Origin of the sequence: Ruegeria sediminis, assembly GCF_005938215.1 — a bacterium.
Taxonomy (GTDB): Bacteria; Pseudomonadota; Alphaproteobacteria; order Rhodobacterales; family Rhodobacteraceae; genus Ruegeria; species Ruegeria sediminis.
The window spans coordinates 227,609-275,305 of sequence record NZ_VCPD01000006.1; the positions used below are offsets into that span (position 1 = coordinate 227,609).

General features: G+C 60.6%; 48 protein-coding genes. 28 read left to right on the top strand and 20 right to left on the bottom strand.

Going from position 1 to position 47,697, the window contains the following annotated elements; translation table 11 throughout:
* The first annotated feature begins 219 nt into the window (after positions 1–219).
* Positions 220–450 (top strand): hypothetical protein, encoded by a 231-nt coding sequence (locus tag FGK63_RS20825; protein ID WP_171052688.1) that lies wholly within the window; start codon positions 220–222, stop codon positions 448–450.
* A 235-nt stretch (positions 451–685) separates the two neighbouring features.
* Here FGK63_RS20825 and FGK63_RS16685 read toward each other — a convergent pair whose 3' ends face one another.
* Together FGK63_RS16685 and FGK63_RS16690 are read right to left on the bottom strand one after the other, a co-directional pair.
* Complete coding sequence (locus FGK63_RS16685; protein WP_138844346.1) at positions 686–1,441, bottom strand: DNA-binding protein; 756 nt, start codon at positions 1,439–1,441, stop codon at positions 686–688.
* Positions 1,442–1,457: 16 nt separating this feature from the next.
* Entirely contained in the window at positions 1,458–2,306 is an 849-nt protein-coding gene (locus FGK63_RS16690; RefSeq protein ID WP_218961157.1) for a 3'-5' exonuclease, read from the bottom strand.
* Between FGK63_RS16690 and FGK63_RS16695 the strand changes: the two genes are divergently transcribed.
* The 4 genes from FGK63_RS16695 to FGK63_RS16710 all read left to right on the top strand — a co-directional run bounded on the left by FGK63_RS16695 (position 2,263) and on the right by FGK63_RS16710 (position 6,113).
* Entirely contained in the window at positions 2,263–2,487 is a 225-nt protein-coding gene (locus FGK63_RS16695) for an AbrB/MazE/SpoVT family DNA-binding domain-containing protein (protein WP_138844350.1), read from the top strand. The two genes, FGK63_RS16690 and FGK63_RS16695, sit on opposite strands and share 44 nt — an antisense overlap.
* Positions 2,484–2,870: a type II toxin-antitoxin system death-on-curing family toxin gene (locus FGK63_RS16700; RefSeq protein WP_138844352.1), complete on the top strand. Its 387-nt coding sequence runs from the start codon at positions 2,484–2,486 to the stop codon at positions 2,868–2,870. The genes FGK63_RS16695 and FGK63_RS16700 overlap by 4 nt, the downstream gene beginning before the upstream one ends.
* Positions 2,871–3,477: 607 nt before the next feature.
* Complete coding sequence (gene trpS / locus FGK63_RS16705; RefSeq protein ID WP_138844354.1) at positions 3,478–4,479, top strand: tryptophan--tRNA ligase; 1,002 nt, start codon at positions 3,478–3,480, stop codon at positions 4,477–4,479.
* Positions 4,480–4,727: 248 nt separating this feature from the next.
* Positions 4,728–6,113, top strand: a complete 1,386-nt coding sequence (locus tag FGK63_RS16710) for an IS1182 family transposase (protein WP_138844356.1) — start codon at positions 4,728–4,730, stop codon at positions 6,111–6,113.
* Positions 6,114–6,315: 202 nt separating this feature from the next.
* On the opposite strand, the gene FGK63_RS16715 is transcribed toward FGK63_RS16710, so the two are convergent.
* Positions 6,316–7,254, bottom strand: a complete 939-nt coding sequence (locus FGK63_RS16715; protein ID WP_138844358.1) for an alpha/beta hydrolase — start codon at positions 7,252–7,254, stop codon at positions 6,316–6,318.
* A 145-nt stretch (positions 7,255–7,399) separates the two neighbouring features.
* Between FGK63_RS16715 and FGK63_RS16720 the strand changes: the two genes are divergently transcribed.
* The 14 genes from FGK63_RS16720 (at position 7,400) to FGK63_RS16785 (ending at position 21,936) form a co-directional block, all read left to right on the top strand.
* Positions 7,400–8,029, top strand: a complete 630-nt coding sequence (locus tag FGK63_RS16720; RefSeq protein WP_138844360.1) for a TetR/AcrR family transcriptional regulator — start codon at positions 7,400–7,402, stop codon at positions 8,027–8,029.
* Positions 8,030–8,247: 218 nt separating this feature from the next.
* Positions 8,248–9,882, top strand: a complete 1,635-nt coding sequence (locus FGK63_RS16725; protein ID WP_138844362.1) for a flavin-containing monooxygenase — start codon at positions 8,248–8,250, stop codon at positions 9,880–9,882.
* A complete protein-coding gene (locus tag FGK63_RS16730) occupies positions 9,860–10,765 on the top strand; it encodes a 3-hydroxyacyl-CoA dehydrogenase family protein (protein ID WP_218961152.1) in 906 nt (301 codons plus the stop codon). Before FGK63_RS16725 ends, FGK63_RS16730 begins: the two co-directional genes overlap by 23 nt.
* Before the next feature lie 9 nt (positions 10,766–10,774).
* Entirely contained in the window at positions 10,775–11,950 is a 1,176-nt protein-coding gene (locus FGK63_RS16735) for an acyl-CoA dehydrogenase family protein (protein WP_138844366.1), read from the top strand.
* Between the two features lie 26 nt (positions 11,951–11,976).
* Entirely contained in the window at positions 11,977–13,491 is a 1,515-nt protein-coding gene (locus FGK63_RS16740) for a long-chain-fatty-acid--CoA ligase (protein WP_138844368.1), read from the top strand.
* Positions 13,488–14,264, top strand: a complete 777-nt coding sequence (locus tag FGK63_RS16745; protein WP_138844370.1) for a nuclear transport factor 2 family protein — start codon at positions 13,488–13,490, stop codon at positions 14,262–14,264. Before FGK63_RS16740 ends, FGK63_RS16745 begins: the two co-directional genes overlap by 4 nt.
* Positions 14,261–15,037, top strand: a complete 777-nt coding sequence (locus FGK63_RS16750; RefSeq protein ID WP_138844372.1) for a crotonase/enoyl-CoA hydratase family protein — start codon at positions 14,261–14,263, stop codon at positions 15,035–15,037. Before FGK63_RS16745 ends, FGK63_RS16750 begins: the two co-directional genes overlap by 4 nt.
* Positions 15,038–15,102: 65 nt before the next feature.
* Entirely contained in the window at positions 15,103–16,230 is a 1,128-nt protein-coding gene (locus FGK63_RS16755; protein ID WP_138844374.1) for a C4-dicarboxylate TRAP transporter substrate-binding protein, read from the top strand.
* 18 nt (positions 16,231–16,248) lie between these two features.
* Positions 16,249–16,806, top strand: a complete 558-nt coding sequence (locus FGK63_RS16760; RefSeq protein ID WP_138844376.1) for a TRAP transporter small permease — start codon at positions 16,249–16,251, stop codon at positions 16,804–16,806.
* Entirely contained in the window at positions 16,799–18,103 is a 1,305-nt protein-coding gene (locus FGK63_RS16765) for a TRAP transporter large permease (protein WP_138844378.1), read from the top strand. The genes FGK63_RS16760 and FGK63_RS16765 overlap by 8 nt, the downstream gene beginning before the upstream one ends.
* 28 nt (positions 18,104–18,131) lie before the next feature.
* Complete coding sequence (locus tag FGK63_RS16770; RefSeq protein WP_138844380.1) at positions 18,132–19,316, top strand: acetyl-CoA C-acyltransferase; 1,185 nt, start codon at positions 18,132–18,134, stop codon at positions 19,314–19,316.
* Between the two features lie 130 nt (positions 19,317–19,446).
* The gene (locus FGK63_RS16775; protein WP_138844382.1) at positions 19,447–20,223 is read left to right on the top strand and encodes a cyclase family protein; all 777 of its coding nucleotides are present in this window, start codon (positions 19,447–19,449) and stop codon (positions 20,221–20,223) included.
* A 4-nt stretch (positions 20,224–20,227) separates the two neighbouring features.
* A complete protein-coding gene (locus FGK63_RS16780; protein ID WP_138844384.1) occupies positions 20,228–21,154 on the top strand; it encodes a fumarylacetoacetate hydrolase family protein in 927 nt (308 codons plus the stop codon).
* A 581-nt stretch (positions 21,155–21,735) separates the two neighbouring features.
* Positions 21,736–21,936, top strand: coding sequence for a hypothetical protein (locus FGK63_RS16785; protein ID WP_138844386.1), 201 nt, complete (start codon positions 21,736–21,738; stop codon positions 21,934–21,936).
* A 343-nt stretch (positions 21,937–22,279) separates the two neighbouring features.
* Here the strand turns inward: FGK63_RS16785 and FGK63_RS16790 are convergent, their stop codons facing one another.
* From FGK63_RS16790 to FGK63_RS16830, 9 genes are all read right to left on the bottom strand, one after another.
* Positions 22,280–22,609 (bottom strand): EF-hand domain-containing protein, encoded by a 330-nt coding sequence (locus FGK63_RS16790; RefSeq protein ID WP_246044068.1) that lies wholly within the window; start codon positions 22,607–22,609, stop codon positions 22,280–22,282.
* 202 nt (positions 22,610–22,811) lie between these two features.
* A complete protein-coding gene (gene arsB, locus FGK63_RS16795) occupies positions 22,812–23,846 on the bottom strand; it encodes an ACR3 family arsenite efflux transporter (RefSeq protein WP_138844388.1) in 1,035 nt (344 codons plus the stop codon).
* On the bottom strand, positions 23,843–25,120 hold the full coding sequence (gene arsJ, locus FGK63_RS16800; RefSeq protein WP_138844390.1) for an organoarsenical effux MFS transporter ArsJ: 1,278 nt from the start codon (positions 25,118–25,120) through the stop codon (positions 23,843–23,845). Before arsJ ends, arsB begins: the two co-directional genes overlap by 4 nt.
* A complete protein-coding gene (locus FGK63_RS16805) occupies positions 25,117–26,115 on the bottom strand; it encodes an ArsJ-associated glyceraldehyde-3-phosphate dehydrogenase (protein ID WP_138844392.1) in 999 nt (332 codons plus the stop codon). The genes arsJ and FGK63_RS16805 overlap by 4 nt, the downstream gene beginning before the upstream one ends.
* A 41-nt stretch (positions 26,116–26,156) precedes the next feature.
* The gene (locus tag FGK63_RS16810; RefSeq protein ID WP_138844394.1) at positions 26,157–26,987 is read right to left on the bottom strand and encodes an arsenate reductase/protein-tyrosine-phosphatase family protein; all 831 of its coding nucleotides are present in this window, start codon (positions 26,985–26,987) and stop codon (positions 26,157–26,159) included.
* A gap of 105 nt (positions 26,988–27,092) precedes the next feature.
* Positions 27,093–27,704, bottom strand: coding sequence for a SulP family inorganic anion transporter (locus FGK63_RS16815; protein WP_246044069.1), 612 nt, complete (start codon positions 27,702–27,704; stop codon positions 27,093–27,095).
* Positions 27,634–29,277 carry a sulfatase-like hydrolase/transferase gene (locus FGK63_RS16820; RefSeq protein ID WP_138844396.1) on the bottom strand — a complete coding sequence of 548 codons (1,644 nt, stop codon included), beginning with the start codon at positions 29,275–29,277 and terminating at the stop codon, positions 27,634–27,636. The genes FGK63_RS16815 and FGK63_RS16820 overlap by 71 nt, the downstream gene beginning before the upstream one ends.
* Before the next feature lie 54 nt (positions 29,278–29,331).
* On the bottom strand, positions 29,332–30,363 hold the full coding sequence (locus FGK63_RS16825; protein ID WP_138844398.1) for a TAXI family TRAP transporter solute-binding subunit: 1,032 nt from the start codon (positions 30,361–30,363) through the stop codon (positions 29,332–29,334).
* Between the two features lie 19 nt (positions 30,364–30,382).
* On the bottom strand, positions 30,383–32,197 hold the full coding sequence (locus tag FGK63_RS16830) for a TRAP transporter permease (protein WP_246044070.1): 1,815 nt from the start codon (positions 32,195–32,197) through the stop codon (positions 30,383–30,385).
* 174 nt (positions 32,198–32,371) lie between these two features.
* On the opposite strand from FGK63_RS16830, the gene FGK63_RS16835 reads away from it, so the two are divergent.
* Positions 32,372–33,154, top strand: coding sequence for a helix-turn-helix domain-containing protein (locus FGK63_RS16835; protein WP_138844402.1), 783 nt, complete (start codon positions 32,372–32,374; stop codon positions 33,152–33,154).
* Positions 33,155–33,677: 523 nt separating this feature from the next.
* On the opposite strand, the gene FGK63_RS16840 is transcribed toward FGK63_RS16835, so the two are convergent.
* Positions 33,678–34,676, bottom strand: a complete 999-nt coding sequence (locus tag FGK63_RS16840) for an AraC family transcriptional regulator (RefSeq protein ID WP_171052689.1) — start codon at positions 34,674–34,676, stop codon at positions 33,678–33,680.
* Positions 34,677–34,731: 55 nt separating this feature from the next.
* Here FGK63_RS16840 and FGK63_RS16845 point away from each other — a divergent pair, with 55 nt between their 5' ends.
* The gene (locus tag FGK63_RS16845) at positions 34,732–35,100 is read left to right on the top strand and encodes a DsrE family protein (RefSeq protein WP_138844406.1); all 369 of its coding nucleotides are present in this window, start codon (positions 34,732–34,734) and stop codon (positions 35,098–35,100) included.
* A gap of 373 nt (positions 35,101–35,473) precedes the next feature.
* Here the strand turns inward: FGK63_RS16845 and FGK63_RS16850 are convergent, their stop codons facing one another.
* On the bottom strand, positions 35,474–36,010 hold the full coding sequence (locus FGK63_RS16850; protein WP_138844408.1) for a peroxiredoxin-like family protein: 537 nt from the start codon (positions 36,008–36,010) through the stop codon (positions 35,474–35,476).
* Between the two features lie 87 nt (positions 36,011–36,097).
* Here FGK63_RS16850 and FGK63_RS16855 point away from each other — a divergent pair, with 87 nt between their 5' ends.
* Both FGK63_RS16855 and FGK63_RS16860 read left to right on the top strand, forming a co-directional pair.
* On the top strand, positions 36,098–36,892 hold the full coding sequence (locus FGK63_RS16855; RefSeq protein WP_138844410.1) for an AraC family transcriptional regulator: 795 nt from the start codon (positions 36,098–36,100) through the stop codon (positions 36,890–36,892).
* Positions 36,893–37,441: 549 nt separating this feature from the next.
* Entirely contained in the window at positions 37,442–37,741 is a 300-nt protein-coding gene (locus tag FGK63_RS16860) for a hypothetical protein (RefSeq protein WP_138844412.1), read from the top strand.
* A 266-nt stretch (positions 37,742–38,007) separates the two neighbouring features.
* Here FGK63_RS16860 and FGK63_RS16865 read toward each other — a convergent pair whose 3' ends face one another.
* From FGK63_RS16865 to FGK63_RS16885, 5 genes are all read right to left on the bottom strand, one after another.
* Positions 38,008–39,027: a murein L,D-transpeptidase catalytic domain family protein gene (locus tag FGK63_RS16865; protein WP_246044071.1), complete on the bottom strand. Its 1,020-nt coding sequence runs from the start codon at positions 39,025–39,027 to the stop codon at positions 38,008–38,010.
* Positions 39,028–39,197: 170 nt separating this feature from the next.
* Positions 39,198–39,851, bottom strand: coding sequence for a TetR/AcrR family transcriptional regulator (locus tag FGK63_RS16870; RefSeq protein ID WP_138844413.1), 654 nt, complete (start codon positions 39,849–39,851; stop codon positions 39,198–39,200).
* An 82-nt stretch (positions 39,852–39,933) separates the two neighbouring features.
* Positions 39,934–41,193: a TRAP transporter large permease gene (locus tag FGK63_RS16875; protein ID WP_218961153.1), complete on the bottom strand. Its 1,260-nt coding sequence runs from the start codon at positions 41,191–41,193 to the stop codon at positions 39,934–39,936.
* A gap of 4 nt (positions 41,194–41,197) precedes the next feature.
* A complete protein-coding gene (locus FGK63_RS16880; protein WP_171052690.1) occupies positions 41,198–41,689 on the bottom strand; it encodes a TRAP transporter small permease in 492 nt (163 codons plus the stop codon).
* Between the two features lie 7 nt (positions 41,690–41,696).
* A complete protein-coding gene (locus FGK63_RS16885; protein WP_138844417.1) occupies positions 41,697–42,680 on the bottom strand; it encodes a TRAP transporter substrate-binding protein in 984 nt (327 codons plus the stop codon).
* A 441-nt stretch (positions 42,681–43,121) separates the two neighbouring features.
* On the opposite strand from FGK63_RS16885, the gene FGK63_RS16890 reads away from it, so the two are divergent.
* Genes FGK63_RS16890 through FGK63_RS16910 form a run of 5 tightly spaced genes read left to right on the top strand, consistent with a single transcriptional unit; the run spans position 43,122 to position 47,435 of the window.
* A complete protein-coding gene (locus FGK63_RS16890) occupies positions 43,122–43,652 on the top strand; it encodes a nuclear transport factor 2 family protein (RefSeq protein WP_171052691.1) in 531 nt (176 codons plus the stop codon).
* Between the two features lie 19 nt (positions 43,653–43,671).
* Positions 43,672–43,920, top strand: coding sequence for a hypothetical protein (locus tag FGK63_RS16895; RefSeq protein WP_138844421.1), 249 nt, complete (start codon positions 43,672–43,674; stop codon positions 43,918–43,920).
* A complete protein-coding gene (locus FGK63_RS16900) occupies positions 43,917–45,257 on the top strand; it encodes a hypothetical protein (RefSeq protein ID WP_138844423.1) in 1,341 nt (446 codons plus the stop codon). The genes FGK63_RS16895 and FGK63_RS16900 overlap by 4 nt, the downstream gene beginning before the upstream one ends.
* Before the next feature lies 1 nt (position 45,258).
* A complete protein-coding gene (locus tag FGK63_RS16905; RefSeq protein WP_138844425.1) occupies positions 45,259–46,674 on the top strand; it encodes an aldehyde dehydrogenase family protein in 1,416 nt (471 codons plus the stop codon).
* 14 nt (positions 46,675–46,688) lie between these two features.
* A complete protein-coding gene (locus tag FGK63_RS16910) occupies positions 46,689–47,435 on the top strand; it encodes a sulfite exporter TauE/SafE family protein (protein ID WP_138844427.1) in 747 nt (248 codons plus the stop codon).
* 50 nt (positions 47,436–47,485) lie between these two features.
* Here the strand turns inward: FGK63_RS16910 and FGK63_RS20980 are convergent.
* On the bottom strand, positions 47,486–47,697 hold a 212-nt coding region (locus tag FGK63_RS20980), incomplete at its 5' end, for a hypothetical protein (RefSeq protein ID WP_218961154.1).

The window sequence follows — 47,697 nt, forward strand, 5'->3', positions numbered from 1 at the left end:
GAAGCTATCTTTGCGGACCGGCGGAAACGTGGCCTCGGTGTCGGTCTTGACGAAAACGGTCAGACTGTCAGGCAAGCGCCCGAAGATGACTCGATGGATTGACCATCAGAATCCCGTGCCTTCGTCATCCCCGCCATTGTCGGAAGATGTCGTCGTCGCCTTTCTTCGTGGACGAGAAATCCTCTGTGGCAAGCGCGTGTGATCCAGGCTGAGGCCAAGATGATCCCCCGCGGGGTCGAGGATATCTTTCAGACGATCAAGCATACCAAGAACAAGGAGGGCCATCGCAAACGTCTCAAGTCGGACGCTCCCATCTCCTCTTTCGAGCTTGGCAAGCGTCTTGTCCGTGACGCCGATCCTGCTGCAGAAATCGGCGACAGCGAAACGGCGTTTTTTTCGAGCGGTCTTGATATCGGCCCCGAGCTGGCGCAGGGCCGACTGAACTTGTAAAGATGCCATGGAGGCAGTTTAACCGGAAATAATTCCGATTAAAAGCCGTTTAATCAGATCTACGTCCGGCTTTGAGATCTCCTTTGACCTTTCTCGTTTGGTGAGTACGTATGTCGGATCGGTGGCAGCTCCTTCATCCGATCGCGAGATTGACGCCCAACTGGGAGTGTGCTCGCCACAGTTGTCCTGCAGTTGAACATCGAGATCGATATCTATGACCTGAAAGACGCCATGCTCATGGCGCACCGTCGCCGGCCGTTTGGGCGACAAAACGGGCGACGGCTTTTTCATCTCCTTCCCGGATTGCATCGAGAAGCGTGCGCCCACCCAATACGTCGTCCGGAGCCAGGAGGATGTCGATGACCACCCAGGGGTCACTTCCCTGGCAGGCACCGAGCACGGTTTTGATGCCAGGCAGAACGTCAGTTTTCCCGAACTGAAACGCAGGGTAGAACCAACTGGGTCCCATCCGGACCGCAAGAAGACTTCCGGCGTTCCTGCGCTTGTCCACGGCGTGCCGTTTGATCCTGAGGGTTTCCGCGACTTGCGAGGAAGACAGCATCTCGCCCGCCATTTTCAGAAGGCGGCGGCGATGCTCGATCGAGCGCCCGACCGCGCCAGAGAGTGGGTCGGCTTCTCGAGAAGGATCAAATACCCTTGGATCGCTCATTATCCGTGCCAGAGCGCCAATATCGGATGACGCAGCCACTGCATGCACCGAAAGATCGTTCGGCAATTGCCGAACGATGTGTGTTATCGCCCGAATTGCGCGCAGAATGAGAGCCGGGTGGGTTTGATCCGAGCCTTCGATAGCGGGTAGTTCGTGCATCAGGGCCTCAGCGCCCGGTTCATCCGACATGGCCGCCGACAGGACTTCGTCGGGAAGTTCCGCCGCCACCTGTTTTATCCACTCTACGGATTGAGCGATGAACTGGTCCCGTACCGATCTCCCGACCATTCCATTCGTGCCCATTTCATTCGGATCGGCCATTGATCGTTTGACGTCCTTACTTTTGGTCCGACATTGTCTGTTTCTCTATCATTGCTGCAGCATATGCACGCGCGAGCCTTTCCGCATCCGGCCCCGCTCGATGTGGCTGAGGGAGGGCGGCAAGCGTTTCACAAGCCGCATCGTATGCGGGTCCCGTGAAGCGTGACAACAGCGCATCCATTCCGGCAAGCAGGATGTTCGGTTCGAACCCGCGGGCCTTCAGCAACATGTCAAGCCAGCGCTGATCATGCCCCGGCGCGTCGGAAACAACAACTTTTCCGGCGATCTGGGCCACGAGCCAGTTTGAAACAGCTTGGACATCCAAGCCTTCGCTCTCAAGAAGGTCACGCGAGATACCGTGCAACTTTTGACTTTCCAGCGACCACGACGACATGTTCCAATGCTTGGCAGGACGAACGAGAACCGAGGCTGTACGGATCTCTGATCCCTCGATACAAGCCAAGCCGACTTCGATGGGAAACGATCCGCGTCGAAGGCTCGATGCTTCGAAGTCGATGAATGCGAGCTTCATAGCGCCAACGTCAACGCAATCAAAAGCGAGGTCTGTGACGACCCGCATTATGCCGTTGTCAGCACCCACCAAGTATCCAAAGCCGTGATCCGGCTCTGAACTCTGCATCATTGTCCGAAAACAGCGACGCCATTCCGCCCAACTCCTCGAAGCTATGGCGCACAGTACCAGCTTGCGCGGGGTTTCGGAATACGGGCATGGCGCAACCAGCCCTTGACGGTAGATGTTGAAGGGCTTGCGATTTGCGACGCGAACGGTATATACTTTCATATATCCAGAGAGGCGTATGATGATTGAAACCAAGATCAGGAAGGTTGGCAACTCCGCGGTCATGACGCTGACGACAGAAATGTTGACGATCCTCGACGCCAAGGAGGGTGACACGCTGTTCGTCGTGCGCGGCGATGATGGCAGCCTGAAGATCACTCCACACGATCCTGCGGTCGCGTCCGCATTGGCAGCCGCGGAAATCGTCATGGACGAGAATCGCGATCTGCTTCAGGCTCTTGCATGACGGAGCCGACCTGGGTTCCGCTTGCCGCCGTCCTTGCCATCCATGATAGACAGATAGCCCGCCATGGCGGCGCCTCTGGGATGCGTGACCGGGCGCTTTTGGAGATGGGCTGCGCGCGTGCGATGAATCTCGCCGCATATTCCGACGCCGGCCTCGCGGAGATCGCGTCGGCCTATGCTTTCGGTATCTCCAAGGCACATGCCTTCATGGACGGAAACAAGCGCACGGCCTTTGTGACGGCCCTCACCTTTCTTCGGCTCAACGGCTACTCCTTCCGGCCTCAGCCGATCGAAGGTGCAAGGATGATGGAGGATCTGGCCTCAGGGCGGGTCAGCGAGGCGGATTTCGCCGAATGGCTTTCGAGTGGGATGAATCCGATCTGAAGCCTCGAAGATTTCTACGAGCGACGCGGCCACTCAGGAAAATGGCCCCGCTGTCTAACCAGCGAGGCTTTTAACAATTGCCGTCAGGGGCTGGATGGCACAACCAACTGAATTCAGAAGATTTGTCGGCGCATTGTCGATGTTTGCGAGCGGATAGATCGAAGATACTTGCCGAGTTCGTGATCGAATGGCCCCAACGGAATCCCGCGCCGGGGCGGTGCAAAATGGGTTTTCCGGGAGCCCATAATCGGCGGCTTGATGCCAAAAATCGGTAGGCCAATCGTTGTTTCTTGAGAACTCTGAAGGTGCATCGTTTTGGGCGACATGTGCGAACCAATGCACAACATACCGGGAGGTTTTTTGGGGCACTTCTTACCGATTTCGCAGATTGAAATCGGTGAACAGCGCCGACCTCGATTGACGGCCCATCAGAGGCTTACTACAAGCTTGCTCATGGAAAACACGACGCCCATCGCAAACCGTTGGTGGCTGGTCTCCTCATAGGGCGACCGGATCTTTCCACACATCCCGAGGTCGCCGTCTGGGCGGCCTTTTTTGTTTTCCTCGCTCCCCTTGCGGCACCTCTTTCTTCCAAGAGGACATGCACATGACCAAACCCGTCATTCTGACCGGAGACCGAACCACGGGGCCGCTCCATCTCGGCCACTACGCAGGCTCGCTCCGCACCCGTCTGCGCCATCAGGACGATCACGACCAGTACCTGCTGCTGGCCGATATGCAGGCCATGACCGACAACGCCCAGGAGCCGGCAAAGGTGCGCCGCAACGTGATCGAGGTGGCGCTGGACTATCTCGCGGTCGGCATCGACCCGACCCGCACGACGATCTGCCTGCAATCGCACCTCCCGGCGCTGGCCGAACTGTCGATGCTCTATCTGAACTTCGTCACCGTAGCCCGGCTGGAACGCAACCCAACGATCAAGGACGAGATCCGGGCGCGAGGTTTCGGCAGGGACATTCCGGCGGGCTTCCTGTGTTATCCGGCTGCGCAGGCGGCGGACATCACCGGCTTCAAGGCGACGGTCGTGCCGGTCGGCGAAGACCAGGCTCCGCTGATCGAACAGACCAATGAAATCGTGCGGCGCATCAATGCAACCGCAGGATCGGACGTCTTGCCAGAGGCGCAGGCCGTCATTCCGAAATCCGGCCGTCTGCCCGGCATCGACGGGCGGACGAAAATGTCGAAATCGGGGGGCAATGCAATCCCGCTCTCCGCCTCCCCGGACGCGATCCGGGCGGCCGTCAAGGCGATGTTCACCGATCCGGGGCATCTGCGTGTCGAGGATCCTGGGCGGATCGAAGGCAATGCCGTGTTCACCTACCTCGACGCCTTCGACGAGGAGGAGACGGCCCTGGAAGAACTCAAGGCGCATTACAGGCGGGGAGGCCTGGGCGACGGAACGATCAAGAAGAGGTTGGAGGAGATCCTGCAAGAACTGATCGGCCCGATCCGCACACGCCGCAAGCACTATGCGGAGGATCTGACGTATGTCATCGATGTGATCCGCCGCGGCACGGAGCGCGCCCGCGAGCGCACGGAGACCACCAGGCGGGACGTTGTCGCGGCGCTGGGACTGTTTCAGCTTTGACAGCATGACCACAGGCCGGGTCAGGCATCTGACTGACCTGGCCAATACTTGGAACTGATTGAACTCCTGAAGTCGGCTTGCACTGGAGCGCACTCAATTCATTGGATCGTCGTGTCCCGCAATCGGGCAAATTTCCAAACGAACAATTCGCGACATCATACTCAATGGGCGTATTCCGTTGAAAAACTCGTGCTTGATCGCGGTGCGTCTGGCTGATTCAATTCCCGAAATAGGTTGGAGGATCGGCGATGATGGGACCGCGGCAGGAGGCGCAACCAGCGCTGTTCTACGAGTTCTCACTTGAGGATCATGTCCCTCAGGACCACTTCCTGCGCTCCATCGACCGGTTCGTGGATCTCTCCGGCATCCGCGCCTACCTTGCCGATTTTTACAGCCATACTGGCCGCCCGTCCGTCGATCCTGAACTGCTGATCCGCATGCTGCTGGTCGGCTATTGCTTCGGTATCCGATCCGAACGGCGGCTCTGCGAGGAGGTGCATCTGAACCTGGCATATCGCTGGTTTTGCCGACTGGATCTGAGCGATCGGGTCCCTGACCACTCGACCTTTTCCAAGAACCGGCATGGCCGGTTCCGCGACAGCGAACTGCTGCGGCACCTGTTCGAGACGACTGTGGCGCGATGCATCGAAGAGGGCCTGGTCAGCGGGCAGCGCATGGCTATCGACGCAAGCCTGATTGAGGCCGATGCCAACAAGCAGAACTCCACGCCAAAGGAGGAATGGGACGCCCGGCAGATCGATCCCGCCGATGCGCCCCGGGCCGTTCGCGAATATCTGGATACCTTGGATGAAGCTGCCTTCGGCGCGGCCAGCGAGGTCCAGCCCAAGTTCACCTCCCATTCTGACCCTGCCAGCCAATGGACCGCGGCACGCAAAGGGCCAGCATTCTTCGCCTATTCCGACAATTACCTGATCGACACGGATCACGGTGTCATCGTCGATGTCGAGGCCACAAGATCGATCCGGCAGGCAGAGGTGGGGGCCACACGCACCATGCTGGACCGGGTGAGGAACAAGTTCCATCTTCATCCCGAACGGCTGATTGCGGACACCGCTTATGGCACCGGACCGATGCTGGGTTGGCTGGTCGACCGCGAGATCGCCCCGCACATCCCCGTCTTCGATAAATCCGGACGCAGCGACGGCACATGGACCCGCGCCGATTTCGAATGGGATGCCGGGAACGATCAATACATCTGCCCCGAAGGCCATGAGCTCAAGCAGTTCCGCCGGAATTATTCCGACCCGAAACGAGGGCCGACCAGCACGGGACGAGCCAAGTACCGCGCCTTGAAATTGACCTGTCGGGCTTGCCCGTCCAAAGCAAAATGCTGCCCGAACGCGGATGCCAGATCGATCACCCGCGAAGAGAATGAGAACGCCCGTCAGGTCGCCCGCGTCATCGCCAAGACCAAGCAATACGAAATCTCGATGAAGCTGCGAAAGAAGGTCGAGATGCTCTTCGCCCACCTCAAACGCATCCTTGGCCTCGGACGCCTCCGATTACGTGGCCCATGCGGCGCAAATGACGAATTCCTCCTCGCCGCCACCGCCCAAAACCTCCGCAAACTGGCGAAGATCTTTCCTGCACCGCAGAAACCGAGAACAGCCTAACAATAAAGGCACTCGCGCCTTGAACCAGCGCCCACTTATTGCAATCGCAACACGATGTTTTTCCACAGAATCGGCGGGAAGCGGTAATTCGCTGCGTCAGCTTCCAATTTCCGCATCCCGCACGATGGGGACGTTTCCCGCGTGTGAAGCACATCGGCCTGTTCGATGGAACTCCGAGCGTGCGGCTACTGGCACGAGATGTTCAGGTCGGGCCCGCCCCGGTATTGAATGTGGCGCGCAGGCGCTGACACATTCCATCCAAAGCCGCATCTATCCGGGGCGACGTCGCAGGCAACGACAGGAAGCCGTGGATCATGCCGGGATGACACGTCAATTCGGCGTCAACTCCTGCTTCGGTCAGTCTTTTCGCGAATTGCGCACCCTCATCACGCAGGACATCGAATTCGGCGGTAGCGATGGTCGTCGGCGGGAAGCCGGACAGGTCGCGCAGATCGCCTGGCAAGGGCACATCTCCGGGAGGCTTGCCGGGACCAAGATAGCATGACCAGAACCATTCCATGGCGGCCTTCGTCAGAAGCGGACCGTCGGCAAAGGCGTGTTGGCTGGTGGAGTCGCAGGCCGGGTCCAGGGCCGGGTAGAACAGCCCGAGGTGTCGAAGGGGCAGGCCAGATCGTGCCGCCAAAGCCGCCACACTGACACATATCGCACCGCCCGCGCTGTCGCCGCACAGGGCAAGGGTATTTGGATCGATATCTTCGTCATCGGCGAGCCCATGCACCGCCTCCAACACGCGAAGAACATCGTCCACAGGTCCCGGGAAACGCGTTTCCGGGGCAAGGCGATAGCCGACGCTGAAGACCGTAGCACCGGTCTTGGCCGTAAGCCTTCGGCACAGTCCGTCGTGCGTTTCGATGCTTCCCCACACGAAACCTCCGCCGTGGCAGAACACGATTGCGGGGAGCCGCCCCATTTCTCTGGGACGATACTGACGGACGGGGATTGCACGCTCCTCGAAAGTGAATTCCAGATCGCGCACGGACAACATCACCGGCAACACGCCTTGCGCCATGGCGCTGTCGGCCGCCTGCCGGACCTTTTGCATGGGAACATGGGCCGGCGGTGGGCGCACGGTGTTGCGCGGATCCGACAGAAGTGCCGCGAAGCAGGGATCGACAGGCATCAGGCTCGATTCTTTTCTGGTAAGTAACTATTGATACCGATAAGTATGACATTGAACTCAATCTGGGCAAGCCCGGAAGTCGGCATTTTCCGGGAACGGCTCCAGCCGGCTTCGCGAACCACCAGACAGGCACAGGAACACCAGCATGGCCTACGGACAACGAACCAAATCGAACCTGCGCGCAGAAGTTGCCGCCCTGAAACGCAAGCGCACTCTCGATGCGGCCACGGATCTTTTCTACGATAAGGGCTATACCAATACCACGCTTGACGATGTGGCGACGCAGCTGGGCGTTACGAAGCCGTTCATTTACACCAATTTCGGGTCGAAACCGGATCTGCTGGTAGAGATTTGCCGCGTCGGTGTTGGCAGCGCGCTTGACGAGGTGGAACGTGTCTTGGCGCTCGGCGAGCCTGATGCGGATACGCTGAGGCGGTTCATTCCACGCTACGTTGATGCGGTGCTGAGGCGGCAGAAAAACATCGCCATCAACATTCGCGAGGAAAAGAACCTGCTTCCCGAACATGCCGTAGAGCTGGCTGAGCTGCGGCACAGTTTCATGGCGCGAATCGAGTTGCTGCTGACGAAGGCCTGCGCCGCAGCCGGACACAATCTGCCCGACCCCAGTGTTACCGCCTTTGCCATCGTTGGCGCGATCAGTTGGTCGACATTCTGGTACAGCCCGCAAGGTCGTCTGAGCGCCCAGGACCTGTCCGACAAGATGACCGAGATCGTGCTCAACCTCGTTACGCACAACAGGATGGCACCTCGGTAAAGTCACGATAAGTCGCTGTTTTGTGACAGACGGGCGGTCGTTCCGACAGGTGCGAAGTGCCGTCTGACTGAGGCGCTGTCGCTACCAGAAAAGATCCTTCCGCTCCTGAAAAACTTTTCGAGGTGCAAGATTTTTCTTGAAAACTACTGATCAGTAGATTTATGTAACTACCAGTATATCCACGCGACGCCGGGTGTGGATCAAGGGGAGGACGACCGATGGCGCAAACCGAAACGCTGATTGTGGGGGCAGGGCTGGCAGGCTTGCGGGCGCTCTATGCGCTGCGTGAAAAGGGGATCTCGGTGGTTGTACTCGAAGCCTCGGATGAAATCGGCGGGGTCTGGAACCACAACCGGTATCCCGGCGCACGGTGCGACGTGGAAAGCTTCGACTACTCCTACAGCTTCTCGAAGGAACTTGAGCAGGAGTGGCGCTGGTCCGAGCGATATCCGACCCAGCCGGAGATCCTGCGCTACATCAACCATGTCGCCGACCGGTTCGACCTGCGCCGCGATGTCGTGCTGAACGCCCGGGTCGACGAAGCGGTCTATGACGAGGATCGGGCCGTCTGGACGGTCACGACGTCGGACGGGCGCACCTGGACGGCAAACACGCTGATGCTGTGCCTCGGCCAGCTGTCCGCACCCAAGATCCCGTCCTACCCTGGACAGGAAGACTTCGGTGGAGAGGTCATCGTCTCCGCCATGTGGCCGCGCCGCAAGGTCGACTTTTCGGGCAAGCGCGTAGGCATCATCGGCACTGGTTCGTCCGGCATGCAGATGACGCCGGTAATTGCGCAAACCGCCGCGCACCTGACCGTCTTTCAGCGCACCGCAAATTACAGCCTGCCCGCCGCGAACGCGCCCCTGACCGACGAGGAAGACGCCCGCGTCAAGGCCAACTATGCCGCGCGGCGGGACCAGATCCGCAACTCGCCCACGGGCTTGGGCTTTCAACCCGGCAAGGTGAAGACCCTCGACGTGTCGGACGAAGAGCGCGAGGCTGCGCTCGAAAAATCCTACCACCGGCTGGGATTCGGATTCGCTCTCACTTTTCCCGACATACTGCTCGACGCAAAGGCCAATGCTGTCGCCAGCGATTTCCTGAAACGCAAGATGGGCGAACGGGTCGCGGATCCGGACCTGCGCAAGAAACTCGTGCCGAACGATCACGGTTTCGGCACGCGCCGCCCCTCGGTCGATGGCGGATATTTCGAGGCCTTTGCCCGCGACAACGTCGAACTGGCTGATATCCGGGAACACCCGATCGTCGAGTTCACGCCCGAAGGCATCCGTACGGACGAGAAACTGCATAAGCTCGACATCGTGATCTTTGCAACCGGGTTCGATGCGCTCACGGGCGCGCTTCTCAAGCCGCGCATCGTCGGGCGCGGCGATCGGACCCTGGCCGAGAAATGGGCGGACGGGCCGCTCACGCAGCTGGGCCTGGCCACCGCCGACTTTCCCAACATGGTGATCGTCGCGGGTCCCGGCAGCCCCTCGGTTCTCTCCAACGTGATCGTCTCGATCGAGGAACACGCCAACTGGTACGCCCGGATGTTCGCCGCGTTCAGGGCGCAGGGCATTGTGGAGTTCGAAGCGACCGAGGCCGCTGAAAAGACCTGGACGGACTACGTTCAGCAGCGCGCGCAGGAGACACTCTACGGCACCGCCAACAGCTTCTACAACGGCGGTGAAGTCGCGGGGAAACCGAGGGTCTTCATGCCCTTTTCCGGCGGGGTCCGGAATTATCGGCAACACCTGCAGAAATGCGCGGACGAAAACTATTCCGGCTTCGAGAAACGCAAGTCGCCCGCAGCGCAGAAATCGCATGGGGTCCACCGCCATGCCTGACCGCGCGGTCACAGAAGCAGGCCGTGTCGGCGTCGTGGGCGCCGGCACGATGGGCGTGGGCATCGCCTATGTCTTCGCGATGGCCGGGTTCGAGGTGTTTGTCGTCGAGCCTGGGGCAAAAGCTGCAGCGCGTGCATGGGCCATCCTGAAAGAAACCGCCGCAGGTGCCGTTTCGCGGGCCAAGATGACCGCCGAAAGGGCTGAAGCCTCCCTGTCGCACATTCGAATGATCGAGGGCGCGTCCGAATTGCCGGACGAGCTTGACGTCGTGATCGAAACCGTGCCGGAACGGCGTGACCTGAAAATGCAGGTTCTTGCCGAGATCGCGGACCGTGCGCCGCGGCTGATCGCCACCAACACAAGCGCGATGTCGATCAACGATCTGGCCGGCGCGGTGAGGGATCCCGCGCGCTTCCTGGGAATGCACTTCTTTAATCCCGTCTGGTCGTTGAAGTTGGTCGAAGTGGTCCGTGGCGCGAAAACCAGTGCCGACAGCGTTGAGCGCGCCCAGGCGCTTGCCTCGGCTATCGGCAAGGCGACCGCCGTTGTCGCCGACAGCCCCGGATTTGCGACGAGCCGCCTCGATCTCGTGCAAGCGCTCGAAGCGATCCGCATGGTTGAAGAGGGTGTCGCCAGCCCAGAGGATATCGACCGCGCGATCACCATCGCCTACCGGCACCCGGTTGGGCCGCTGCGCCTGAGCGACATGGTCGGGCTTGACGTGCGGCTGGATATCGCACGGCAACTGGCCGGAACGATCGGCCCCCATTTCGCCCCGCCGCGGCTTTTGCAGGACATGGTCGCGCGCGGCGAGCTTGGTCAGAAATCCGGCAAGGGCTTCTACGACTGGGCGACAGAAACAACCAATAGAAACGCAGGATAGGCCCTGGACATGGCGCGTGTTTTCAACTCCACCCTGGTCGACACCGCGGAACACCACGCGATGCTGCGCGAAAGCGTCGGCAAGCTGGCCGGCGGCTTCGGCCGCAAGTACTTCCAGGACGTGACCAAGCGCAAGGCGAAGCCGGTCGAGCTTTGGAACGCGCTGGGCGAGGCCGGTTTCATCGGTGTCCACGTCGCGGAAGAATACGGCGGCGGCGGCGGCGGCATGGCCGACTACAACGTCATCGTCGAAGAGGTGGCGGCGCAGGGTTGCCCGATCCTGTCGCTGGTCATCGGCTCGATCTGCGCCCCGATCATCCAGAATCATGCCGGCCAGGAGATGAAGGATGCCTGGCTGCCCGGTATCGCCACCGGCAAGAAGCGTCTCGCCTTTGCCATTACCGAGCCCGATGCCGGGTCGAACACCCACAAGGTTTCGACCATCGCCCGCAAGGACGGGAATGGCTGGGTCCTGAATGGCAACAAGTACTGGACTTCGGCCGTGGATGAGGTCGACGCGATTATGGTGGTGGCGCGGGGAGAAGATCTCGACGAGCGGGGGCGTGGAAAGCTTTCCCTCTTCCTGGTCCCCACGGACAGCCCAGGCATCAGCAAGACGCCGATCGAAACTGCGCTGCATGTCCCCGAAACCAGTTTCATGCTCTACTTCGACAACGTGAAGATGCCCGGATCCGCACTGGTCGGAAAAGAGGGCGACGGGCTCAAGCAGCTTTTTTCCGGGCTTAACCCAGAACGCATCTGCGCGTCCGCCATCAACAACGGTATTGCGCGCTATGCCATTGAAAAGGCGTCGCTTCAGGCGGGCGAGCGAAAGGTCTGGGGAACGCCCATCGGTGCCCATCAGGGCGTGTCTCATCCGCTGGCCGCAGCCTATGTGGGCGTGCAGCAGGCACGCCTGATGACCGCCCGCGCGGCACAGCTTTACGACGAAGGTTCGCCCGAGGCCGGCGAGGTCTCGAACATGGCGAAATTCGCGGCAGCGGACTCGTCGCTGGTGGCCCTCGATCAGGCGATCCAGGTGCATGGCGGCAACGGCATGGCACTGGAATACGGTCTGGCCGACCTGTGGTTCATCGCGCGCCTGCACAAAACCGCGCCGGTCAGCCGGGAAATGGTCCTCAATTTCTTCGCGCAGCACTCGCTTGGGCTGCCGAAGAGCTACTGAGGCGGGATGGTCTTGGGAGGGGCCAGATGACCGACACATTCGCCAACATCCTGCGAGGTCACGCAAAGCACCGGCCAAACGCTCCGGCCCTGACCTTCCAGGGCCGCACGCAGACCTTCCTGGACCTCGATACCGGGAGTTCGCGCAGCGCCAATCTCCTTGCTGCACGGGGCGTGAACGCGGGCGACCGCGTGGCCATCCTGTCGAAGAACCGCGCGGACTATTTCGAGATCATCTTTGCCGCCAATAAGATCGGCGCGACGGTGGTCTGCCTCAATTGGCGGCTGTCCGCACGGGAGATCAGGGATATTCTCGCCGATGCCGAGCCATCGCTTCTTCTCGTCGACGAGACCAGCGCTGGGCTGGTGCCCGATGATTTCACCTTGTGCGACGTGCTGCATTTCGGCCCCGATTTCGATACGGAGCGCGCAGCTCAACCCGACACTGACCCCGGCCACGAAGGCGCGCCGGACGAGGTCGCGCTGATCCTCTACACATCGGGCACCACCGGTTTGCCCAAGGGCGTGATGCTGATCAACGAGGGTATGTCCTACACGGCCGAACTGGCGAAGGCCTGGGGCATGAGCCATAACAGCGTCAACCTTGTGGCGATGCCGCTCTTTCACATTGGCGGCTGCGGATATGGCAGCTCCACCATGCTGGCAGGCGGGCATACGGTGCTGATGGCCGATGTCGACATTTCCGCCATTATCGACCTGATCCCGCGTTATTCGGTGACGCATACCTTCATGGTTCCCGCCGTGGTGCAGGCGCTGCTCAACGCGCCACAGGTGGCCGGTGCCGATATGTCGAGCCTCGAGCTGCTGATGTATGGCGCCTCGCCCATGGGCGACGTGCTGCTGCGGCGCGCGATCGACACGCTGGGCTGCAACTTCATGCACGCCTATGGCATGACCGAAAGTTCCGGCACCGTCGTCTGCCTTGGTCCCGAATGGCACGACCCGGACGGGCCCAACAGCCATCTGCTGAAATCCTGCGGCACCGCGCTGCCCTGGGTCGAGTTGCGCGTGGTCGACCCGGACACCGGCACCGACCGGCCTGCCGGGGAGGTGGGCGAGATCTGGCTGCGCAGCCCGATGCTGATGAAGGGGTATTGGCGCAACCTGAAAGCCACGGCCGAGGCCATTGTGGAGGACGGCTGGTTCCGTTCGGGCGACGCGGCCTATCTCGACGACGAAAGGCATGTGTTCCTGTTCGACCGCTACAAGGAAATGATCATTTCCGGCGGCGAGAACATCTATCCGGCCGAGATCGAGAACGTTCTGAACGGACACCCGGCCGTGGCGCAGGTGGGCGTGATCGGGGTGCCGCACGCGCGCTGGGGCGAAACCCCGCTGGCTGTGGTGGTACTGCGCGAAGGACAGACGGCGACCGAGGCCGAGTTGATCGCACATACCCGCGCCGATCTTGCACATTACAAGTGCCCGACCCGGATCGCCTTCGCCGATGCCCTGCCGCGCAACGCCTCGGGCAAGCTGCTGAAGTTCGAGATGCGGCGCCTGTACGGAGCGGGCGCATGACGACCGCACTTGCCCTTGTGCGCCGCTGGGTGGTCGAGTACTTCAACGGCCACAACCCCGAGGCCGCGCGCGACTTCATCGCGCCCGACTACGCGCTGTCGATCGGCGACGTGGTCTTTGCCGGGCGCGACGAGGCCTGGCTTCCGGCCGTCGATGTCCAGATGAAGGCCTATCCGGGGCTCGGCATGACCGTGCACCAGACGCTGACGGGTGAGGGTTGGGCGGCGGTCTGGTTCAGCGAACACGGGGCAACCGACGGGCGCGCCGCGGCGTGGTCGGGCGTGGGCATCTACCGCGCGAACGATCGTGTTCTGACCGGCTGCGTCGCGCAGGAAGATTACATGACGCGCCGTCGCCAGTTGAAATCCGGCATGGCCGACCCGGTCGACCCACCCGCCGTCGCTCCATGGGACACCCCGCCGGACCCGAAAAACCCGCAAGCCGAGGCCGTGGTGTTGGACTGGCTGGCGCTGGGATGGCCTTGTGCCGAACACCAAGTCCGCTGCGACGATGACCATATCACCGGCACGCCCCTGGAATTCGGCGTGGCTGAAACGAAGGTCGGCGAGTTGCTGTCCTCGGGTGACCATGTCGCCTTCAACGTGCGCCAGAGCGGAACCTATCGGGACGGACTGCCCGCCCCAGCGGCCGGACCCCAGGCGGAAACACTGGATTGCAACGGGCTGGTGCGCGTCGAAAACGGGCGCGTCGTGTCGGGCCGGGTAATCCGTGACCGCATGGGACTCTGGTCTCGGATGAGGGTGGCGGCATGACCGACGAAGCAACACAGAAGGTGCTCGTCACCCGCGAAGGCGCCGTTCTCGTCGTGACGATCAACCGTCCCGAAAGCCGGAACGCGATCGACCGCGAGACCTCATTGGCTCTGGCCGAGGCGATGGATCAGCTGGACAGCGATCCCGCCCTGTCGCTCGCCATCCTCACCGGCGCGGGCGACCATTTCTGCGCCGGAATGGACCTTAAGGCCTTCGTCGCGGGAGAGCGGGTGGAACTGCCCGGACGCGGCCTCGCCGGAATGACCCAGTCACCCCCGGCCAAGCCGCTGATTGCCGCCGTCGAGGGTTACGCGCTGGCCGGCGGCTTCGAGATCGCGCTGGCCTGTGACCTGATCGTTGCCTCCGAGACCGCCCAATTCGGCCTGCCCGAGGCGAAACGCGGGCTGATCGCCGGCTCGGGCGGCCTCGTGCGCCTGCCGGAACGCGTGCCGCGCCAGATCGCCATGGAATGCGCGCTGACCGGCCGGATGATCCCGGCCGCCGAGGCCGAGCGCTGGGGGCTGATAAACCGCCTTTCCGCGCCGGGCGCTGCGCTCGACACGGCCAAAAGCCTGGCTGCCGAAATCGCCAAGAATGCACCAATGTCGCTGGCCGCCAGCAAGGAGATCGTCGCCCAGGCTGGCCGCTGGTCAGAAGACTCGCTCTGGCCCCGGCAGAACGAAATTCTTGAGAGGGTCATCGCCTCGCGGGATGCGCGCGAGGGCGCCACCGCCTTTGCTGAGAAACGACCCCCGGTCTGGAAAGGCCGGTAATCGCCGCACCCGCGGCTCACACCAACGATATGCCACTTCGGCATCTCACCTGAGGAGGACCTGAAATGAAACTCAAAGCAATGTTCCGCACGACCTGCGCGGTGGCGGCGATGGCCGTCATGGCCGCAACGGCCCAGGCGCGCGACGTCAAGATCGTGGTCGGCGTCCCGCCTGGAAGCGGTGCGCATTACGGTGTCGACGCCTTCGCGGCAGATCTGTCGGAACGCACAGGCGGCGAACTCAAGGTACGCGTCCTGCCGGCTTCGCTGCTGAACCTCGTCCAGACGTTCGGCGGCATGAAGGACGGCGTCGTCGATGGCGGCTATCTCGTGCTGAACTACTTCCCGTCGGAACTGCCCGAGGCGACGCTACCCATCGAACTGGCGATGCTGGGCAAGAATCCCTTCGCCATGGCCGGCGCGATGAGCGAATACATCCTGACCTGCGAACCCTGCATCCAGGAACGCCTGAACAACAACCAGGTGCCGCTGGGCAACGCTTCGACCGGCGCCTACGCGATCATCGGAACCTCTTCGATGACGACCGCCGATGAACTGGCCGGCAAGAAGATCCGCGCCGCCGGTGGCTCATGGACCCGTTGGGCCGCTGCCGTGGGTGCGGTGGGCGTCAGCCTGCCGGGCAACGAAATCTTCGAGGCCATGTCGCAGGGCACGATCGACGGTGCGTTCAATGCGCCTTCGGAGCTCACTTCCATCCGGCTGATCGACGTGGCCACAGACGTGACCGTCAACATCCCCGGCGGCACCGTCCACGGCCTCGACGTGATGAGCGTCAACCGCGACTTCTGGAAATCGCTCAGTGACGAGGAGCGGCGCGCCTATCTCGATGCTGCCGCGCTTGGCAATGCCGCGACGACCTGGAAATTCGCCAGCGACGTAGCCGAGAACCTTAAAATGGCCAAGGAAAAGGGCATCAACATCCACGAAGCCTCGGCGGATATTGTCGCCATGTCCGACGCGGCCATCGAAGCGGACCTCGCCAATATCGCCAAGATCGCCAAGGAGACCCATGGCATCGAGGATGCGGACGCCAAGATCGCGCGTTTCGTGGAGCTGGTGAAGAAGTGGGAGGGCCTCGTTCCGCTCGACCGCGACTGGACGCCTGAAGAGGTCGCCGACATCTACCGCGCCGAGATCTTCTCGAAGATCGACGCCGCGTCCTACGGCCTCTGAACAGAAGGATCCGAGTCCATGACCATTCAGGGAACTGCGGTTCTTGTCCGTGTCCTGGACCGGATCCTGATCGTCATCGCCACCATCGGTCTGGTGGCGATGATGCTCCACATCAGCCTCGATATCCTGCTGAGCCTGATCGTGAACGCACCGCTTGCCACCACCTCGGCCGTCGTGACCCACTATTACATGATCGCGGTGGCCTTCCTGCCGATCCTGGCCGCCGAGTATCGCGGCAGTCATATCGGCGTGAGCCTGGCGACGGACAAGCTGCCGCCGCGTCCACGCCACTTGCTCGAAACCGTGGTGCTGGCGATCACGGCGGCGGTCTACGGGATGCTCACTGCGCAATCCTGGCAACAGGCGGTCGAGAAACTGGCGATCTCCGCCTATACGATCGAACAGACAAGCAAGATCTACGTCTGGCCGTCGTTCTACATGCTGCCGGCCGCCTTTGGCGCGATGACGCTTCTTCTGGCGCTGAAGGTCGTGCTGCGCATCACGACCGGATCCGATCACGCCCTGCATGCGCCCGAGAGTGCGGGCATCGTTGCCGCGGAGACCGGCCATGACTGACGCAATGATCGGGTCGCTCGGGATCCTGGCACTGCTGGTGCTCATCGCCGCCAACATGCACATCGGGATTGCGCTGATCCTCGTCTCTTATGTCGGGCTGATCGCACTGGTTGGATCGCATGCCGCCTGGGGCATGCTCGAGGTCGTGCCTTACACCTTCATCTCGAACTGGACGCTGTCCTCGGTGCCAATGTTCGTCTTCATGGGCTACATCTGTTTCAGCGCCGATCTGACACGCGGTCTGTTTGACGCGTCCCGGCTCTGGCTGGCGCGGCTTCCGGGTGGGCTGGCGATCGCCTCGGTCTTTGGCTGTTCGGGTTTCGCGGCCGTCACCGGATCAAGCGTGGCCTGCGCCGCCGCCATGGGCAAAGTCGCCGTGCCCGAGATGCTGCGCAACGGCTACGATGCCCGGCTTGCCTCGGGCACGGTCGCCGCCGCCGGAACCATCGGCGCGTTGATCCCGCCGAGCATCCTGCTGATCGTCTTCGGCGTGATCGCTCAGGTCTCGATCAACGACCTGTTCCTGGGCGGCATCGGCGCGGGCATAGCGACCGCCGTCACCTATGTCGCGGTGATCCTGATCCGGGTGAAGTTGAACCCGGCGCTTGCCCCCAGTGTGTCTGAGCACGTGACCTGGGCGCAGAAATTCATCGCTCTGAAGGGGGCATTGCCCGTCATCCTGTTGATCGTTGGCGTGCTGGGCGGCCTCTTCGGCGGGCTTTTCACGGCAACGCAGGCCGGTGCGGTAGGCGCGCTTCTGTCGATGGGTGTGGCCGCCGTGCATGGCCGGCTGACCCTTCCCGTTCTCAAGAGATCGGTGGTCGACACGCTCACGACCTGCGGCAGCCTTTTCATCGTGACCATCGGCGCCAGCATGCTGACGCGCTTCCTGACGCTATCCGGCGTGGGCTACATGATCTCGGATGCTGTCGACTGGCTGGGTGCATCGCCGGTCTTGCTTCTGATTGTCATCGCGATGGTCTACCTGGTGCTGGGCATGTTCCTGGAGCCCATCGGCGCCATGCTGATAACGCTGCCTATCTTTCTGCCGCTGGTCGCCAATGCCGGCATCGAGGCGATCTGGTTCGGCGTTTTCGTCGCCAAACTGCTCGAGGTCGGCATGATCACGCCGCCCATCGGCATGAACGTCTTCGTCCTCAGTTCAACCGTCGGCAAGTCAGTACCGACCGACACCGTCTTCCGCGGCGTCTTCTGGTTCTTCATGGCCGATATCATCCTGCTGGGTCTGCTGATCTGGTTCCCTGCCATCATCACCTTCATCCCGTCCCTGATGTGACGGGCTCACCGAAAAAGAAAGGCATCTCATGAAAGACGCTGTCATCGTTTCCACCGCCCGCACCGGCATCGGCCGGGCCTTCAAGGGCGCGCTGAACGCCACGAAATCCCCGACAATGATGGGCCACGCCATCGCGCACGCCGTTGAGCGCGCCGGGATCGCTCCGGCGGAGATCGACGATGCCGTGATCGGCACCGTACTGGCCTCGGGCACGGCGGGGATGAACCTGGCGCGCAACGCGGTCTTCGCGGCCGGTCTGCCGGTGTCGGTGTCGGCACAGACGATCGACCGGCAATGCGCCTCGGGGCTGATGGCGGTGGCCACGGCGGCCAAGCAGATCATGGTGGATGGCATGCAGATCGCCATCGCCGGCGGCCAGGACAACATCACCGCCGTCCAGGCCACGTATTTCGAGGGTGTCATGGCAGGCAAGGACCCGAACGTGACCACGCATGTGGAACACGCCTATATGCCGATGCTGAAAACCGCCGAATTCGTCGCCAGCAAATACGGCATCAGCCGCGAGGCGCAGGACGAATACGCGCTGAGTTCGCAGCAACGCACCGCCGCCGCCCAGGCGGCCGGCAGGTTCGACGCCGAGATCGTGCCCTTCAGAACAAGAACGGCGGTCAAGGACAAGGACAGCGGAGAGGTCGCGCTGCATGACATCACGCTGGACCGGGACGAGGGCAACAGGCCTTCGACCACGCTCGAGTCGCTTCAAGGGCTGCAACCCGTGATCGAGGGCGGTTGCGTCACCGCCGGCAATGCCAGCCAGCTCTCGGACGGCGCAAGCGCGTTGGTGCTAATGGAGGGAGCCGAGGCCGCCCGCCGCGGCATCGCGCCGCTTGGCATCTATCGCGGCATGGCGGTCGCCGGCTGCGCGCCCGAGGAAATGGGGATCGGCCCGATCTACGCCGTGCCGAAACTGCTGAAGCAGCACGGGCTGAAGGTTTCAGATATCGGGCTTTGGGAGCTCAACGAAGCCTTCGCCTGCCAGGCGCTCTATTGCCGCGATCACCTCGGGATCGACCCGGACATCTACAACGTGAACGGCGGCGCCATCTCGATCGGCCACCCCTATGGGATGACCGGCGCGCGTCTCACCGGCCATGCCCTGATCGAGGGCAAGCGGCGCGGCGTCAAATACGTCGTGGTGACGATGTGCGTCGGCGGCGGCATGGGGGCGGCTGGCCTGTTCGAAGTCGCGTAGAGCCGGCGATCCACATCGCGGTGGTGTGACGGCACCGGGGGTGTAGGATGCACCACGTCCCCGGTGACAACAAAGCCGGCGCCGTTTGAGCGGACGCCGGGGCCGTTCCGACCCAGACAGGAGCCTGACCATGGCCCGACGCTATATCGACCTCTCGGTTCCGCTGGAGACCGGCATCGCCTCTGACCCGCCGATTGTGCTGCCCGAGATCGAGTATCTGTCGCATCAGCAAACCGCCGGGCAGATAATGTCGTTCTTCCCCGGGCTGAAGCGGGAAGACCTGCCGGGCGGAGAGGGCTGGGCCATCGAGCGGCTGAAGATTTCAACGCACAACGGCACCCACGTGGACGCGCCCTATCACTATCATTCGACGATGAACAAAGGCGAACGCGCCATGACCATCGACGAGGTGCCGCTGGAATGGTGCTTCGGCTCTGGCGTGAAATTCGATTTCCGACACATGCCCGACGGGCATGTGGTGACCCCGAAGGAGATAGAGGTGGAGCTGGCGCGTATCGGCCACGACCTGCGCCCCCTCGATATCGTGGTCGTCAACACCTCAGCCGGTGCGCATTACGGTCTGGACGATTATCTGCTTAAGGGCTGCGGCTTTGGCCGCGACGCCACAAACTACCTGACGGGCCAGGGCGTGCGCATGGTGGGCACCGACGCCTGGAGCTGGGATGCCCCCTTTGCCCATACCGCGCAGGAATTCGCCAGAACCGGCGATCCATCGATCATCTGGGAAGGCCACCGCGCGGGCATGGATCAGGGCTATTGCCAGATCGAGAAAATGACCAATCTGGATCTATTGCCCGACACCGGTTTCATCGTGTCCGCCTTTCCCTTCAAGATCAAGGCCGCCTCGGCCGGCTTCACGCGCGCCGTCGCCATCATCGAGGGGTAGGTTCATGCGCCTGGGAACTGTTTGCTACGAAGGCTGCGAACGCGTCGTTGCCGACCTGGGCAATGACCGCATGCTGGATCTTCACCTCGCCGCCGAACACGCCCGTGAAAACGAAGCTTTCTATGTCGACATGCTCTCGGTCATTCATGGCGGCGAAGGCGCGTTGGCGCTCGCCCGAAGCCTGGTCGAGAATGCACAGGAGGCCGCGACCTTGCTGGCGGAGGAAATCACGTTCTGCCCGCCGATCCTGCCGGTTCAGTACCGCGACTGCCTGGTTTTCGAGACCCACCTCAAAAACAGCTTTGCCCAGGCCGAAAAGATGACGGGCCGTCCCTTCGCGATCCCGCCCGTCTGGTACGATCAGCCGATCTACTATAAGGGAAACCGGATGAGCTTTGTCGGACACGGGCAGGATGTGATCTGGCCCGGATATGCGCAGCACCTGGATGTCGAACTGGAACTTGCAATCATCATCGGGAAAAAAGGCAAGGATATCCCGGCGAGCGACGCGGCAGGCTATTTCTTTGGATATTCGATCCTGAATGACGTCTCTGCCCGTGACGCGCAGATGATCGAAATGCCCGGCCAGCTTGGCCCCGCCAAAGGCAAGGATTTCGACACCGGCAATGTGCTGGGTCCATGGATTGTGACGCGCGACGAGGTTCCGCATCCAGCGGCCCTCGACATGGAATTATTCGTGAATGGCGAGCGTTGGGGTGGTGGAAATTCCTCTCAGATGCACCACGACTTCGCGCGCATTATCGAACATATCTCAGCCTCGGAAACGCTCTATCCGGGCGAAGTGATCGGCTCCGGAACCGTGGGCACAGGCTGCGGACTCGAGATCGGCAAGCGGCTTCAACCGGGCGATCGTTTTGACCTGACGATCGAGAAGATCGGAACCCTGAGCAATCGGATCGTGAAGCCCTGAGTGAGGAACCGCACCAGATGCTTCGAACCTGCCAGGCTCAACTGTCTCGTTCCGGAACGGAGTCGAGCCAAAAGCGCGCCGACCTGACTGTCGAGATGGTGAAACCGTTTTCACACAGCATTGAACTTGCCCCGGATGAAGGCACAAATTTGATGGCGATGCTTCGGCACTATTTCCGCTTACTCGGCCTGAAACATCATTGAGCAGATGCGTTGCAGAGCAAATCCCTCCTGACAGATTTGCCTGCTTCTGACCCACGGCGGTCCTTCACTGCGTAGAACGTCAACGGCGGTTTCGAGCCGCAAGAACCCGCCCGTGTGCTACCGCCGAACGTCTGTTTCGTCCCGTCTTCGACGAGGCGTTTGGCGAGAACCCAAACCAATTCCGACCCGACTTAGCCCCGTCTGGGCGTACGATTTCAGGTCTTCACGGCAGTACTTGATCACCCCCACCTGATTGGTCCAGTTTGGCAACAAGTTCTTGCTTCAGCGCCGGTGCTATCTGATACTAAAAAAATGAAAAGTCGCGCCCAGCATTCCAATCGGAACTCCACTCCAGATAGTCCCGAAGACCTTAAGCGCATGCTCTGGCTATTGTCGCCCGAATTCATCATCGACCTGCTTCTCGATCAATACGCACAGATGACCGACGACGACGCAAAGGCTCTCACACGACGTGTGGCCGAGCGTGTGGCAACAAGAGAAGACCGCGCAAAAGCGTGGAGAGAAGAGAATGCCCAAGCGCTTGCTGAGCTGGAGCGGCGCCATGGTGAGATCTTGTGAGCCGGTCCTGAGTTAACGGCCCTGACCGGACCTTGAGCGTGCACTTCCTATGCTGCATTTGCAGGCCACATTCCGGACATTCGCCGCGAGTGCATAGTTCGTGTTCCATCGCCCCACTCAAACCGGCCTCTGTAGTCCTACGGATTTCAAAACTGCGCCAGGAGGTTATGCTTGTCTCGAAGTCACGATGTCTGAAGAGGCATCGCCCACACCGCAATCACGATGAGGACTGCGAGCGCCCCTCCACCCCAAACCCACCAGTTGGCTTGTTTGGGGAAGTGCTTGTACATTGCCATTTTCTGTCAGCCTCCGATTGCTGCCAACGGGATCCTGAGTGCCGACGTTACTGGTCAGCTGTCAGGACGCCGGCTTCGACAGCGGCTGCAAGCTCCGCCTCATCCAGGAAGCTGTCACCGCTCGTGTCGATCTCGGCGAAGGTCTCTTCGGTCAGGTCAGAGTAGATCACAACCATTTCGGCAAACGAGGCCAGGATTTCGCCGTCGGTGTCGATATCCGAAACCGAGGCGAATGCCGGTGCCGCAAACAGCGCGGCCACCATGGCACCAACTGCTACACGACGCATTTCCAGGTTCTCCTCAAGAACGTCATGAGAGGCAATTCCCTCACGCGCATGGTTGCCCGCCAGCAGGGGCTGCACCAGCAGCAGCGCCATCACGACAACCCCGGCGGCCAATGCGGGACTGCGCTGTCATTCGCTTCGGATACAGCCAAGACCAGCCCACGCATCGTCTACGTGCAGAATGCAGTCATTTCGGGGCCTGCCGTATGCCCAGGACCGGCACTCACCAAAGTGCCGTCTCCGCAGGCGGGGATCGGCACCAAGTTGGATGATCGGGCACTATGGCGGGTATGCCTCATGCCGCTTTGGGATTTTGAAGCTCCGGATCGAAACGCGCGCGCGTTCGGTTTGCGAAAGCGACGAGCGTCAGCATCACCGGCACTTCGACCAGAACACCGACCACGGTGGCAAGCGCCGCCCCAGAGTTCAGGCCAAATAGACTGATCGCTACTGCCACTGCCAGTTCGAAGAAATTCGACGTGCCAATCAGGGCACAGGGGGCGGCGATCCGGTGCGGGACGCGCAACGCATAGGCGGCACCGTAGGCGAGGAAGAAAATGCCGTAGCTCTGGATCAGAATCGGCACCGCGATCATCGCGATCACCGCAGGACGGTCGAGGATCACATTTCCCTGCAGGCCGAAGAGGATTGCCACCGTGGCAATCAGCGCGATGACGGAGAGCGGCTTGATCCGGGCCAGAAAGCCCGCGATGCGATCCTCGCTGCCCAACCGGCCGCGGGTCCAAAGACCGGCGGCCAGCGGCAGCGCCACGAAAAGCACGGCGGACAGGATCAGGGTGCTCCACGGCACGTCGATATCGGTGACGCCGAGAAGGAATGCAACGATCGGTGCGAATGCAAAGACCATGATCAGATCGTTGACCGAGACCTGAAGCAGGGTGTAGCTCTCGTCGCCCCTGGTCAGTTGCGACCAGACGAAGACCATGGCCGTGCAGGGCGCGGCCCCCAGCAGGATCAGTCCGGCGATATATTGCTGCGCATCGGCCGGCTGCAAGAAGGGGGCAAATACCACCTCGAAAAACAGAACGCCAAGGGCCGCCATGGTGAAGGGCTTGATCAGCCAGTTTACGACCAGCGTGATGGCAAGGCCCTTGGGCTGGCGGGCCACGTTCTTGAGGCTTGCGGGATTCACGCCAATCATCATCGGGTAGACCATGGCCCAGATCAGCGCCGCGACCACCAGGTTCACGCTGGCGACTTCGGCGGCCGCGATGGCATCGACCAAGGCAGGGGTGGTGTTGCCCATGACGATGCCCGCCACCATGGCAAGCGCCACCCAAATGCTGAGGTACTTCTCAAAAATACTCATGTCAGGGCCTCTTTTTCGGGGTTGTTGCGCAGGCGACCGGCGGCAAGAGCGCTGAGGGCAACCATCACCGCAGCGGTGCCGAGACAGGCGGATACACCACCAATCTGATAGGTCAGGCCGGAGAGTACCGTGCCGAGGAGACGCCCGCCCGCGTTGGCCATGTAGTAAAAGCCCACATCCATCGTGACCCGCTCGTCCTTCGAGAAGGCGAGGATCAGGTAGGAGTGAAGCGAGGAGTTGACAGCAAAAAGCGCGCCGAACACCAACAGTCCGATGACGAGCGTGATGGTGAGCCACAGACCGGGCGTTCCGGCGGCCAGCACCGCCACGGCGAGGATCGCAGGCACTACGGCCAGTATCCCGGCCCAGTTGCGGGCGGCGGCGATCAGCTCGTTTTCACTGCGTTCGGCCGCCCGCAGGAGGCGCGGGGCGGAAGCTTGAATGGCGCCGTAGAAGATGACCCAAATCGCCATGAAGCAACCGATCAGGAAAAAGGCAGTGCGGTTGCCTTCCTCGCTACCGTCGGAGAAGACGGCGTAGAAATAGACCGGGATACCGACCACGAACCAGACGTCCCGTGCGCCGAACAGGAACACCCGCGCCGCCGAAAGCCAGTTGATATTCGCGGATTTGGAAAAGACCTCCGAGAACTTAACGTCCTTGCGCCCTGCAGGCAGTCCGGCGGGCATCGCGATCAGCACCGCTATCAGGATCACCGCCAGCACAGCCGCCATAAAGAGCGTTGCCCAACTGAACCCCGCCAGCGCCAGAAGACCCGCACCGAGAAGGAATCCCAATCCCTTCACCGCGTTCTTCGATCCCGTCAACAATGCGACCCAGCGGAACAGACCATCGCCCTCCTTCGGTGCAAGCAGTTTGACGGCGGATTTCGAAGACATCTTGGCCAGATCCTTGGCAACTCCTGAAATTGCCTGCACCACCATGACATAGGTGACGGAAGTGGTGATCTGCCAGCCTGGATCCAGTTGCGACAGTGAAACCAGAGCCGCCACTTGCAGGCCGAGACCCGCATAGAGCGTCGCCGTCAGGCCAAACCGCGCGGCGATCCAGCCAGCCGAGAGATTGGTGGCCATGCCCGCAACCTCGTAGAGTACAAAAAGATAGGCCAGTTGCACTGGCGTGAAACCCAGCGTGTGAAAGTGCAGAAGCACCAGCATCCGTAGCGCCCCGTCGGTCAGCATGAAGGCCCAGTAAGCCGCAGTCACCGCCACATAGGCCGAGAGGCCGCTATTGTCCGACGGCGTCGGTGTCACAGGCTCTCACCCACCATGCGGGCCACGTCCACGAGCCGGTGCGCATAGCCCATTTCGTTGTCATACCAGGCATAGACCTTCACCTGGGTGCCGTTCACCACCAAGGTCGAGGGCGCATCCACGACCGAGGAGCGCGTGTCGTTGGTGTAGTCGGCAGAGACCAGCGGGCGCTCCTCATAGCCGAGGACGCCGGCAAGCGGGCCGTCAGCCGCGGCCTTGAAAAGGGCATTTACCTCCTCGGCTGAAGTCGAGCGTGCGACTTCGAATACGCAATCGGTGATCGAGGCGTTGAGCAGCGGCACGCGCACCGCATGGCCGTTCAGCTTGCCGGTCAGTTCCGGATAGATCAGCGTGATCGCGGTGGCGCTGCCGGTCGTGGTCGGGATCAGAGAATTCAGCGCCGAGCGCGCCCGGCGCAGATCCTTGGCAGGGCGGTCAACGATAGTCTGGGTATTGGTCACGTCATGGATGGTGGTGATAGATCCGTGTTTGATGCCGATCGCCTCGTGCAGGACCTTTACGACGGGCGCGAGACAGTTCGTCGTGCAACTGGCGGCGGTCACGATACGGTGGCGGGAGGAGTCATAGGTGTCTTGATTCACGCCATAGACGATATTGGCTGCATCGCCATTCTTGACCGGGGCGGAGACCACGACTTTCGTCACGCCGCCCGCAAAATATGGCGCAAGCTTGGCTTCGGTCTTGAAAGCGCCGGTGCAGTCGATCACCACATCAACCCCGTCAAGCGGCAGATCCTCGATCCGGCGCGCGTCGTGGACTGAGAGGCGGGTGCCATTGACTGTGACCGCGCTGGCATCCGAAGTTATCTCGGCGTGCCAGCGGCCATGCACAGTATCGAACTCCAGGAGATGCGCATGCATTTCCGGATCGCCGACCGCGTCATTGATCCAGGCAATCTCGGCGCCGCTTTCCAGCAGGGGTTTCAACGCCAGTTTGCCCATCCGGCCAAGTCCATTGAGGGCGTAGACAGTCATTGTATTTCCTTGTCAGTCGTTTTCGGAAAGGGATCGCAAACTCAATGCTCGCGGGCGAGATCGTCCACCGCCTTCTGCAGCGAAATCCGGTCGAGCTGTTCGAACGGCAAGGCCGCAAAGGCTCGGATGCGGTTCTTTAGCGTGCCGTAGGCGTGCTGGAAGGCGAGGCTCTTTTCGGCGTCGCTACCCTCCGCTTTGACAGGGTCAGGCATTCCCCAATGTCCAGAGATCGGCTGGCCTTGCCAAGCCGGGCATTCTTCATTCGCTGCCCGATCGCAAACAGTAAAGACAAAGTCGAACCTGGGAGCATCGCTACCAATGAACTCGTTAACGTTCTTGGCCCGCAGGATGTTTACGTCATGGCCCTTGGCGCGCAAGACTTCGATGGCGAAAGGGTTCAGTTCGGAATAAGGTTTGGTGCCCGCGGAATAGACATTGAAGCGATCGCCGCCTTCGGAACGCAGAATCGATTCGGCAAAGATGGAGCGGGCGGAGTTGCCGGTGCAGATGAAGAGTACATTGTACTTTGAATCGGTCATGCGAGGGATCTCCGGTCTATGTTCAGGGTTAATTGACAAGCAGATGTCGGGCCGACCTCGGCAGCAATCGAAAAGCAGTGCGTCCAGCGTCTCCCGGATGCCTCCGATATCGACCCGATAGTATAGCCAGGTCCCTTCGCGGGCTTGCGTCACAAGACCCGCCTGCATCAAAGCAGAGAGGTAGGAAGACAGTGTGCTTGGCTTCAAATCGAGTGCCGTGCCGATTTCGCCAGCAGGCACCCGGTCTGGATACCGGCGCATAAGCAACCGGAACACCGAAAGGCGCTGGGGATGTCCCAGAACAGACAGGCGCATGGGGATTTCTTTTTCCATATTTCGCGTTTTATAGAAATAATCGCGAAGTTCAAGACTAATCCTTGGATCCGCTGTAGGTCTGAAACCTTCTCTGGCGAAAAGAAAAGGCCAGTCTGGTGGTTATCAAAATGGGAGAATGTGCCTCGGCCGTCTTGCCACCGACCATTTTGTCCGTTCGACTGACGTGCGAATGGTCTCGGGGCCGTTGATCAGCACGGCGGCAGCAGCGGTGAAACCCACGATCACCGAATGCGAGACGAAAGCTATCAGACCGCCAAGTCCCACGAGTCCGGCGACAAGCTGCAAAGCACCGACAAGAAACGTCAGCGTCAGCACCAAAGCGATGTAATCGACGCTTCCTGGCATGGCGAGTTCGCTAAGCGCGGTGAAGAGCACGGCGGAGATGGCCGTGGTCGGCCCGGAGACCATGACGCGGGATGATCCCCAGATTGCCGCAACGATGGTGACGACGATCGCGGTGAACAACACGTATTCCGGCGGCATTCCGGCGATAATCGCGAAGGCCACCCCTGGAGGCAGGACGATCGCCGCGTTCGTCAGTCCCGCCAGTGCACCCGCCTGGATCCAGATAGCGATACGGTCAAGGAACCACGGTCGTAACGGCGACAACCTTTGCCGCAGAACGTTCGCACTGATCATGATATCAAGACGACTTGCGCAGCGGGCCGGCGTTTCCTCCGGCTTGGTCCAGAACGTCGCGCAATTCGCGTTCATTGCGATACCCGATCAGAATGCCCGCCCTGGCTTCGCCCAAGCTTGCATCACGCGCGGCGATCTGGGCATCGGAAATGGTCGTGCGCTGTGACGTTCGCCGAGTCCAGCCGAAGAACAGCCGCTCGAGACGGGCAAGTTCCTCCGCAAAGGCCGGATCCGCGCCCATATCGGTCAACTCGGCGGGATCGATTTCGAGATCGAAGAGCATGGGCCGGAAACCTTCGGCAAAGATGTACTTCCACCGACCGTCGAACAGCATTGTCAATTTGGCATTCTTGACCTCGACTCCGAGACGCTTGCGGACATCGCGCATTGAATAATCGTACTCCGACACTGCGAAATCCCGCACCTTGTCCGCCTCGCCATACAGGATCGGACGCAGTGACCGGCCTTCGATGATATGGGGCACAGGGGCACCGCCGAAATAGTCGAGGATCGTAGGCACGAGATCGATCGCTTCAACCAGCGCCGAGGACTTCAAGCCGCGGGTCGCGTCCGCCTCGGGGCTGGGATCGACGACGATCAGCGGGATGCGGGCCGAGGGGTCGTGGAACAGCTCCTTTTCCCCCAACCAGTGATCACCCAGATAGTCGCCATGATCCGAGGTGAAGACGATCATCGTCTCGTCCGCGATCCCCTTCTCTTCGATGAAAGCCATCAGCCGGCCGATCTGATCGTCGAGTTGTTTGATGAGCCCCATGTAGGCGGTCAGAACCCTGGTGCGTGCAGTGTCGTCACTGAAGGCACGCGACACGCGCTCTTCAATGAAGGCGCCGTAGACCGGGTGCGGGTCGCGTTTTTCGGCCTCGCTGCGCACCGGGTCCAGATGGGTCTCGGGGCCGAACATGTCATGATAAGGGGCCGGGACGATATAGGGCCAGTGCGGCTTGATGTAGCTTAGGTGCAGGCACCAAGGCGTGTCGCCCGCTTCGCGGATGAAATCCATCGCCCGCCCGGTGATGTAGGGCGTTTCGCTTTCCTCATCGGCGGCCCGCGCGGGCTTGTCGGCGTTGTCGAGGAACCAGCCGCTCAGGATATTGCCGTGCTCGTCCTCGGCACTGTTGGCGACACTCTGCCAAGGGTTGTCGTCCGGCCAGCCGCGTACTTTCATGTAGGCGTCATAAGCCGCGTTGCGCGGGTAGCGGGGGCCGTCCGGGTGCAGCCCGTCCTCCCGTTCATAGGGTTCAAATCCGCATTCAGACACCAGTACGCCGATCTCGCTGTCCGGCGACAGGCCGAGGCGGCGCATCCCCTCGGCATCGGCGGTCATGTGAGTCTTGCCGCAAAGCGCCGTGCGCACTCCAAGCGGGCGAAGGTGGTCGCCCAGCGTCATCTCGCCCACCTTCAGCGGGATATTGTTCCATGTCGAGCCGTGAGAGCTGACATAGCGCCCGGTGTAGAACGACATTCGAGAGGGACCGCAGATAGGCGATTGCACATAGGCTCGGTCAAACAGAACGCCGCGCTCGGCGAGCCCGTCGATATTCGGCGTGTGCAGATGCGGGTGCCCGGTGCAGGACAGGTAATCCCAGCGCAATTGGTCGCACATAATAAAGAGCACGTTCTTGGGCATATTCCGTCACCACCCAGATAGGGGCCGGGGCTCTGCAACCCCGACCGGCTTCAGTTACATGCGGGCAACGTCGGGGATCTCGACGCCAAGTTCTTCGAGAGCGCGTAGCGCGCCTGGGTGCAGCGGCAGGTTGATGTCCGCCACGGCGCCCTCCGGCGTGATCGCCCGCAGCCAGGGCGCGCTGCCGCCCATCTCCTCAACGCCGGCGAAGAAGGTCTTGGTCATCTCGTAAATCATCTTTTCGTCCGCATCTTCGTTAGTGATGATGCCGACGGTGACGCGCAGGGTGGTCACGTCCGCTTCGTTCACCTGGTTGTCGCCGTAGATGCCTGCGGGCAGGGTGCCAAGGCCGAAACCGGGACGGTTCGCCAGGGCCTTCACCGCCTCGGTGTCGAGCTTTTCTTCGGGAATGCCCAAGAAGCGGATCGGGTTCGTCACTGCAATCTGCGTAAGCACCGGGCTGGGGGCGTTGGTCGGGTTGCAGTAGATGTCGAGGTTGCCGTCCTGGAACGAGGCCGCAGCGGCATCCCAGCCCAGCTTGACCGCTTCGTAGTCGGTGCCTTCCTCGAGGCCGGCGACCTCGCGGAAAAGCTGCGACATGGTGGCAAAGGCCGCGCCACCCGGAGGTCCGAGGAAGACACGCTTGCCGCGTGCATCCTCCAGAGAGGTGATGCCCGACGAGTCATAGACGGCGATGTGATAGACGCCCATCGGGAAGTTTAGCACCGTGCGCAGTTTCTTCACCAGCTCGGGCGCTTCGTCGATCTTTTCGAACATGGCACGCTGGTCTCTCATTAGCGCGTGGATCGCAGGCGAGGACATGCAGAAGGCGGTCTTGCCCATGGCGACCTCCAGCACGTGGCGCGTGGCGGCACCGGTGGCGTTGATCTGGATTTCGTAGTCCGGGAGCTCTCGATTGATGATATTGGCGAAGGTCGTCATCACCAGGTTCGGACTGGTGCCCGGCCCAAGCGTCGACATTCGCAGTAGTTCCTTGGCCAATGCCACACGCGGCAGTATCGCAACGGTCGTCGCAGCGGCGGCGCTGGCCAGAACTGCGCGGCGATTGAGTTTGTTGGTTTTCATGGGGTGGTCCTCCTTGCCACTATGAAATTTGGTTCTTTGTCGTCAGCTCCAGCCGGTCGAAGAACATCAGGCCTACGGCGGCAGCCGCGGCAATCCACGAAACGACGGGACCGAAGAATATGAGGCCGGCCGCGAGGGTGAGCCCTACGGGCGTCATGAAACCCTTGCCGCGGCGCGGATAGCAGGCGCGCGAGATCAGGATCGTGGCGAGCAGGACAAAGAGTATTGCCTGAAGCGATTGCGCCACAGGAAACCCGGTGCCCAGCAAAAGCGCCGGATTGTAGATGAAAGCAAACGGGATAACGAAGCCCGGCAGTGCCAACCGCGACGCCTCCAGCGCCGTGGCCATCGGGGCTGACCCAGCGATCGGGGCGGCGGCAAAGGCAGCCAGCGCCACGGGTGGAGTGATTGCGGACAGGACGCCGAAATAGAGTACGAACATATGCGTGTGGACGATCGGCACCCCCAACTTTTGCAGCGATGGCCCCATAACCAGCACGATTATCAGGTAGGCCGGGACGGTCGGCATCCCCATGCCCAGCAGCAGGCAGGCGACGGCCATCAGGATCAGCGACAGGATCAGCTGGTCTTCGGCGAGGCTCGACAGCAGCGAGGCGAAACGCAGGCCGACGCCGGTCAGGTTCAATACGCCGATGACGATCCCCACTGCGCCCACGATCACCACGAGCTGCGCCGAAATCAGCCCCGCGGAGCGGATGAACTTCAGCCACGCCTTGCCGTTTGTCAGCAAATCGGGCCGGATCGTGAAGCCCATGACCGCCGCCAGCGCGACGCCGACGAACCCGGCGTAGGCCGGCGAGGCGCCCCCCACCATAGTCACCACGATCCCGGCGAGGGCGATCACGAATATCGCCATCTGGACAAGCTCGCGCCAGTTGAAGTCGACTTTGGGGCGGGCTTCCTCGGTAAGATCCATGTTGCGCGCGGCGCTGGAGATGGCGACGAAGAGGCCTCCGTAGTAAAGCAGTGCCGGCACAATGGCGGCGGCGCAGATTGTCAGGTAGGGCACGCTCGTCACATCCGCCATGATGAAGGCGACGGCGCCCATGATCGGTGGGGTGATCTGGCCACCGCTCGAGGCCGCGGATTCCACCGCAGCGGCGAACCGCGGCGAAAACCCGCGCTTCTTGATCAGCGGAATGGTGATGACACCGGTGCCCACGACATTCGCCACCGCAGAGCCCGAGATCGTGCCGAATAGCCCGCTCGCGACAGTTGCCGCCGCCGCTGGGCCGGAGCGAAGCCGCCCTGTAGCGGCCAGCGCGAGTCGGACCAGCACCAAATCGATGGCGAGCAGTTCCAGCAGCGCACCGAAAACGATGAAGATCAGGATGGTAGAAACGACCGTGGCCATGGGGCGGCCGAAGACTCCGTCGAAGGAGAACCACAATACAGTCATCAGTTCTTCGGTGGAAATGCCGGCGTGTCTGAGGAACCCAGGCGCCAGATGCCCGAAGGCGCCATATACCAGTACGGTTCCGGCAACCAACGCCATGACTGACCCGACCGACCTGCGTGTCAGTTCTATAACGGCGACCAAGCCGAGAAGGCCCAACCAGATGTCGGTCGACGTCAGGAAATAGAGACCGGTCTCGATTTCTGCGGCAGCACCGAAATACTGATAGACGCTCAGCGAAAGCGCAACGGCAGTTAGCGCCAGAAGCGCGCGATCCCAAAGGCTGTCCGATTGTCCGAACCCCGAAAGGATGACCACGAGGCCGCCGATCAGAAGCATGCCGACGCGCAGGTAGGAGTCTGAGAACACACCGAACACGGACACATACAGGACGACACCGATTACGACCAACGACAACAGCAATACAGCATGATCCGCGAGTGCGGACCTGTTGAGATATGGCACAGTGTCCTCCCTTGTGCGCATGGTTCCAGCACTCCTCGATCTCCCTTCGAGGCGCATTGCGCGTGAAAAAGATATTGGACCAATGCATTTTTGTCGAATATCTGTTTCATCAGGTGGAACGGCTAAATGACGAAACTCAACCGATCGATCGACCGCGGGCTGTCTGTCCTCGAGGTCGTGCATACCTCGGGCAGGATTTCGCTGGCTGTGCTCGCCGCGCGCACAAGCCTTCCCAAGGCGACCCTGCTGCGCATCTGCGCGACCCTCGAAGCGCGTCGGTGGCTGTTCCGCCGAAGCAGCGACGGCAATTATCAGCTCGGCTCGGCCTTTCCGCAGGGCAATGGCATGCCCAATCGCGTCGACCGCCTTGTTGCCGTTGCCAAGGATGAGATTCTGCGGTTGAGCCACGATACCGGGCTGGGCAGCGATCTGGCGGCCGGGATCGGCGGAGGGCGGGTGGAGATCGTCGACACCACCCGGCGGTTTCAGGTGCATGGCGTTTTTCCGGACACCGTGGGTTTTCGTCCCTCGCCGGTGTTATCAGCCTTAGGCACAGCCTATCTGTTTGCCCTTTCAGGTGCCGACCGGGCGCAGGCGCTGCAAGCCCTTGCGAGTCGTCTACCCCGTGAAGATGTCAAAGCGCTGCCCGGGTTGGCATCTGTCCTGAAGGGCATTGCCGAGCGGGGATATGCGGTCCGTCCAGCAGGCCACTGGGGCAGAGCAGTGGATTACGGTGAATTGCCAGCGGCCATTGCCGTCCCTATCGTCGCGGGCAAAGAGCCGGTCGGCGCCGTCAATCTGGTATGGAAGGCCACAGACCATTCAGTGGAGGCCGTCGCTAAGGACCACCTCTCGCGTTTGCGGTCGGCGGCGCGTATCATCGGGCGGAACTACGCCGATTTGAGCTGACAATCTTCAGCGCGCGATCTCTTCCTCAGTGTTCATCCACGACCTTGGCTGCCCCTGCGGAGCGCCGTTCTGCTCACGGCGGATCGTTCCCATGACTCAGCAATTTGCGGATCAAACCGAAGAAGCCATCGTCGCGCGAAAATCAAAAGTGCGAGAGAACTTTGACACTACCACCTTGCCACGACCAACGTCAGTTTTGCGCGCATCGCACCAGTACAGGCACGGCGCAAAAATTGGAAAAATGGGCTCGTAGCTGACTTGCGATAGTGCAGCAAATTCCCTTGGCGTCCGACAATTGCGGTCGTTGTTCTCGGCCCTTTGCGGTCTTTGAGCATGATGCTCGTATGCTGCGATCGCAGCCCGCATTGCTGCCTTTCGCTGCAAACGCGAATTCAGTGCCTGACGGAACTGGCAGAGTGCGGGACAAAGCCAACTTTTACACCGTCTGTTCCAATGGCCGGTCTTGCATCCTGTTTTTGTAAACCACCCTTCGGCAGCTACATTGTGCTGGTGTGAACATTCCTTACCTGTAACGCTCACGCCAGGCGGCTGGCGACGCTCCAAAACAGCTTTTGAATGCGCGTGAAAATGCGGCTTCAGTGCCGTAACACGATTTGAAAGCAATCTCTGCAATACTTTCGTTTGAACGACGTAACTCCTGCGAAGCAATAAAGAGTCGCCACTGGCGCAGATACTGCATGGGCGACATATCGAGCAACTTTCTGAAATTGGCTGAAAGCGAACTCTTGGATTGACCTGCCTCAGATGCGAGTTTGGTCAGGGTCCAGTTCCTGGCTGGGCTATTGTGAATATTCTCCAGGCAATTCGCGAGTCTTTGGTCCTGAATGGCCGCCACCCAACCGACAACCTGTGACGGACTGCGCACAAACTGCCGTCGCAGGACTTCGAGCAAAGCTATCTCGGTCAGCCGTTCCAGCACTTGGGGGCTTCCAACCTGGGGTCGGTCCACTTCGGCGATGATCTGCGCGACAATTGCTGCAAGCCAATCGTCGCCGTCGGGCGATTGTGTGCTCAGATGAATAAGCTCCGGAAGCTGCGATCTGAACGGTGCAAAGTCCTTGATGTCGCTAATGACATATCCACACAGGATACGGACTTCCGCTTCGTCGTCGCCATAGCGCATGACCGGGATCTTGTCCCAAGGGGGCGGTGGAAGGTCGCCGCCCGGGTCAAGGATAGGGCCGCCTTCCCCAACCCCGATCCAATGCGAAGCTCCGAACGGCAAAAGAACGATGTCCCCTTCGGACAGCGTTCGTCGCGCGCCGTCATAGTCCAGCCAGAGCGTTCCGTTGGCGACGATGTGAAATCCAATCGCCTCTTTCGGTTTATAGGGTGCTGGTGTCGCGTCCGTGCGCCATGTTCCAGTGGGATTATAGCAGAATTGCTTTGAGCTTACGATGCGGGTGTGGCGCAACACATCCGAGATCAGCGCGTGTGGAACGGCTTCTTCAATCTTTGGAACTTCAGCCAAGCCTTCCGGAACTTTAGCCATATCCGCCATTTCCAACACTCCGCACAGTGTCTCCATGTTCAACCCAACGGTGGAGAACCATACCATGAGCACTGAAACGGACAAACTTGTCGTGGTTATTACCAAGGGGATCGAGTCCGAGCTGTCCTCGGTCGCTTTGACGATTGCCAATGGTGGCCTGTCATCGGGTCTGAGCGTCAGCCTGTTTCTCACAAGCACCGGTGTCGATCTTGTGCGTCGGGGCGGGCAGACCATGACCCATGTTTCGCCATTGGACCCTATTGCCGAGTTGATAGCGACCTTCCAAAGCCGAGGCGGCGTCATTTGGGCTTGTCCACCATGTGTGCAATCGCGCGGATATGACGCTGACGACTTGCTTGATGGTGTCACCATCACCGGAGCGGCGGCGATGCACGAAGAGATCAAGGCAGGCGCGGCAACGCTTTCGTTCTGAGCGATCGGCACCATTTGCTGTCAGCATGACAGTTCTGCCTGTCCGTGAACATCTGCCAACCGAGATACAATTGAAGGCTGCCTTGCGAAGCGCTCCCTACACATGGACCGGTCGTCCAAACCCATTGCAGCATTCGACATTTTGGGGCTCGAAGCCGCCTTCGGAGTGAACGTCGCATCTTGGTGCCAAAGCCAAAACTCGCCGATGAGGACGGCCCTTTGTTGCCGTTCGTCTCGCGGATTCGTTGCCGCAGCGCGGCTCGTGATTCCGGACTTTCGTTGCGGCTACAAAATCTCTGGTCAGGTGAACTCACACAGCGGGACATTTCAGCCGTTGGGCCGGCTGCAATGAAGGTCCGGCACAATGGTCCCGGTCAGACGGCGCCTGTGTATTCCCCGCGCGCTGGGTAGTTGTTCTTGATCGCAAAATCCAGCGCCCCAACGAGTTCCGAAAAATGCGGCCGCACGAAGGGCATGGTCTGGACCGAGCCGTAGTAGAGCGATTGCTCTGGTGTGACCATAAAAAGGCCGGGCTCGGAGAACAGCGCCGGCTCCTCGATCCCGATCGAGGTCTTGCCCCGCGAGGTCGAGATGTAGAGGCCCCATTCGCGCGCTTTCGTCAGCGGAAGGTCATAGGCGAAGCGCAGCGTGTCCGCCCCGATCTTCTCGGCCATCTCGCGGGCACGTTCTTCGCCGTCCGAACTGACGGCGATGGTGCCGACGCCGCGTTCGGCGAAATCAGCAGCCCGCTTCTGGAACTCGGTCAAGTAGGTTGCGCAGATCGGACAATGCAAGCCGCGATAGAAACAGATGACGGTGCCGCGTTCGGACGATTCAGTCAATAGGTCGAACGCACCGTGAGCGAGTGTCGGCAGCTTCAGGTCGGGGGTTTTCTGGCGGGGAACAAGCATGGGAAGCCCTTTTGATTGGTAGGTTGCAAACTGAACATATCAGACGCATGATCAGTTAGATCCCAGAAATCAGACCAAAACACCCAGATGGAACGATACGACCGGCTCACCACACTGATCAACAGGTTCACGCTGGCGGTTGTGCCGGCGGTGCTGGAGGACGCCAATTTGATCGTCTTCGCGATGCCCGACGGCATGCCGGACAGGGTGCGCTTCCGCACGCGCGGCGCGGGTTTCGAGTCCGCTGATGGGGAAGTGCTCTTTTGCGCGCGCGTGGATTGGAGCGGCCCTAATAATCCCCTGCTGACGGCGCTGCCCGAAACAGTCGAAATCGACCTGTCCGGAGATCCCGACAGCATCGGCCTCGTGCGGATGATGCAATCTGAGATCACCGAACTGCGATGCGGCGTGGACACCGTGCTGAGCCGTCTCGGCGAGGTGTTGATGGTGCGGATGATGCGTGCCCAGATCGAGGCGGGCTCGACTGAACCGGGCCTTCTGGCCGGTCTATCGGACCCACGGCTCAGCCGGGCCATCGTTGCGATGCATGACCGGCCGGGACAGGCATGGCACAACGAGGACCTCGCGTACGTCGCCGGCATGTCTTTGAGCCGCTTTTCCGAGAAGTTTCTCGCCGAGGTCGGCGAACCGCCCGCCGCATATCTTCGTCGTTGGAGGCTGACACTGGCCCGGCAGGACGTCGCGAAAGGCCACAGGGTGGATGTTGTGTCGCGGCGCTACGGCTTCTCTTCGCCCGAAGGCTTCACTCGGGCATTCAAGAAGCACTTCGGCAAGACGCCAATTGCGCTGCGACATGGGCAATTCTCTGGATCTCGAGCGGCCACCGGTGACCCAACGGACGCAGCCTTGGAATCGTCATGAACTTGATCCCTGAAGCTCGCGGCACGTCCCCGAAGGATAATGACGCATTCCGCTTGGTGGGACACGATTTGTGGAAAGTCGGTCTTGCGACAATGAAAATCACAGTGATCGCAGTCATTAATCGCGGGTCCCAGTCCTGCTATGACAACATCTTTCCGACTTCGAGAACTTGGAACTTCGATAATGGCTTTTTTCTTCCGGTGGGAATACGCGCGTGAATCGGCCAATTTGAACGGAATTAGCAGGTTCTCAAAGACTTGCTGCGGACATATCAGTGCGCCGCTGCTACCGGCCCTGACCAGTCACTCAAGATGTCCGCCGCCGCCGCAATGCGGCTTCACCGAACCGGCCATTCGCTGCATTTACGACATATCATTGATTTCGGATGGCCAAATTGGCCACGGTTCAATCCGCGCGCCAAACCATCTGCCAATCTCATATCCTGTATAGCCCACCAATTTCTCCATCCCCCGCGCATGCCCCCTCAGCCAAGGGTTACAGTACCGCCGGGGCCGACCTATATAGTGGCATTCTTGAGAAGGAGAGGTGATGGCCACCGAAAAGATCGCGACATGCTGTTACTGCGGCACTCGCGCTGCTCTGGTCTTGCGCGGCGAAACGCGGCGCGAGTTGTCCTGCGCGACCTGTGGCGCGCCACTTCACAATCTCAAGATGCTCAAGGTCGAGCATCTCCGCCCGAAGAAACCGGAGAAAGAGCGGAGGGATCGGCCTCTGCCCAGGCCGGCGAAGCCCGCACTCAAAAATCCGCGCAAGCAGAAGAAACGCAAGACCATCGGAAGGAAGATCCTGAGCGAGGCGATCGACTTCATTGAAGACATCTTCGATTGAGTTTGATCTATTGCAGGCCATACCTCCGGGAGTAGACCGGAACCCGGTCAGCGGTCGTTGTCAAAGAAGACTTGCTTGAGGCGGGTAAAGTGTCTGCCGTCAGCACCTACCGGACAGATTTGAGGAAACAAGTCCGTCGTTGATCGGATCATGAAGGCGGACTTGATGTGCCCTATCAGGCCGGCGATACGATCAACTTCGGATGCGGGAAAGGGTTGCACTGTCGCTGGCACGCGACATGTTTCTTTTTCTCGCCCAAGCTACCTTCACTTGCAGATCGGCAAGACCAGTGGCGGCTGCTTCGGAAGCGATTGCCTCCAGTCGTCGATGATCGGCTGGAGCTTGCTTTTGGGCCAGAACTTGGGTGAGCCGATCGCCTTCAGACATGCCGCGTTCCAATAGAGCCCGGCGCGTGACAGGGATTTCCCTTTCTTCACCGCACCTGCGACCGCGTCGATGTCACTGGATTCAGGATAGATGTAGAGCGTCGTCGGGTTTCCCTCCACCAGTGCGAGGATTTCCCTTGAAGCCGACTGTGACCAGGTTGTGCAACCGTTGCTGCGGCCACCTGTGTAGTTCACCAGTTTTCCGTAAGGGACATACCCCTCTTCGTCAGCATGGGGGCTGGTCGGGTTTTTGAAGCGGCACTGCCACTTCAGAAAGACCGCCGGATGCCCGCCGATGGCCCGCTCGCGGGCATTTTCCGTGTCGCCTTCACCGTCGAACAACAAGAACGTGCGATGGAATGGTCTCCGCGCGCCCGATTGGTGGTGGTAGCCTTTGAAAGACGTCCTTGTTTCGGCCGTCACGTAGGAGCCGCCCATGGTCAGCTTCGACCCCTCGGCGTTGCTGAAGTTCTTCGCGCATTGCCGACCGTTCGAGAAATTCGCGCGTTGCAATCTCCGTCCGTTGCCATAGCCCGACGAAACTGCGCGGAAGGATTTCCTGGACTCGCAGATGATGTAAAACCGGCGCCCCGGTTGACCGCCGCTTGAGGTGCTTGGGCGCGTTGCATCCTTGGCAAGATAGCAGGGGTTCGTAACCGCGCCCTGGCGTATTTTGCGCTGGTGAAGCGCCCGTGCCCTCTTCAGCACCACCGGGGCGATTTGGCCGTCGCCTGTGCCGACATGCTTTTTCAGCCATCCCGGAATTTCCGGAGTTTGTGGAGCCGCCCGAGTTGGTTGTGAACCGAAAAGGGCGACAATGGACATGGCGGCAATGGTGAGATTGAGTGAATTCAACAGCAACCTGCAATGCTCCTGCTTTTTGATCCTCGGCACAAGCATAGCACAAGTTGCTCTCGTGAAGGCGACCATACCTAAGGTGCCAAAAAAGCTGGGGCCCGACTACATCATCCCGATGGGTCACCGGTCAATAACGCACAAACAACCAGATCGGACCAAGAAAAATAGGCTACCAAGCTGTTGTTAGTCCAATCTCGCTTTTGCAAATGCCATCACGAAATCTTCATGTATCCCCTGACGGCTTCTTTCAAACCGCCGCGCAGCGATTCATCGCGGGTTGAATAGACATGGTAGTCGTTGACCAGGTCGTTCTGCAGCACACCGACGATCAACTGGAAGCAAAACGCCAAGCGTTCCTTGGCAACGTCGGGTGTGAAGGCGGGGAATTGCGTCGCGCAGGCCCGGCGATAGCTTCGCATGATTTCCCGCGCCGAGTCCCGCATGGGCGCCCAAGGATCCTCCGGTTCAAGAATTCGAAGCAGAGATTCCCGCAACACGCCGCGGACCGGACCTGTGAAGAGATCCGCCATCAGGTCGACCATTTCATCCAGGGCTTCGCCCGCTTCCATCTCGTACAGCCTGTCGACGTTCACCCGGTCGTAAATCTCGGCATTGCACAATGCGATTGCCGCGGCGCGCAGGGCCCGAAAGTACGCCTCCTTGTCCTCGAACCGCGTGTAAAAGCTGCCGACCGATCCTCCACATTCTTCGGCCAGATCCGAGATTTTCAGGTCACTCAACCTGCGCTCGTTCAACAATTTTATCCCGGCCGAGATATAGGCATCCCTGATCCGTTTGCTGCGCTTTTGCCGGGCCGGCAGAACCCCCGGAATGTCGTCGTCGATCTTTAGTGCTTCAAAATTCATTGCGGGCCTTTGGTCCGGAGGTTTCGGTGCAAGACCATAAACCGATCCCCGATGGTACTGCCATGGCCACCTGCACCCCACATCATCGTATGAAGAAGAGTGCAGTGTCCGGCACGAAGGTCACAACCATCAGCACAGCAAGGATCAGGGCGATGAACGGAAGCACGGCGCGACAAATTTCGAGGAAGTTTTCGCGAAACGCCGTCATTGCCACTATGAGGTTCAAACCCAAGGGTGGCGTCAGGAATCCGATTTCAAGGTTGATGACCATGATCACTCCAAAATGGATCGGATCGATCCCGTAGGCCATCGCAGGAACCAGCAAAAGCGGGCCGAGGATCAGGATAGCGGATATCACGTCGAAAAGGCAGCCCACCACGAGCAGCAGCAGGTTTACCGCCAGCAGGAAAGCAATCTTGTTGGTCGTGATTGTCGTGATCCAGGTGGCCAGTTGGTCCGGGATTTCCTCGATGGTCAGGATCGTCTTCAAGCTGAGTGCCACCGCGACAATGGGAAAGAGCATGCCAAGCAGTTTCGCTGTCTCCACCGCTGTGTGATAGAAGTCGATCGGTCTCAGTTCGCGGTGAATCACGATCTCGACGAAAAGAGCATAGACCAATGCGACCGCGGCGGCCTCAGTGGCCGAGAAATAGCCCGAATAAATCCCTCCGAGCAGGATGACAGGGAGCAGCGCCGACCATCCGCCGCGCTTCAGGGCCGTGCGGAACTCTGCAAGGTCGAACGGTTCGGAGGGCATATTGCGGTTGGTCCAGTAGGAGTAACCCGCGAGGACGGCCGCGATCATGATGCCCGGGATGATCCCCGCCAGAAAAAGGTCCGCAATCGATTTTTCGTTGACGATGCCATAGAGGATAAGTGGGATTGAAGGCGGGATGATGATGCCAAGCGTGCCGCCCGATGTGAGCGCGCCCAAGGCGAAGCGCTTGGAATATCCGTTTTCCAGGAGCGCCGGGTATAGAATGGTTCCCACTGCCAACAGCGTGACCGGCGACGAGCCCGAGATGGCGGCGAAGATCGCGCAGCTCAGGATGGTGGCCACGGCGAGACCGCCGGGAATGGGACGGGTGACGCTGATGGCCAGATCGATCAGCCGCTGCGCGATTGATCCGCGGGTCATGATGCTGCCCGCCAGAAGGAACATCGGGATCGCCAGAAGCAGCGCGTTGTCGAGGCTAATCCAGATGTCTTCGGCGAGATACTCCAGATAGCCGTCGCCCCAGACGAGGTGAACATAGGCCGCCGAGGCCAGCAGGACGACGATGATGTTCTGTCGCAGCGCCAGCAGAGCCAGAACCATCACGAGAAGAAGAATGGCATACATCAGATCACCCGGCGAGTTTGTCCACGTTGGATTTGAGATCGGGACGAAGTGCAAAGATCAGGTGTTTCAACCCGGCTGAACCGAAGGCGTAGGGTACGACCAGTTGCAGCGGCCAGAGAACGAAATAGAGGACCGGCGCCCTGTCTCCGTTTTCCATCGAGATCTGCACGAACGTCCAGGCAACATAGCCCGCCCCGAAAAAGAAGATTGCCGACAGCGCGTCTCCGATACGTGCGACCTCACGCTGATGGCGACCGGCAAGGAAATCCAGAAACGCTGGCCGCAGATGCGAATTGTCGGATGTCGCCAGCGTCAGCCCCAGAAAGCCCGCGACAATCGCTCCGTAGACCGCAAGTTGCTGGATGCCGAGCAGAGCGGAAGAAAACACTTCCCGGCCAATCACGTCGACCATCAGGAGGACGGCAACGAAGGCATAGGCGATCGTTGCCGTGATCGATTCCGCCAGCGTCACTCCGTTGAGAATGAAACGCAGCATGGCCGGCTCACGAACAAGCAGCTTTCGCTGCGACGATCTCTTCCCACTTGACGCGGGCGTCGGCGCCGAGCTCTTCGAGGATTTCTTCCTGCGCATCCGGGACCAGCGCCTTCCATTCGTCCAGTTCGCCGGGTTCCAATTCGATTACGGTCGCCCCCTCGCTGGCAGCTTTTTCCAGAAGCGCACCCTCGGCACCTCGGATCGCCGCACGTAGCTCAAGGAAGGTCGGGGCCGCCTCTTCCACCCAAGCCTTCTCCTGATCGCTCAGCCCGTCCCAGGTGCGCTGCGACATGATCACGGCGCCGACCTGATGCTGGTGTCGAGTAAGGGTGATCTGCGGCGCGACTTTGTCATAGCCCGTCGCGACGCCGAACACCGACAACTGGGTCGCAGCCGAGACCTGGCCGGTTTTCATCGCCGGCACCGCCTCGCTGGGCGCCAGGGGAACCGCGGTTCCGCCGGCTGCCTTGATGAAAAGCGTGTCGGTCGCCGACGGGGCGGTGCGGATCTTGACCTTCGCCAGATCGCCGGGAACGCGAATGGGATCCTTGGAGAAGATCACCTGGTACCCGACCTCCATCCAGCTCAGGGTTTTGACATTTGCCTCGTCGAATTCCGGGCCAAAGGTTTCCAGCAGGTGATTGTCCGCGACGCAGTCGAACTGTTCCGCGCTTTCGAAGGCATAGGGCGACGCCAACAGGCCGAATTCCGGGACCAGCAACGATACGGCCGTGTTGGACATCACGCCCATATCGATCCGGCCGCGGGCGATCTGCTTTACGACGTCCTGTTCGCCGCCAAGCTTGGAGCCCAGATAAGGTTTCGCTGTCAGCTCACCTCCCGAGACTTCGGCCAGCTTGTCCACGAATTTCATGGTGATCTGCCCCCAGGGCGAATTGGGGGGCGGCGCCGCGCTGAGCCGAAGTTCCTTCGCGTCGGCAGCGATGCTTCCCGCAAGCAGCAGTGCAGCGGCGGTGGTTGCGAATTTCATGACGTCGTCCTCCCTGATACCCGTCAATGCAAGTTACCGTAAGGCTACCTGCAGCCCCTCCGTTCTGTCAATTAAAATGAATTGAAATTCATCTTTTGGGGCAAATCACATGTCAAAACAGATTGTTAAATACTTTCACGGGCACCTTAAAGTGAATTTATATTCATTTTTATTGACTCCCCGATTGCGGAATCGCTATGGTTCCTGCCACGGGTGTGGCGCGTTTCCGCAACCCGGAAATCACCAACTGAGCGCGGCAAAAGGTGGCAAGGCCCAATGGCGGATACCGAAAAAAAGAGCGGAGCGAGCCGGAAACGCAAAGCCCGCACCCCGCAGGAACCTGGCGCGCGGGCCGGCGCTGTTCGAGTCGTCGCGAACCCCGCATCGCAAACGGTCGAAGACATACCGCGGCAGGCGCCCGAGCAACCTAAGGCGCCCCCTGTGCAAACGCCGCGAATCGTGGATGCGCCCCGCGGCCTGGTCACCGAGCAGATTCGACCTGCCCAAAAAGCGTCGAACGAACCGCGCCTGAGCAACGGCTATAAGATCCGCGAGAATCGCGCCTATCAGAGAACGGAAAAGATCGCGCGCAAGCCGCTGGCCAACCGGGCCGACGACGAGATCGGATACAAACAGCTGTTCACCCGGTTCGAGGCCGCCTTCACCGCCGGCGACATCTCCGCTCTGCGCGCGTGCCTGTCGCCCGCCTTCACTTGGAAGCTTCCCAACGGGCAGGTCGTCTATGGGCGCGAAGCCGCGCTTGAGGAAATGGAGCGCCGGTTCGCGATGCAGAATGGGCCCAGATTCTCGGCCTCCGTCTGGCGCTTTGAAGGCACCACGGTGCTTCAGACCTATGAGGTCGAATACATGGGATCAGACGGCCGCTGGCGGCAGTCCCGCGGTTTCGACCTGTACGAGATCGGCGACGGGCTGATCACCCTCAAGGATGCTTACTGGAAAATGATCCCCTGAGCGGGGACGGGAGGATGCCATGAAAATCGAATCTGCGGCGGGCGAGTTCTCTTTCGACCTCGAGAATTTGGAGCTGCGCGAGGACGGAATCGTCCTCTCGGGAAAGATGGGTGTGTGGGAGGCGGAAACCACGATGACTGACGCTGATCTTCGCCGGATCGTCGGAATGGTCCTGCGCAAGCCCGGCGCGTGGGCCTACCTGACGCGGATGCTGTTCGGCGTCCGGCGCCAGATCGCACGCGACACCACCGGGGAGACGGGCAAATGAGCGAGTCGAAACCGAATGGCCTGCCGCCGCAGGCGCAAGCAGCATGGGACTTTCCGCTGTTCGACGCGATAATGGGGCGTCGTTCTCGACGCTTCGGCCTCGGCATGGAAATGACCTCCGGCCCATTCCAGCACAGATCCGACTACGAGCCCTATCCTCTGAGTGATCTGGAAACCGCCATGTTGGTGGCTGCCGCCACGGCCACCACGGGCCCGATCCTGGCCGAAACCAACCTGCCCGGCGCCATGGTGAAGACCATCGGCAAGCCGTACCCCTCGGCCATGGGTTCGCACCGTTCGCGGCTTTTCTTCACCAATGACGACGGCGTCTTCGTGGTCAATGCAGACAAGGCCAAGATGAGCAAGATGCGCGAATACGAGGACAAGTCGGACCGGGACAAGCTACTGGGATTCTACGACACTTACGTTGAAAAGATCGACGACGGGCGCATGGATCTTCCCCCGCAGGAGCCGGGTATCTGGGCCCACAACCAATGGGTCACCAATATGCCCGGCACGACGATCTTCATGCCGGTGATCGACGTGACCAAGGACATCATCAAGCTGATGATCAACCTCTGCGACGGTAAGGCCGGACGGTATGCCAAGAACACCGGCGGTTATTACATCGTCGACGACCGAAACGGAATGAAGCCGTGCGGCAATCAGAAATGGCTCGATAGCGGCCTGCTGAACAAGCGAAAGGTCATGACCTTGAGCCGGCTGGAAAAGATGTTGTCCGATGGAATGCTGGCCGAGGGTGCCTTCATGGGGCAACTGATGGCGTTGACCTTGCAGGCTACGGGTCTGGGTGGCTGGGTCTATGGCGGGTTCTCTTCAACCGTCGTACTCGGTGGCACACCCGCCTGCCGTGGCCTGGGATTTCGCTTCATCCAGTCCGACAGCGATCCGTTCCCGATCCCGGTCGGCCGGGACGGAATTTTTGAGGCCTATTGCCCGCCCTACTACGCCAACATGTCCGAAGCGGTCGACGCCGCGCTCGAAGGCGCTTTGCAGACAATGGACGAATGGGAGGCAAAAGGCATGGTCAAGCCCCACACCGCGCCCAATGCAGAATTCGACGCGGCGACCATCCCGGCCAGTCCCGAGGGCATCCAATGCGTCAAGGATATGTGCCAGTACATCTATGACACCTACGGCAAGTTCCCTGCAACGGTCGACCCTATCCAGATGACGCTCTTCATTCAGGCGCATCACCTCGATCTGGATTTCTACGACAAGCACATGAAACCGGGTGCGTATCTCGAAACGCATCGCAACCATTTCCGCGACTGGCATGGCAATGACGGGCCGAAAAAGCGCGCGACGGAGGACTGACATGGACCCTTTCCGCCTCATCATCGACGGCAAGAAAGTACCGGCAAAGCAATGCTTCGAGGTACTGAACCCCGCCACCGAGAAAGTCGCCGGACTTGCGCCGCTGGCCACGAAGGACGACCTTGAAAACGCCGTTCGGGCGGCAAGGGTGGCCCAGAAAGCCTGGGCGAAAGAGACCGAGCGCAAGCGTCAGACCGCGTGCCGTCGGATCGCAGAGCGAATCGAGGCCCATTCCGAGGAATTGGCGCAACTGCTGACGGCGGAGCAGGGCAAACCGCTCAACGGACTCGGCTCCCGCTGGGAAATCGGCGGGGCTGTTGCGTGGACCCAGTATACTGCTTCGCTATCCATGCCCCCCAAAATCCTGCAAGACAACAACGAGGGCAGAGTAGAGCTGTTCCGCAAGCCGATCGGCGTTGTGGGCTCGATTCTGCCCTGGAATTTCCCGGTTCTGATCGCGATCTGGCATATCATCCCGGCCGTCCTGGCTGGCAACGCGGTGGTGTGCAAGCCATCGCCCTATACGCCCCTCACGACCCTGCGCCTTGTCGAACTGATGAACGAGGTTCTGCCGCGCGGTGTTGTCAATTGCGTGACCGGCGACGACGACCTCGGGCCGATGATGAGCGGTCATCCCGATATCGGAAAGATCGTCTTTACAGGCTCCTGCGCTACCGGCAAGAAAATCTATGCTTCCGCTTCAGAAACCATGAAGCGTCTGACGCTGGAACTGGGCGGCAATGACGCCGGGATCGTGCTACCGGATGTGGATCCCAAGCAGATTGCCGAAGGACTGTTCTGGGGCGCCTTCATCAACACCGGCCAGACCTGCGCCGCGCTCAAGCGCCTCTACGTGCATGAAGACGTATACGAGGACGTCTGCGACGAATTGGTCAAGTTCGCCCGCAAGATGCCGATGGGCGCCGGTACTGAGGACAGCGCTATGCTGGGGCCGGTCCAAAATCTGCGCCAGTTCGAGATCGTGCGAGACCTGGTGGCCGATGCGCGCGGCAAGGGCCGCGTTCTTCTCGGCGGCGACGTGCCCGCCCCCAGTTCCAGGAAGCAGGGCTACTTCTTTCCCCTGACTCTCATCGCCGATCTCGACAATGGCGACCGCTTGGTGGACGAAGAGCAATTTGGCCCGGCGTTGCCGATCATTCGTTTCAGCGACATCGACGAGGTCATCGAAAAAGCCAACGACAACCCCAACGGCCTTGGCGGTTCGGTCTGGAGCCGCGACGTCACCGAGGCAAGGCGCGTGGCCGCGCGCATGGAATGCGGCTCAGTCTGGATCAACAAGCACGGCATGATCCAGCCCAACGCACCCTTCGGCGGGGTCAAGCAATCGGGCGTGGGCGTCGAATTCGGGCAAGAGGGGCTGGAGGAATACACCGATATCCAGGTGGTGTTCTCGTGATTCAACGCATTTAGATGCTTGCCTTTCTGAACCCCGACACAGTTCCACCCCTGCTCGTGGCAGCCGTCTTCGCCGCGTCGCTTCTTCAGGCCGTGACCGGCATCGGCTTTGGCGTGATTGCCGGGCCGGCACTGCTCGTCACGATGGCCAGTGCAGCGGCAATACAGGTCTCGATCGTTCTGAGTTTCCTTATTGCGCTTCTTTTGTCTCCCCTGACTTTGCCGGTGGTCAATTGGCGGCTTCTACGGCCGCTGTTCATAGGTGTCTGTCTTGGCACTCCGATTGGCGCGCTGGCATTCCTTGGCTTGTCATTGGAAACGCTGAAGCTGTTTGCCGCGGTTGTTGTTGGAGCAATGACCTTGATCGCGACAGGCATGTTATCGCGCCATCCGATCTTTGAAACGGATTCAATGCGAAGACGAAAAGGCGTCGGGGTTGTATGCGGCATCCTGAACGCGGCCTTGGCGATGCCGGGCCCCCCTGTTGCCGCCTATGTAACGGCCATCAAGGGCGACAAGTCTGTGATACGCGCCACGACGCTCGTCACATTCTTGTTTTCCTACCCGATCGCGTTGATGTTTCAGTATGCGTTCGTCGGCATATCCGATGAGGTGCTGGAAATGGCGACGACTTTGTCGCTGCCCACAATCGTAGGCACGTTGAGCGGCATGTATTTGTCCCGCATCGTCGGAGAAACGGCGTTCAAGTGGTTGACCGTGGTCTTTCTGTCCATAAGCGTAGGAGCCTTGGTCGTCGGGTAAGCCAGCACGACCGTTCGCCTCGGCTTTTGCTGACGTCCTGTTGGGATCGTTCACGAATTCGTCACGTTGGGAAGATGGGCTTCAGTATCACCGGAGTTCAGGAACCAGAGCGTGGCACGGTCCCAAAGTTTCGTACCCGGCCGATTCCGTGGAAAAACACCCGTTCGCGGGCGCAGAATTCCGTCGCTTGAGTTGGGCGCGTGCGCCTTTCCTGTCAGGCTTTTCGCGGTTGCTGCAGTGCGGGAAGGATCTTGGCCAGTTT

Bases quoted from the DNA above. Each gene is read 5' to 3' on its own strand.
- FGK63_RS20825 (WP_171052688.1), top strand. From the start codon at position 220: ATGATCCCCCGCGGGGTCGAGGATATCTTTCAGACGATCAAGCATACC.
- FGK63_RS16685 (WP_138844346.1), bottom strand. From the start codon at position 1,441: ATGGCCGATCCGAATGAAATGGGCACGAATGGAATGGTCGGGAGATCG.
- FGK63_RS16695 (WP_138844350.1), top strand. From the start codon at position 2,263: ATGATTGAAACCAAGATCAGGAAGGTTGGCAACTCCGCGGTCATGACG.
- FGK63_RS16690 (WP_218961157.1), bottom strand. From the start codon at position 2,306: ATGACCGCGGAGTTGCCAACCTTCCTGATCTTGGTTTCAATCATCATA.
- FGK63_RS16700 (WP_138844352.1), top strand. From the start codon at position 2,484: ATGACGGAGCCGACCTGGGTTCCGCTTGCCGCCGTCCTTGCCATCCAT.
- trpS (WP_138844354.1), top strand. From the start codon at position 3,478: ATGACCAAACCCGTCATTCTGACCGGAGACCGAACCACGGGGCCGCTC.
- FGK63_RS16710 (WP_138844356.1), top strand. From the start codon at position 4,728: ATGATGGGACCGCGGCAGGAGGCGCAACCAGCGCTGTTCTACGAGTTC.
- FGK63_RS16715 (WP_138844358.1), bottom strand. From the start codon at position 7,254: ATGCCTGTCGATCCCTGCTTCGCGGCACTTCTGTCGGATCCGCGCAAC.
- FGK63_RS16720 (WP_138844360.1), top strand. From the start codon at position 7,400: ATGGCCTACGGACAACGAACCAAATCGAACCTGCGCGCAGAAGTTGCC.
- FGK63_RS16725 (WP_138844362.1), top strand. From the start codon at position 8,248: ATGGCGCAAACCGAAACGCTGATTGTGGGGGCAGGGCTGGCAGGCTTG.
- FGK63_RS16730 (WP_218961152.1), top strand. From the start codon at position 9,860: ATGGGGTCCACCGCCATGCCTGACCGCGCGGTCACAGAAGCAGGCCGT.
- FGK63_RS16735 (WP_138844366.1), top strand. From the start codon at position 10,775: ATGGCGCGTGTTTTCAACTCCACCCTGGTCGACACCGCGGAACACCAC.
- FGK63_RS16740 (WP_138844368.1), top strand. From the start codon at position 11,977: ATGACCGACACATTCGCCAACATCCTGCGAGGTCACGCAAAGCACCGG.
- FGK63_RS16745 (WP_138844370.1), top strand. From the start codon at position 13,488: ATGACGACCGCACTTGCCCTTGTGCGCCGCTGGGTGGTCGAGTACTTC.
- FGK63_RS16750 (WP_138844372.1), top strand. From the start codon at position 14,261: ATGACCGACGAAGCAACACAGAAGGTGCTCGTCACCCGCGAAGGCGCC.
- FGK63_RS16755 (WP_138844374.1), top strand. From the start codon at position 15,103: ATGAAACTCAAAGCAATGTTCCGCACGACCTGCGCGGTGGCGGCGATG.
- FGK63_RS16760 (WP_138844376.1), top strand. From the start codon at position 16,249: ATGACCATTCAGGGAACTGCGGTTCTTGTCCGTGTCCTGGACCGGATC.
- FGK63_RS16765 (WP_138844378.1), top strand. From the start codon at position 16,799: ATGACTGACGCAATGATCGGGTCGCTCGGGATCCTGGCACTGCTGGTG.
- FGK63_RS16770 (WP_138844380.1), top strand. From the start codon at position 18,132: ATGAAAGACGCTGTCATCGTTTCCACCGCCCGCACCGGCATCGGCCGG.
- FGK63_RS16775 (WP_138844382.1), top strand. From the start codon at position 19,447: ATGGCCCGACGCTATATCGACCTCTCGGTTCCGCTGGAGACCGGCATC.
- FGK63_RS16780 (WP_138844384.1), top strand. From the start codon at position 20,228: ATGCGCCTGGGAACTGTTTGCTACGAAGGCTGCGAACGCGTCGTTGCC.
- FGK63_RS16785 (WP_138844386.1), top strand. From the start codon at position 21,736: ATGCTCTGGCTATTGTCGCCCGAATTCATCATCGACCTGCTTCTCGAT.
- FGK63_RS16790 (WP_246044068.1), bottom strand. From the start codon at position 22,609: ATGGCGCTGCTGCTGGTGCAGCCCCTGCTGGCGGGCAACCATGCGCGT.
- arsB (WP_138844388.1), bottom strand. From the start codon at position 23,846: ATGAGTATTTTTGAGAAGTACCTCAGCATTTGGGTGGCGCTTGCCATG.
- FGK63_RS16805 (WP_138844392.1), bottom strand. From the start codon at position 26,115: ATGACTGTCTACGCCCTCAATGGACTTGGCCGGATGGGCAAACTGGCG.
- FGK63_RS16810 (WP_138844394.1), bottom strand. From the start codon at position 26,987: ATGGAAAAAGAAATCCCCATGCGCCTGTCTGTTCTGGGACATCCCCAG.
- FGK63_RS16815 (WP_246044069.1), bottom strand. From the start codon at position 27,704: ATGAACGCGAATTGCGCGACGTTCTGGACCAAGCCGGAGGAAACGCCG.
- FGK63_RS16820 (WP_138844396.1), bottom strand. From the start codon at position 29,277: ATGCCCAAGAACGTGCTCTTTATTATGTGCGACCAATTGCGCTGGGAT.
- FGK63_RS16825 (WP_138844398.1), bottom strand. From the start codon at position 30,363: ATGAAAACCAACAAACTCAATCGCCGCGCAGTTCTGGCCAGCGCCGCC.
- FGK63_RS16835 (WP_138844402.1), top strand. From the start codon at position 32,372: ATGACGAAACTCAACCGATCGATCGACCGCGGGCTGTCTGTCCTCGAG.
- FGK63_RS16840 (WP_171052689.1), bottom strand. From the start codon at position 34,676: ATGGCGGATATGGCTAAAGTTCCGGAAGGCTTGGCTGAAGTTCCAAAG.
- FGK63_RS16845 (WP_138844406.1), top strand. From the start codon at position 34,732: ATGAGCACTGAAACGGACAAACTTGTCGTGGTTATTACCAAGGGGATC.
- FGK63_RS16850 (WP_138844408.1), bottom strand. From the start codon at position 36,010: ATGCTTGTTCCCCGCCAGAAAACCCCCGACCTGAAGCTGCCGACACTC.
- FGK63_RS16855 (WP_138844410.1), top strand. From the start codon at position 36,098: ATGGAACGATACGACCGGCTCACCACACTGATCAACAGGTTCACGCTG.
- FGK63_RS16860 (WP_138844412.1), top strand. From the start codon at position 37,442: ATGGCCACCGAAAAGATCGCGACATGCTGTTACTGCGGCACTCGCGCT.
- FGK63_RS16865 (WP_246044071.1), bottom strand. From the start codon at position 39,027: ATGCTTGTGCCGAGGATCAAAAAGCAGGAGCATTGCAGGTTGCTGTTG.
- FGK63_RS16870 (WP_138844413.1), bottom strand. From the start codon at position 39,851: ATGAATTTTGAAGCACTAAAGATCGACGACGACATTCCGGGGGTTCTG.
- FGK63_RS16875 (WP_218961153.1), bottom strand. From the start codon at position 41,193: ATGTATGCCATTCTTCTTCTCGTGATGGTTCTGGCTCTGCTGGCGCTG.
- FGK63_RS16880 (WP_171052690.1), bottom strand. From the start codon at position 41,689: ATGCTGCGTTTCATTCTCAACGGAGTGACGCTGGCGGAATCGATCACG.
- FGK63_RS16885 (WP_138844417.1), bottom strand. From the start codon at position 42,680: ATGAAATTCGCAACCACCGCCGCTGCACTGCTGCTTGCGGGAAGCATC.
- FGK63_RS16895 (WP_138844421.1), top strand. From the start codon at position 43,672: ATGAAAATCGAATCTGCGGCGGGCGAGTTCTCTTTCGACCTCGAGAAT.
- FGK63_RS16900 (WP_138844423.1), top strand. From the start codon at position 43,917: ATGAGCGAGTCGAAACCGAATGGCCTGCCGCCGCAGGCGCAAGCAGCA.
- FGK63_RS16905 (WP_138844425.1), top strand. From the start codon at position 45,259: ATGGACCCTTTCCGCCTCATCATCGACGGCAAGAAAGTACCGGCAAAG.
- FGK63_RS16910 (WP_138844427.1), top strand. From the start codon at position 46,689: ATGCTTGCCTTTCTGAACCCCGACACAGTTCCACCCCTGCTCGTGGCA.